This is a genomic window from Methanosarcina subterranea (genome assembly GCF_055385895.1).
In genome coordinates, this window is the sequence record NZ_AP042426.1 from 1,960,639 (window position 1) to 2,018,309 (window position 57,671).

At 39.9% G+C, this 57,671-nt stretch carries 49 protein-coding genes and 7 pseudogenes (1 of these 56 running past the window's edge); 32 read left to right on the forward strand and 24 right to left on the reverse strand.

The window, feature by feature from the left end; translation table 11 throughout:
* The first annotated feature begins 128 nt into the window (after positions 1-128).
* Together ACZ5A8_RS08620 and ACZ5A8_RS08625 are read left to right on the forward strand one after the other, a co-directional pair.
* A complete protein-coding gene (locus ACZ5A8_RS08620; RefSeq protein ID WP_229391741.1) occupies positions 129-371 on the forward strand; it encodes a DUF7557 family protein in 243 nt (80 codons plus the stop codon).
* A complete protein-coding gene (locus ACZ5A8_RS08625) occupies positions 371-634 on the forward strand; it encodes a type II toxin-antitoxin system RelE family toxin (protein ID WP_464533365.1) in 264 nt (87 codons plus the stop codon). Before ACZ5A8_RS08620 ends, ACZ5A8_RS08625 begins: the two co-directional genes overlap by 1 nt.
* A gap of 330 nt (positions 635-964) precedes the next feature.
* Here ACZ5A8_RS08625 and ACZ5A8_RS08630 read toward each other — a convergent pair whose 3' ends face one another.
* Complete coding sequence (locus tag ACZ5A8_RS08630) at positions 965-1,177, reverse strand: nucleotidyltransferase family protein (RefSeq protein ID WP_464533366.1); 213 nt, start codon at positions 1,175-1,177, stop codon at positions 965-967.
* A gap of 722 nt (positions 1,178-1,899) precedes the next feature.
* Entirely contained in the window at positions 1,900-2,634 is a 735-nt protein-coding gene (locus ACZ5A8_RS08635; RefSeq protein ID WP_464533368.1) for a hypothetical protein, read from the reverse strand.
* 736 nt (positions 2,635-3,370) lie between these two features.
* On the opposite strand from ACZ5A8_RS08635, the gene ACZ5A8_RS08640 reads away from it, so the two are divergent.
* The 4 genes from ACZ5A8_RS08640 to ACZ5A8_RS08655 all read left to right on the forward strand — a co-directional run bounded on the left by ACZ5A8_RS08640 (position 3,371) and on the right by ACZ5A8_RS08655 (position 5,140).
* Complete coding sequence (locus ACZ5A8_RS08640) at positions 3,371-3,856, forward strand: Fic family protein (RefSeq protein ID WP_464533369.1); 486 nt, start codon at positions 3,371-3,373, stop codon at positions 3,854-3,856.
* A 27-nt stretch (positions 3,857-3,883) separates the two neighbouring features.
* Complete coding sequence (locus tag ACZ5A8_RS08645; protein WP_464533370.1) at positions 3,884-4,411, forward strand: Fic family protein; 528 nt, start codon at positions 3,884-3,886, stop codon at positions 4,409-4,411.
* A gap of 212 nt (positions 4,412-4,623) precedes the next feature.
* Entirely contained in the window at positions 4,624-4,932 is a 309-nt protein-coding gene (locus tag ACZ5A8_RS08650) for a nucleotidyltransferase family protein (RefSeq protein ID WP_464534071.1), read from the forward strand.
* 115 nt (positions 4,933-5,047) lie between these two features.
* Positions 5,048-5,140 carry a hypothetical protein gene (locus tag ACZ5A8_RS08655; RefSeq protein ID WP_464534072.1) on the forward strand — a complete coding sequence of 31 codons (93 nt, stop codon included), beginning with the start codon at positions 5,048-5,050 and terminating at the stop codon, positions 5,138-5,140.
* A gap of 215 nt (positions 5,141-5,355) precedes the next feature.
* Here the strand turns inward: ACZ5A8_RS08655 and ACZ5A8_RS08660 are convergent, their stop codons facing one another.
* The 6 genes from ACZ5A8_RS08660 to ACZ5A8_RS08685 all read right to left on the reverse strand — a co-directional run bounded on the left by ACZ5A8_RS08660 (position 5,356) and on the right by ACZ5A8_RS08685 (position 10,348).
* Positions 5,356-5,997 (reverse strand): hypothetical protein, encoded by a 642-nt coding sequence (locus ACZ5A8_RS08660; protein ID WP_464533371.1) that lies wholly within the window; start codon positions 5,995-5,997, stop codon positions 5,356-5,358.
* Between the two features lie 862 nt (positions 5,998-6,859).
* Positions 6,860-7,489, reverse strand: a complete 630-nt coding sequence (locus ACZ5A8_RS08665) for a hypothetical protein (RefSeq protein ID WP_464533373.1) — start codon at positions 7,487-7,489, stop codon at positions 6,860-6,862.
* Between the two features lie 218 nt (positions 7,490-7,707).
* On the reverse strand, positions 7,708-8,412 hold the full coding sequence (locus tag ACZ5A8_RS08670; RefSeq protein ID WP_464533374.1) for a hypothetical protein: 705 nt from the start codon (positions 8,410-8,412) through the stop codon (positions 7,708-7,710).
* Positions 8,413-8,550: 138 nt separating this feature from the next.
* On the reverse strand, positions 8,551-9,489 hold the full coding sequence (locus ACZ5A8_RS08675) for a hypothetical protein (protein ID WP_464533375.1): 939 nt from the start codon (positions 9,487-9,489) through the stop codon (positions 8,551-8,553).
* 215 nt (positions 9,490-9,704) lie between these two features.
* Positions 9,705-10,055 (reverse strand): HepT-like ribonuclease domain-containing protein, encoded by a 351-nt coding sequence (locus ACZ5A8_RS08680; RefSeq protein WP_464533377.1) that lies wholly within the window; start codon positions 10,053-10,055, stop codon positions 9,705-9,707.
* A complete protein-coding gene (locus ACZ5A8_RS08685; RefSeq protein WP_464533378.1) occupies positions 10,052-10,348 on the reverse strand; it encodes a nucleotidyltransferase family protein in 297 nt (98 codons plus the stop codon). The genes ACZ5A8_RS08680 and ACZ5A8_RS08685 overlap by 4 nt, the downstream gene beginning before the upstream one ends.
* Before the next feature lie 481 nt (positions 10,349-10,829).
* Between ACZ5A8_RS08685 and ACZ5A8_RS08690 the strand changes: the two genes are divergently transcribed.
* Positions 10,830-11,258 (forward strand): hypothetical protein, encoded by a 429-nt coding sequence (locus tag ACZ5A8_RS08690; RefSeq protein ID WP_464533379.1) that lies wholly within the window; start codon positions 10,830-10,832, stop codon positions 11,256-11,258.
* A gap of 401 nt (positions 11,259-11,659) precedes the next feature.
* Here ACZ5A8_RS08690 and ACZ5A8_RS08695 read toward each other — a convergent pair.
* The 8 genes and pseudogenes from ACZ5A8_RS08695 to ACZ5A8_RS08730 all read right to left on the reverse strand — a co-directional run.
* Positions 11,660-11,911: pseudogene (locus ACZ5A8_RS08695) on the reverse strand (restriction endonuclease subunit S); the annotation flags it as partial.
* 12 nt (positions 11,912-11,923) lie between these two features.
* A complete protein-coding gene (locus ACZ5A8_RS08700; RefSeq protein WP_464533381.1) occupies positions 11,924-13,381 on the reverse strand; it encodes a restriction endonuclease subunit S in 1,458 nt (485 codons plus the stop codon).
* Complete coding sequence (locus ACZ5A8_RS08705) at positions 13,378-13,506, reverse strand: hypothetical protein (RefSeq protein ID WP_464533383.1); 129 nt, start codon at positions 13,504-13,506, stop codon at positions 13,378-13,380. Before ACZ5A8_RS08705 ends, ACZ5A8_RS08700 begins: the two co-directional genes overlap by 4 nt.
* 50 nt (positions 13,507-13,556) lie before the next feature.
* A pseudogene (locus ACZ5A8_RS08710) lies at positions 13,557-14,030 on the reverse strand (HsdM family class I SAM-dependent methyltransferase); the annotation flags it as partial.
* Positions 14,031-14,071: 41 nt separating this feature from the next.
* A pseudogene (locus ACZ5A8_RS08715) lies at positions 14,072-14,806 on the reverse strand (DEAD/DEAH box helicase family protein); the annotation flags it as partial.
* Positions 14,807-15,816: 1,010 nt separating this feature from the next.
* On the reverse strand, positions 15,817-16,011 hold the full coding sequence (locus ACZ5A8_RS08720; RefSeq protein ID WP_464533385.1) for a hypothetical protein: 195 nt from the start codon (positions 16,009-16,011) through the stop codon (positions 15,817-15,819).
* Between the two features lie 498 nt (positions 16,012-16,509).
* On the reverse strand, positions 16,510-17,952 hold the full coding sequence (locus ACZ5A8_RS08725; protein ID WP_464533386.1) for an NAD(P)/FAD-dependent oxidoreductase: 1,443 nt from the start codon (positions 17,950-17,952) through the stop codon (positions 16,510-16,512).
* A 706-nt stretch (positions 17,953-18,658) separates the two neighbouring features.
* Positions 18,659-19,156, reverse strand: coding sequence for an inorganic diphosphatase (locus ACZ5A8_RS08730; protein ID WP_464533388.1), 498 nt, complete (start codon positions 19,154-19,156; stop codon positions 18,659-18,661).
* Positions 19,157-20,171: 1,015 nt separating this feature from the next.
* Here ACZ5A8_RS08730 and ACZ5A8_RS08735 point away from each other — a divergent pair.
* From ACZ5A8_RS08735 to ACZ5A8_RS08745, 3 genes and pseudogenes are all read left to right on the forward strand, one after another.
* Positions 20,172-20,984 carry a right-handed parallel beta-helix repeat-containing protein gene (locus ACZ5A8_RS08735; RefSeq protein WP_464533389.1) on the forward strand — a complete coding sequence of 271 codons (813 nt, stop codon included), beginning with the start codon at positions 20,172-20,174 and terminating at the stop codon, positions 20,982-20,984.
* A gap of 62 nt (positions 20,985-21,046) precedes the next feature.
* Positions 21,047-22,198 (forward strand): ISH3 family transposase, encoded by a 1,152-nt coding sequence (locus tag ACZ5A8_RS08740; RefSeq protein WP_464530343.1) that lies wholly within the window; start codon positions 21,047-21,049, stop codon positions 22,196-22,198.
* Positions 22,199-22,244: 46 nt separating this feature from the next.
* Positions 22,245-24,332: pseudogene (locus ACZ5A8_RS08745) on the forward strand (PKD domain-containing protein); the annotation flags it as partial.
* A 165-nt stretch (positions 24,333-24,497) separates the two neighbouring features.
* On the opposite strand, the gene ACZ5A8_RS08750 reads toward ACZ5A8_RS08745, so the two are convergent.
* The 5 genes and pseudogenes from ACZ5A8_RS08750 to ACZ5A8_RS08770 form a co-directional block, all read right to left on the reverse strand.
* Positions 24,498-27,248 (reverse strand): DEAD/DEAH box helicase, encoded by a 2,751-nt coding sequence (locus tag ACZ5A8_RS08750; RefSeq protein ID WP_464533391.1) that lies wholly within the window; start codon positions 27,246-27,248, stop codon positions 24,498-24,500.
* 1,160 nt (positions 27,249-28,408) lie between these two features.
* A complete protein-coding gene (locus tag ACZ5A8_RS08755; RefSeq protein WP_464533392.1) occupies positions 28,409-28,966 on the reverse strand; it encodes a LemA family protein in 558 nt (185 codons plus the stop codon).
* A 21-nt stretch (positions 28,967-28,987) separates the two neighbouring features.
* Complete coding sequence (locus tag ACZ5A8_RS08760) at positions 28,988-30,844, reverse strand: DUF2207 domain-containing protein (protein WP_464533394.1); 1,857 nt, start codon at positions 30,842-30,844, stop codon at positions 28,988-28,990.
* 532 nt (positions 30,845-31,376) lie between these two features.
* Positions 31,377-32,657: a DUF2207 family protein gene (locus ACZ5A8_RS08765; protein WP_464533396.1), complete on the reverse strand. Its 1,281-nt coding sequence runs from the start codon at positions 32,655-32,657 to the stop codon at positions 31,377-31,379.
* Between the two features lie 51 nt (positions 32,658-32,708).
* Positions 32,709-33,161 (reverse strand): annotated as a pseudogene (locus tag ACZ5A8_RS08770) (DUF2207 domain-containing protein); the annotation flags it as partial.
* 502 nt (positions 33,162-33,663) lie between these two features.
* Between ACZ5A8_RS08770 and ACZ5A8_RS08775 the strand changes: the two are divergent.
* From ACZ5A8_RS08775 to ACZ5A8_RS08845, 15 genes are all read left to right on the forward strand, one after another.
* A complete protein-coding gene (locus ACZ5A8_RS08775) occupies positions 33,664-35,805 on the forward strand; it encodes an MEDS domain-containing protein (RefSeq protein WP_464533397.1) in 2,142 nt (713 codons plus the stop codon).
* A gap of 297 nt (positions 35,806-36,102) precedes the next feature.
* The gene (locus ACZ5A8_RS08780; RefSeq protein WP_229391719.1) at positions 36,103-36,693 is read left to right on the forward strand and encodes a 50S ribosomal protein L15e; all 591 of its coding nucleotides are present in this window, start codon (positions 36,103-36,105) and stop codon (positions 36,691-36,693) included.
* Positions 36,690-37,133, forward strand: coding sequence for an RNA-binding protein (locus tag ACZ5A8_RS08785; protein ID WP_464533399.1), 444 nt, complete (start codon positions 36,690-36,692; stop codon positions 37,131-37,133). Before ACZ5A8_RS08780 ends, ACZ5A8_RS08785 begins: the two co-directional genes overlap by 4 nt.
* Positions 37,126-37,845 carry a ribonuclease P protein component 3 gene (gene rnp3 / locus ACZ5A8_RS08790; RefSeq protein WP_464533401.1) on the forward strand — a complete coding sequence of 240 codons (720 nt, stop codon included), beginning with the start codon at positions 37,126-37,128 and terminating at the stop codon, positions 37,843-37,845. The genes ACZ5A8_RS08785 and rnp3 overlap by 8 nt, the downstream gene beginning before the upstream one ends.
* Positions 37,842-38,186: an Rpp14/Pop5 family protein gene (locus tag ACZ5A8_RS08795; protein ID WP_229391716.1), complete on the forward strand. Its 345-nt coding sequence runs from the start codon at positions 37,842-37,844 to the stop codon at positions 38,184-38,186. Before rnp3 ends, ACZ5A8_RS08795 begins: the two co-directional genes overlap by 4 nt.
* 1,308 nt (positions 38,187-39,494) lie before the next feature.
* Positions 39,495-40,244 carry an archaeal proteasome endopeptidase complex subunit alpha gene (gene psmA, locus ACZ5A8_RS08800; RefSeq protein WP_229391715.1) on the forward strand — a complete coding sequence of 250 codons (750 nt, stop codon included), beginning with the start codon at positions 39,495-39,497 and terminating at the stop codon, positions 40,242-40,244.
* A 78-nt stretch (positions 40,245-40,322) separates the two neighbouring features.
* Complete coding sequence (locus tag ACZ5A8_RS08805; RefSeq protein WP_229391714.1) at positions 40,323-41,015, forward strand: ribosome assembly factor SBDS; 693 nt, start codon at positions 40,323-40,325, stop codon at positions 41,013-41,015.
* Positions 41,016-41,026: 11 nt separating this feature from the next.
* Positions 41,027-41,809 (forward strand): exosome complex RNA-binding protein Rrp4, encoded by a 783-nt coding sequence (gene rrp4 / locus ACZ5A8_RS08810; protein WP_322224512.1) that lies wholly within the window; start codon positions 41,027-41,029, stop codon positions 41,807-41,809.
* Positions 41,810-41,886: 77 nt separating this feature from the next.
* Positions 41,887-43,392, forward strand: coding sequence for an exosome complex exonuclease Rrp41 (gene rrp41 / locus ACZ5A8_RS08815; RefSeq protein ID WP_464533403.1), 1,506 nt, complete (start codon positions 41,887-41,889; stop codon positions 43,390-43,392).
* Positions 43,376-44,176, forward strand: a complete 801-nt coding sequence (gene rrp42, locus ACZ5A8_RS08820; protein WP_464533405.1) for an exosome complex protein Rrp42 — start codon at positions 43,376-43,378, stop codon at positions 44,174-44,176. The genes rrp41 and rrp42 overlap by 17 nt, the downstream gene beginning before the upstream one ends.
* A gap of 169 nt (positions 44,177-44,345) precedes the next feature.
* A complete protein-coding gene (locus tag ACZ5A8_RS08825; RefSeq protein ID WP_229391710.1) occupies positions 44,346-44,630 on the forward strand; it encodes a 50S ribosomal protein L37ae in 285 nt (94 codons plus the stop codon).
* A gap of 29 nt (positions 44,631-44,659) precedes the next feature.
* Positions 44,660-44,797, forward strand: coding sequence for a DNA-directed RNA polymerase subunit P (locus tag ACZ5A8_RS08830; protein ID WP_011021777.1), 138 nt, complete (start codon positions 44,660-44,662; stop codon positions 44,795-44,797).
* Positions 44,798-44,802: 5 nt separating this feature from the next.
* Positions 44,803-45,276 carry an rRNA maturation protein gene (locus ACZ5A8_RS08835; RefSeq protein ID WP_464533407.1) on the forward strand — a complete coding sequence of 158 codons (474 nt, stop codon included), beginning with the start codon at positions 44,803-44,805 and terminating at the stop codon, positions 45,274-45,276.
* 425 nt (positions 45,277-45,701) lie between these two features.
* The gene (locus ACZ5A8_RS08840) at positions 45,702-45,950 is read left to right on the forward strand and encodes a KEOPS complex subunit Pcc1 (RefSeq protein WP_322224496.1); all 249 of its coding nucleotides are present in this window, start codon (positions 45,702-45,704) and stop codon (positions 45,948-45,950) included.
* Between the two features lie 579 nt (positions 45,951-46,529).
* Positions 46,530-48,770 (forward strand): CHASE4 domain-containing protein, encoded by a 2,241-nt coding sequence (locus ACZ5A8_RS08845; RefSeq protein ID WP_464533409.1) that lies wholly within the window; start codon positions 46,530-46,532, stop codon positions 48,768-48,770.
* A gap of 249 nt (positions 48,771-49,019) precedes the next feature.
* Here the strand turns inward: ACZ5A8_RS08845 and ACZ5A8_RS08850 are convergent, their stop codons facing one another.
* Both ACZ5A8_RS08850 and ACZ5A8_RS08855 read right to left on the reverse strand, forming a co-directional pair.
* Positions 49,020-49,193: a hypothetical protein gene (locus tag ACZ5A8_RS08850; protein WP_229391707.1), complete on the reverse strand. Its 174-nt coding sequence runs from the start codon at positions 49,191-49,193 to the stop codon at positions 49,020-49,022.
* A gap of 376 nt (positions 49,194-49,569) precedes the next feature.
* Complete coding sequence (locus ACZ5A8_RS08855; protein ID WP_229391706.1) at positions 49,570-49,965, reverse strand: Mov34/MPN/PAD-1 family protein; 396 nt, start codon at positions 49,963-49,965, stop codon at positions 49,570-49,572.
* 285 nt (positions 49,966-50,250) lie between these two features.
* Here ACZ5A8_RS08855 and ACZ5A8_RS08860 point away from each other — a divergent pair, with 285 nt between their 5' ends.
* Together ACZ5A8_RS08860 and ACZ5A8_RS08865 are read left to right on the forward strand one after the other, a co-directional pair.
* Positions 50,251-51,612: an NAD(P)-dependent malic enzyme gene (locus ACZ5A8_RS08860; protein ID WP_464533410.1), complete on the forward strand. Its 1,362-nt coding sequence runs from the start codon at positions 50,251-50,253 to the stop codon at positions 51,610-51,612.
* Between the two features lie 125 nt (positions 51,613-51,737).
* A complete protein-coding gene (locus tag ACZ5A8_RS08865) occupies positions 51,738-51,893 on the forward strand; it encodes a hypothetical protein (RefSeq protein ID WP_464533412.1) in 156 nt (51 codons plus the stop codon).
* Positions 51,894-52,354: 461 nt separating this feature from the next.
* Here ACZ5A8_RS08865 and ACZ5A8_RS08870 read toward each other — a convergent pair whose 3' ends face one another.
* Complete coding sequence (locus ACZ5A8_RS08870) at positions 52,355-52,600, reverse strand: hypothetical protein (protein WP_464533413.1); 246 nt, start codon at positions 52,598-52,600, stop codon at positions 52,355-52,357.
* A gap of 200 nt (positions 52,601-52,800) precedes the next feature.
* On the opposite strand from ACZ5A8_RS08870, the gene ACZ5A8_RS08875 reads away from it, so the two are divergent.
* From ACZ5A8_RS08875 to tnpC, 5 genes and pseudogenes are all read left to right on the forward strand, one after another.
* On the forward strand, positions 52,801-53,289 hold the full coding sequence (locus tag ACZ5A8_RS08875) for a class I SAM-dependent methyltransferase (protein WP_464533415.1): 489 nt from the start codon (positions 52,801-52,803) through the stop codon (positions 53,287-53,289).
* Positions 53,290-53,510: 221 nt separating this feature from the next.
* Positions 53,511-54,755, forward strand: a complete 1,245-nt coding sequence (locus tag ACZ5A8_RS08880) for an IS110 family RNA-guided transposase (protein WP_464530608.1) — start codon at positions 53,511-53,513, stop codon at positions 54,753-54,755.
* Positions 54,756-54,829: 74 nt separating this feature from the next.
* Positions 54,830-54,994, forward strand: a complete 165-nt coding sequence (locus tag ACZ5A8_RS08885) for a hypothetical protein (protein ID WP_464533416.1) — start codon at positions 54,830-54,832, stop codon at positions 54,992-54,994.
* A gap of 352 nt (positions 54,995-55,346) precedes the next feature.
* Positions 55,347-56,287 (forward strand): annotated as a pseudogene (gene iscB, locus ACZ5A8_RS08890) (RNA-guided endonuclease IscB).
* Positions 56,288-56,375: 88 nt separating this feature from the next.
* A pseudogene (tnpC, locus tag ACZ5A8_RS08895) lies at positions 56,376-57,671 on the forward strand (IS66 family transposase); it runs 162 nt beyond the window's last position.

The window sequence follows — 57,671 nt, forward strand, 5'->3', positions numbered from 1 at the left end:
GACTGAACAGGATCTTGATATTGAATACGATTTTTTGGGAAAATCCTGAGTACTATACTGCTTTTCTGTATACTATACTGCTTTTTCCGGCAAACTTTCATATCCTATAATATCCTATAGGATGCTATATGGCAGCTACAACGACAATCTGTCTTGACCCAAAAGTTAAGGAGATGCTCAAAAGCTTGAAAAGGCATCCCGAGGAGTCCTACAACTCTGTTGTCGAGAGGCTTGTGAATACGGCAGTCGACTCCGAGCCTCTCAGCGAAGAAACCATAAAGAAAATTGAGAAGGGATTAAAAGACATTAAAGAAGGCAGGTACTATACTGAAGAAGAGGTTGCAGCTGAACTTGGGATCAGGGACGATTAATGTATTCGATTATCTATACCTCCTCAGCTTTAAAAGATCTTAAAAAACTGCCGCCTGAGGTCGCAAAAAAGCTATTTCTTGCTGTAGGAGAAATCAAAGAAAATCCTTACTCTCATATTAAGAAGCTTAAAACAGCATCTGATTCCCCTATTTATTCTTTGAGGGTTGGCGAATATAGAGTTTTAATGACCATAGAGAACGACCAGCTTGTTATTTTTGTCATTGAAGCAGGCCACCGGAGCAAAATTTACAGAAAATATTGAAATTGGTGGCCCACTGGTGACCTATTGGCGATCCGTTAATTGGCCCGTTCATAACCTATTCATAACCTGTTCCTTTTTAATGAACTTAGTTCATACAGTTGTTTTTTGATTAAGTGATAGGATCCGGAGCAACATAGTTAGCTTATTTAATGGAGCTTGTTCCGCACGCATTGAGGCTTGTCCTTAATATCAGAGAAGTAAAAAATGAGTTTTAAGGTGCCAATGTGACAGTTTTTTAGGAGATAGAAAACTCACTGAATTCGATGTGCAAAAAATCTTTCTTTTTTCTTTGCTTTTTCGGACTGGCCCGAGCTTTGGCTAGGTGGAAATTCATTCAGAGATCACTCTTGCCTCTTTTTTAATTCCGTTTATCAAATAGGGACTGATCGATTTTTCAGTTAACAGATCAACCTTAATCCCCAGGTAATCCGAAAGTTCCAGTTCAATGTTCACAAGGGTCAGCAGGCTTTTTCGATCAGCAGACTCAACCAGGACATCAATATCACTCTCTGGCTGCTCTTCGCCCCCTAACGTAAGACCCAAAAACTGAGACTCTGGTTGCCCCGTATTTTTTCAGAAAAGATGAGATTTTGCGAAACAGCTCTTCCCTTTCTTCCGCAGTTTTCATGGAGGTATATCACGTTTTTTTCAATTTAAACCTTCCCGCCCGAGTTTCGCTGCCCGAGTTTCGCTGCCCGAGTTTCGCTTCGGGAGCACGAGGTCTGTTTCACTCGCTTCGCTCGCTCAAGCAGACTAATTAATAAAACCATAGCTTTTACTTTCCGAGTTTCGCTTCGGGACCACAGGAAATTGGAGATTTCCTGGGAGTTGCACTGCAAGTGCAACAGCACGGTGTCCTTTTTGCTTCGCTCAAGAGGACTAACTTATAAGTAAAAATATTGAACTTCACTCATAAGAGCCGAAAAACTACGTTATAAGATCTCTGACCCATACAACGTCATTAGCTTTACCAAACCGTTAATTGTCACGCTCGACGAAGGAGAGCGGTAGTCCCAAAAAGCAATAAAGAAAAAAATAGCTTCTTGTTTGGTTTATCTAAATTTTTTAGTGGAAAATAGATGTTTCATTTTTAAATCCAGAGAAGTTTACTGATTTCTGTCTTATAAGAAGCTTTAACTTTTATCTTTCACATCCTGGAACTGCTCGAGCTTGCGCTTTGTGGGAAATTTAGGACTCGTTCAAGCTTTCATTTGTTAAGAACTGGTTATTGACAGAAAGTATTTTTTGGATTTTTATTACTTTATTCAGTCCGTGTAGACGGCTTCATCCTTTATGCTTATTTCCATATACCCGCAATTTTTGCATTTGTAATGTCTAATTGTTCTCGCAGTATATGGCGACTCCAAGTGTGTATCAGGATATCTGTATTCTATTAAAGAAGACCGACTTCCACACCTTTTACAGTATTTTCCTTTTTCAGGATTTCTTCTTTTTCTGGACTTAGAACTTTTAATTATACTTTTTATCTTAAGATCCTCGTCATTGCAGTACTTGCATTTAAAGTACCTTGTCTCTGTTTCTTCATAATCTTCGTAAGTGCTTATCTTTTTAACAAGAGGCTTTTTAATTTCTTCGTAGGCAAAATCTCGATTGCATTTTTTACATTTTGATATTTTGTAGTAACTCTCAATATCAAATAGATCTGAAGAAATTAAGAAAAACATTATGCCTCCAAGAAACAATGTAATGGTTAAAGGCCAGTAAAACTCTCCCAATGTTTGCCTAAAATATAACAGAAAGGGAAATATAAAAATCGGAGAAAACGCCAATAATAGGGTTACTTTCTTTACGACATTAATTCTTTTCAGCCCTAAACTATTAACCACGTCAGGAGCTCTTTCTTTGGGAAAATTATAAAAATTTCCCTCTGATGTAATTGTTAATGTGTCAGTACTCCTATCCAGCTTATAGCAATAATTATCAAGACAGCTTTTGTCAATACCTACCGGAAATTCTACATATTTGAGATCTTTACCCAAGGTATCAAGACCAGCTCACAATTATCTAGCCTTTTTTCCCAGATTATATCTAGATATGTACGGGAACAAAATAAACCTTTTGTTGAAAAATATTTATTAATTAAATATCTATATAGCTAAATACTGATATATATCTATCAGATTTTGTCTCAAAAAACAGGTTATATCGCCAATAATCTGCCTTCTTTTGTGTTTTTTCGGATTGGCCCGAGCTGCGCTCGGTAACAAGACACGTTAAAGATAGCGAATATGGTTCTTCAGGGAAGATTTTTACAACTTATTTTTTATTTTTCAGGCGACAATCCCTAACCTAACTTTTATCATGGGGCTAAAAATTGAAATAAAATTTAATTTACTTCAATTGAATACTCGCCACCTGTAGCGGAATAGGCATATCCAATTCTGTTTTTTCGGTGGGGGTTCCTTCTAACAAACCCCTGACAACCGTTTCCATAAGTTTCTCACTATCTTCCCGCGCTTTTCTAAGTTTAAATTTGAACTCATCACACAAACCCATGAGTTGCTCAACTTCCCGAGTTCCGCTTCAGGATCAAGGTGTCCTTTTCGCTTGGCTCAAGAGGACTAATTTTGGCAGATATATAACTCCATATTTATTTTTTGGTGGCTGCCCATTCTGATAAACTTCAGAATTCCCTGGATTTTGAAATAAACACCGCTAAGTTAATAATGAAAGGAATAGCTCTTTTAATAGGGACAAAAAATCGGATTACTGGTCATGTTTCAGCCTAATTTTAAATACACAAATAAAATCGTGCGTTTGCTTGCAAGAATCCAGGCTGCCAGGGAGATTATTATGAATAGTCCTCTCATTCCGGCATGGGAGAAAGAGCTCCAGCGAGAAGCTCTTATAAAGCAAACTCACCACACAACAAGTATAGAAGGAAACCAGCTTACTCTTGAAGAAGTGAGCCTGCTCATTGAGGGAAAAGACATTCTTGCAGGTGAGAAGGACAAAAAAGAAGTCCAGAATTATGTTGATGTGCTAGGGTATATAGACAGTCTGGAAGAAAGCAACGCAATTGCCGAAGAGATTTTCCTCGAAATCCACAGACTCACGGTAAAAGATATCCTGCCAGCCACTTCTGCAGGAAATTACCGCAAAGTCAGGGTAGTTGTCGGAAATCCAAAAACCGGCAAGATTACCTATTCCCCACCGGGACCTGAAGAAGTACCTTTCCTGACCAGATCCCTTCTTGAATGACTGAACAGCGCAGAAGCTTTAGACCTCTTGCCTGCTGTACAGGCCGGAATAGCCCATTATGAAATTGCCAGAATACATCCCTTCCTTGATGGCAACGGCAGGAATGCAAGAGCTCTTTCTACACTTATTCTGACAAAAAGAGATTTTGATACAAAGAAATTCTTCGCCCTTGAAGAATACTACAATGAAGACCGCCAAGCTTACTATTCAGCGCTTGCAGATGCGGATGCAAAAGAAGGAGAACTTACGGGATGGCTCGAATATTTCCTTTTTGGCATTGCGGTAGAAATCTCAAGAGTAGAAAATACAGTTAAAAAACTAAGCAGTGACCGTTCAATGAAAGAAAAATTTGGGCAGATAGGGTTGAGCAGACGTCAGATAAAAGCTGTTGAATATATCAAAGAAAAGGGAAAAATCACGAATAAAGAGTATCAGGAACTTTGTGACGTTAGCCAACCAACTGCAAATCGAGACCTTCAGGATATGGTGGATAAAAATGTCCTCAAGCAAAAAGGCAAAAAAGGCCAGCAAATAATTTACGTGCTTAACTTCTAAATTTTGGGCTATTCAAAAGCTATTCAAAAGCTATTCACTAAGGACATTATTTACGCAAATTATTTATATATCTACTATTTTGGATTATTTGCTTATTAATTTAAGCCAAAGCAACATCAATAGCGTCTTTAACGGAGCTTTACACACACTTGTTAGCAGTAATTCAGATTCTAGCTATTTCAGCGAAGACCGCGTGGAAGATTTCAGAAACAATGCCTTCTCAAGAGCTAAAGGATGCAGATTACTTTATAAAAATATTAAGGCATCATCTGCCTGAGTTAAAAGAAAGGTATAGTGTAAACTACCTCGGAATTTTTGGCTCTTATATCCGTGAGGAGCAGACCGAGAATAGTGATCTCGATATCCTGGTTCAATTTGATAATAAGCCCGGACTTCTGAAATACATTGAACTGGAAAATTATTTGAGCGACCTTTTAGGAATAAAGGTTGATCTGGTAATGAAGAGCGCACTTAAACCCAATATTGGAAAGCGAATCCTTAGTGAGGTTGAAGCTCTATGAAAGCAGAAGAAAGGGATTCCATAGATTTTTTAATGGATATACTCGATTCAATTGAAAAATAGAAGACTTTGTTAAAGGGTTTGATTTTGAAAAATTTTCCAAGGACACAAAAACAATATATGCAGTAGTACGCGCACTCGAAATCATCGGAGAGGCAACGAAAAATTTGCCAGACTCTCTAATATTTAATCATCCTGAAGTCCCCTGAAAGGATATGGCCGGATTCCGGGATAAAGTGGTGCATGGGTATTTTGGTGTCCCGAGTTCCGCTTCGGGAGCACGGTGTCCTTTTCGCTGCGCTCAAGAGGACGAACTTTTGGCGAAGATTCACAACTCTCTTTTGATTTTCAGGCAGAAATCAACTTTAACAAATTCCCTAATAACCATTTTCATAGCTATCAGGCGCACACTGGCTTTTTATATTTAGTTTGTGGTGACGTAGTTGTCCGTTATGCTGATTTCCATATACTCGCAATGTGTGCATTTATAGTGTTTGATTGTTCTCCTAGTGTCAAAAGATTCCAGGTGCGTATCAGCCTCTCGGTATTCTATTAAAGCAAATTTTTTTCCACATTCTTTGCAGTTTTTTTCATTTTTATAAATATTCCTTTCTCTGGATTTAGATTTTTTGAGTATACTTTTTATCTTGAGATCTTCATCACTGCAATATTTGCATTTAAAGTATCTTGTCTCTGTTTCTTCATAATCATCGTAAGTACTTACCTTTTTGATAAGAGATTTCTTTATTTCCTCGTAGGCAAAATCTCGGCCGCATTTCTGACATCTGGAAATGTTGTAGTAATTTTCGATATTATGAAGATCTGTGGCAACAAAGAAAAACATCATGCATGCCAGAAATAATATAGTTGATAAAGGCCAGTAAGCCTCTTCTAATGTTTGTCTAAGAAATAGAAGAAAGAGTAATAACAAAAGTGAAGATGCTGCCAATAGTATTGACACTTTTTTTACAGTCTTGATTTTTTCCAGACCTAAACTATTGACCATGTTAGGAGCTCGTTCTTTAGGAAAATCATAAAAATTTCCTTCTAAGGTTATCGTTAACACGTCAGTGTCCCTATCCAACTCGTAACAAACGTCGTCAGAGAATCTTTTGTTTATATCTACAGGAAATTTTACGTATTTGGGTTTGCTCAATTTATCAATGACCAACTTCCAATTATCTAGCTGTTTTCAAGACTATACTGGATATATCTCAGACCGGAGTTTATAAGATCTCATAAAAATCGTGGTACAGCTATGGATATTATGTAGGTCTAACAAGAAATTAATTAAGTTCCAAACTCGTTTCGTTCAATTTTGGCGTCACCACATATTGAACTAGCTCACCGATTGATACTTATATGATTTTCACCATATTATACTAAAGAAACCATAATAGGGCGTCTTGTTACAGAGATCCTGTGTTAGACCCCATATAGTGGGAAATTAACTATTTTTGTGCCACACCGATTTATTTAATTGGTTCTATATTTGTCGGTTTTATATTAAAATGCTTGGAATTGTTACCCAACATAATTAATTTTTTGTTAGACCCTAAGTAGATCATGTCGCTTGATGTGGCTTTATACTATAAAGTATAAACTCCGGTCAGAAGGAGATAATTCTTTTTCAGCGAACTTAAGTTATACAGTTATTTCTTTTTGGTTATGAAAAGATCAAAGGAGCAACATCGTTAGCGTCTTTTACCGAGTTTGTCACGCACGAAGTGCGGCTTTCCCGTAATATAAGAAAAGAAAAAAAGGGTTTTAAGGTGCCATTATTATCCATAACTTTATTTTTATTTTTCAGGCACCGGCTCCTTCTAATAAACCCCTGACAATCGCCTCCATAAGTTTCTCGCTATTTTCCCGAGACTTTGTTAACTTTAATCATACAGCTTTGTGGGATGACTTGATGATCTTATTTTTCATTGGACATTTGTTTCCTCTAGAATTACCTTTTCTACTGTGATTTCCCGAAAACCGCAGTTTAAGCATTTATAGTGCCTGACTGTTGTCTCTTCACTGCTTTTTCTTTTTACATCCGGGTTCCTATATTCCGACATTGCAAATTCTTTCTTGCATATTCTACAGGTATCTCCTTTCTGTTTACTTTTCTTACCTTTATGATTATCGTAATTGAGTTTTTCTGTCCTGTAATCTTCAATTCCACATAATTTACATTTCCAGTACCTTGTCCTCGTTATCTCATATTTATCGAGAGTGCTTACCTCCTTAAAGAGAGGTTTTTTGAACTCTTCAAGAGCAAAATTCCGAGAGCAATTTTTGCATTTAGAGCTTATGCAGTAATTTACTGCGTTCGTATATTTGCTCCCAAGACCGCCAAAAAAGAAAAGTGCTATAATTGTTGCTAAAATAGAATACCATAAAATATTACCTGAAAGCCCGGTCTGATTCAGGAGAATCTGAGCCCAGCCTTTTCCTGATGCCCAAATTGCTATTAACAATATGATTAGAAATAATAACAAAATTAAACTTAAAAACCCGAGTAAATCCCCATAAATACGAGCCTTTTTCTCTCCCCATTTTTCAATCACACGAACTGCTTCTTCTTGATCAATGTGTGGGGGAATTTCTTCTTCTGAGGTGATTATTAACGTCTCATTTTCGGTGTTCAGTTCATAGCAAGAGCCATCCAGACACCTTTTGTATTCACCCTGCGGAAATCCCAGACGCTTGATATCACTTTCCAATTTCCCCATACCCCGTCTAATTATCAGTTAGCCTTTTTTTCCTTAGACGTAATCCGAATAACTTATTTTCTCTTTTGCTTCTTCTTGAATTCATAATAACCGCAGTACTCACATCTGTAGTAGTGCTTTGTCACTGTTATATTTCCCCTGTAAATTATGTCCGGATTTTCATATTCTACCGCTCCTTCTTTTTTGCACTTTTTACAGTAGGCTTTTTGATGGCTAATCTTTCCTTTTTCGGCAGGATGAACCTCATAATTCCGGAGAGTTTCGCGGCCGCATTGACTGCACATATAATACCTTATTTCTGTCAGGGTACATGTGTCAGGTGTACTTGTTTCTCTTACATCGCGATTTTTATATTCTTTACACGCAAGATATTTTCCGCATTTTCCACACCTTGTGTTCTGGTAATACTCAAAGACTTTAGGGAGATGAAGAGCCGGATAAACACAGACAAACATTCCAATTAAAAACAGACCGACAAGCAATATTTTGCCAGAAATATAACAGACAACTCCTGTAACAAAAAATATATTTGCAAGTACATAAAGAACGATTGAACAATCCTGGCAAATTATTTCTATAAGCTGACTGTTTTCCCGGGTTATTTTCATCAAATAATTTGTTTCACTTGTAAAAGACCCGTTCAAAGGCAGACTTATAGAGTATTCGCGAATATGAGTTTTCTTTTCAGGGTTGTAGTAAGTAATTTTACCATTTTCTTCTTTGATTTCAATCTTATCCTTTTCGTAAATCTCTTCCATATTCGGCCTCATTTACCCCCGTTGAGTTCCGTTTTGGAAAGATCTTTTTCAGTTTATGTATGCGGCTTTATCCTTTATACTGAAACTGTTATGAGTGAAATTAAAATTAAAAACTAAATATTAAAAAACTAGATCTCTTTAATCAGCATAAATCTCCTCATTTATTTTGATTTCGTGATAGTCACAGTATCTGCACCTGTAGTATCTTCTTTTACTCTCACTGTAAGGGTCTCTTATTATGTCAGCACTCCTGTATTCTTCTATCGCGCTCGCTCTCCCACAGTGTTTACATTTGTGGCTCTTTGATTTTTTTGGTTTTTTCCCGTAATAGTGGCTAACGTGTTGGGACTCGACTTTTATATCTTTATACCCGCAGTTTTTGCAACGCCAGTATCCTGTCCTGGTTTTCTCATAGGTATCATTTCGGCTTTCGTCTTTCATTAAAGGAGCCTGAAATTCCTCCAGAACGAAATATCTCCCACAGTTTTTGCAGTAAGAATCCTTGTAATATTCCATCGCGGAATCATAGTTAACACTCAAATAAAAAGAGACAATTCCCATCACAGCTGTAACGATTAATCCGGCAAATCGAATGTCACCGAATTTCCAGGGGAAAAATGCCAGAAGGAAGAATAATATCATAAAAATAAAGATGAGTTTAGAGAATAGACCAGCCCTTTTTTGAACTTCTTCTGCTCCAAGCCCGTTGACCAGATTAATGGCTTTCTCCTTTCCCCGAGGGCTATATTTAAAATTTAACTTTTGAGTTATTTCTACCATGTCGCTGTAGGGATCTATCTTATAGTAAATGCCACCATGCAGCACCTGATTAGAACCAGGAGGAAACCTGACATATTCAGTTTTTCGTGTCAACTTAATAAAAAAAGCAATTACTACTATGACTATCAAAAAACCTACAATGAACGATGCACCCACGGTTTTTTCGAGAGCAGGATGAGTGGTGTGCGTCAAAAAGGGAAATAACAGTCCTGAAAAGTGAGGCTTGAAACAAATATCATCAAGAATGTCTTTGTGAAAGTCTTCAGGAACGTTTATAATATCAATATCTTTTGACAATAGGCCAACGACCTGAGGTTTATCGGATTAGCCATTTTTCCCAGATAATATCTAGATATATACAGGATTAAGATAAGCCTTTTCATGATAAATATTTATTATCTTTAAATCTATATAGCTAAATATCAGTATATATTTAAAAAAATTGGTGTCAAAAATCTATAAATTAATCTTGCTATTGGCTGGCTGATACCTTCAAATGTGAAATAAAATGTTTAAGCATTTTCGTTAAGGTCCTGGGCAATTTTTATAACTACCTTTTTAAGAGCAGGAACATCCTCTTTTACGGTATCCCATACAGCATTAATATCCACACCGAAATAATCGTGGATCAGTTTGTCTCTCATGCCTGCTATCCCTCTCCAGTGGACCTGTGGGTATTTCTCTCTCAAGGATCTGGATAGATTTTTAGTAGCTTCACCGATTATCTGGATTTGCCTTATAGTTCCGTCCTGAACAAGGCTATTTGAAAGAAACTCTTCTTCGGTAAGATCCTCTGTGTATTTTTCAATTAAGGAGATAGACTGGAGGATATGGCTGAGATATACCCTGTCATCTCTTTTCATTCAGAGATCACTCTTGCCTCTTTTTTAATTCCGTCTATCAAGTAAGGACTTATCGATTTTTCAGTTAGCAGATCAACCTTTATTCCCAGGTAATCCGAAAGTTCAAGTTCGATGTTCACCAGGGTCAACAGGCTTTTTCGCTCAGCAAACTCAACCAGGACATCAATATCACTCTCTGGCTGCTCTTCGCCCCTAACGTAAGACCCAAAAACTGAGACTCTGGTTGCCCCGTATTTTTTCAGAAAAAACGAAATTTTGCGAAACAGCTCTTCTCTTTCTTCTGCGGGTTGCATGATGGTATATCACGTTTTTTTCAATTTAAACCTTCCCGACCCGAATTGCGCCTCGGGAGTACGCGGTCCTTTTCGCTTCGCTCAAGAGGACTAATTTAGGGGTTTAGAATAGTGGACTTCAACAATGAGAGCAAAAAATTAAGTTATAAAGTCTCTGACCCGTGCAACGTCATTCGCTTTACCTAGTCTGTCTTGTCCCGCTCGACGCAGGAGAGCGGAAAGTCCCAAAAAACAAATAAAGGAAAAATTGATGACTTATCCTGTTTTAAAATTGAGTACTCAAGGAATTTTATTTGCTAAAAATCTGTCTTCTTTTTTATTTATAAGGTAGTAATTATATCTTACAACCTTTAACAATTGGCTTCATAAACTCTTAAGGTCTTCCTTTATTTTTACAAAAGCGATACAAAAGATTATCTTGCTTAATGTCTATTGAGAAATAAGATTGAATAATGCAGTTAATCTGTGAAGTGGTTTGTTATTGAAGAATAAACCTTTTTCTTTAAATAGTTGCAATCCTAAGGAAAAAAAATCTGATATTTGGGGGCTTTTTTCTCGATTCTTAATCCCAAAAATTGGACTTTTCCTAATGAGAGCAAACCTTCTTACCTTATGGTTAATAGGTTTTAGCTGTATTTCGTTCGTTTATGGTTTGTTTGGAAATCACCCTGATATTTTTCCCCTATCTATCCTCTCCGCTATCGGCGGTTTTGCCATTATGAGCGAAGAATATGTGTTCCGGATCTGCCAAGACTGCGGAAAGGAGCTAGCCTATGTTATGACATGGAAAACGGAAATAATAAATAAAGAATATACTGAAAAAAAGATAACCAGCTATTACTGGTGTAAATATTGCGGGCATGAGCGTGTGAAAGTAGAAATATTTGATTTAGGTTGTGGTATGTTGTGATTCTCCTTAAGTCTTTAAATACAAATAAGGAACTAAGTTACGAAATCTTTGACCCGTGAAACGCTATTCACTTTACCGAACCGTCCTTGTCACGCTCGACGAAGGAGAGCGGCCAGTCTCAAAAAGAAGAAAAAGAGAGAAAAATGGGTAATTATCTTATTTTTAAAATTGAACACTCAAGATTCTGTGTGCAAAAATCCTTCTCCTTTTTTTGCTTTTTGGGACTAGCCCGAGCTGTGCTCGGTAACAAGACACGTTAAAGATAGCTAATATGGTTTTAGGGGCAGATTTTTACAACTTCTTTTTTATTTTTCAGGCTTTTACAACTTCTTTTTTATTTTTCAGGCCATAACCCCTTCTAACCTGATCTTTTCTTACGATGTTAAAAAATTGAAATAAATTTAATTTACTTCAATTGAATACTCACTACCTGTAGCGGGATAGGCTTCTCCAATTCTGTTTTTCCAGCGGCTGCACCTTCTAACAACCGCTTCCATAAGTTTCTCGCTGTCTTCCCGAGATTTCCTTAGTTTGGATTCGAGTTCATCACATAAACCCATGAGCTGTTCAACTTTTTCAACGATACGTCTTTGTTCATTGAGGGGCGGTAATATTATTTTTAAATTCTTTATTTTACCAAGGAACAGATTTGATTGGGCTGTTGATCAGGATTCTTCGATGATTTGGTTTTGAATTACAGGTGACCTAAGAGCATAAGCCAAGTATTTACTGTTTATATGTTGAAGATAAGGCTTTACCAATGCTGCACTTCTGACCATGACGTATGCATCATCCTTGTCTACTACAGCAACTCTTCCAACACTTCCTGAGCAAGAAATTAAAACATCATCTTTATTTGGATCACACCTTTTTCTTAATCTTAAAAACTCTTTTTCTGGCACATAATCAACATCCTCCAAGGATATTTCTCCATTTAGAACATTTCGGGCTGATAGCAAATAGTAACCAGACGATGTTCTTTCGGGGGTTGAGTGTTCTCCATCAGTAATTTTTATGGATCGATTTTCAAGATAGCTCCATGTCCATCCTCTTGGTGGCTCATAAGGTATTTCTTCATTTTCTAATTGTGTCACAGGTTCTGATTTTTTCGCCTTTTTACCCTTAACCATATTCTTTTTTTCAGCTTCAATTTTCTCAATCAAAACACTCGCCGACTCATCCTCAGGATCCTGTTCCACAAGTTTCCCCTGAACCGCAAGCTGAAGAATAGCCTGCCTTAGTTTTTCAACATTTTCAGGGTTGTCATAAAGAAGATCGAAATTTTCACAGATGCGCTGCCAGTTTTGTTCAAATTCTTCCTGATTTTCTGCGTTGAGCATCCTGTCAAGAGCAGCGCTGTTAAGTTTACTCTGAAGTTCCTGTTTTTTCTGGCGGCGGGCTTCGAGTTTGTCGCAGAGAGCCATCAGTTCGTCGACTTTGGAGACTATGCGTTTCTGTTCGGCGAGGGGTGGAATAGGAACAATCAAAGACTTTAAAGATGTTGCATTGACATTTGGTTGACCAGTTCCAGCACACTTGGAATAGAGTTGATCCCAGTAAAGTGGGGAATCCGCGTATAATTTTAAATATTTTGGAAAAATTAGGGTATTTGGTACTATTCTAATAAGGTATGAAGCAAAAACAGCTTTTAAAACTAAGTTTTCAACTAAGTAAGATTTCCCTATAGTTCCGCCTGTTCTAGCAATGAGCAAATCGTTGTTATTTAGAGCATAAGAATTAAGTTTCTGGTTGTCGATTTCACATCCTGGAACAGTCTCCCAATTAACCTTATTGTTTTGAATATCTGTGATTCTAAGTAGCCGAACATCATTCAAAGAATCATTTGCAGAAGCTGTATATCCGTAATGAATAGCATTTGAAACCTGATCCATAAAAGTAAAAATCCAGCCTCTTGGGGAATCAAACGGTATTTCGTTTTCTTGCACAGGTTTCAAAGATTTAGAGCTTTTTTTGCTCAATACCGATGCCGGCTCATCATTTGGGTCCTGTTCTACAAGTTTTCCCATAACCGCAAGCTGTAAAATAAGCTCCCTCAGCTTCTGCACGCCATTCGGCGCATCGGCAAGCAGCTCAAAGTTTTTGAAAAAAATGTTCGGATTCATGCGTTTTTCCCTGCCAGCGCGTCCATGAGTTCATTTTTGAGAGCGGTCCGGGTTTCTTCGATCTCTGAAAGGAGGGCTCTATACTTTTCCAGCAACTCTTCAGGGTCACCGTGGTCATTTTCCACAGTGTTAGGGTTTTTAATGTCGAGGTTGTAGTTGCTGGCGATTATGTCTTCTACTTTGACTTTCCAGGCATTTTCACTTTCTTCGCGGTTATTCCACCAAGCTTTTTCGGGGGCGAATTCTTTTCTATGCGCATGGGTTTGGTTTTGGAATAGGACTTGTAGCCGGCGGGGTAGGGGTGTTCGTAGTACCAGACTTCTTTTGTGGGCTCGCCTTTGGTGAAGAAAAGGAGATTGGTTTTTATGCCGGTGTAGGGGCTGAAAACGCCATTCGGGAGGCGGACAATTGTATGCAGGTTGCACTCCTGAAGGAGTTTTTCTTTGATGCGGGTCTTTGCGCCTTCCCCGAAAAGGGTTCCGTCGGGTAAGACTATTGCGCAGCGGCCTCCGTCTTTTAAAATGTGCGTTATCAGGACTAAGAAAAGGTCAGCAGTCTCGCGGGTCTGGAAGTTGGTAGGGAAGTTTGTCTCTATACCGTCTTCTTCCACGCCTCCGAAGGGTGGATTTGTAACAATTACGTCTACGCGGTCTTTTGGGGTGTAGTCCCGAAGCGGGCGGGCGAGGGTGTTGTCATGGCAGTTCCGAAATGCTTGAAGTCATTGATCTTTGTCTGGTCGACCAGAATGTTCCGGTCTGCCAGAAAGAGGATTCTTTTCTTTACCCCTGCTTTCCAGAGGCGCCAGATGATCTGAAAAACCGTAAGCGTTTTTCCCGTACCTGTTGCCATAACAAGCAGAATGCGATCCTGACCCTTCGCTATTGCCTCTATTGTGCGGTTAATTGCTATGCGCTGGTAGTATCGCAGTAATTTCTGCTGATCGATAAAATAATCCTGAGTTACGATTTTTTGCCTGCCTTCGTCAAGCCCCTTCCATTCACAGTACTTCTGCCACAGGAATTCGGGAGCAGGAAATCTGTCCAGCGGAATTTCCTCTTCCACCTTTCCGAGAGTCTCTGTCCGGTCGTGAAGCAAAAATGCGTCCCCGTTAGAGCTGAAAGCAAAAGGGATGTCCAGCATTTCAGCATACATAAGTGCCTGCTGCATGCCCTCCCCGACAGCATAGATATTTCTTTTAGCTTCTACCACTGCAAGAGGAAGATTAGGTTTGTAGGAGAGTATATAGTCAGCTCTTTTAGGTTTTTCCCTGCTTGCGGCCGAGCCTTTGACAATGATTCTGCCTTTGGTGAGATTAACTTCTTCCCGGATCTGGCGTTCTTCCCAGTTAGCCTGTCTGATCGCAGGCGTTATAAACTTCGAGCGAATATCCCTTTCACTCAGTTCTTTTTTATCAGTGTTTTCCATTTACAGTCATTCGGCAGAATTTACTATCACTTTAGACGGCAAATAATTTTTAGTGTAATTCACTACTTTAACTATTAAATGTCTTGTGTTTTTGAAATTTTGCAGGTACGACAGTTATTCAACAAACCGTTTTTCAATACGCTTCGATCGTTTTCTGATTTTGACAATGCATTATTCTACCAGTATAACACTTAGACTATTAAACTAAAAGTTACAATGATTCACTCATGATTATATCTCAACGTTGTAATTATATGTTAAAAATAATATATACTACAAATACATAGTATGAATTGCGTTCTCATCAAATGAACACTCCACTAGCAAACAAACACCTACTCCAAAAAGATCTACCCCAAACTAAAAGATTAAAAAACGAAAAACTCTCAACCCACAAATACCTCAAAACTCTTCCCAAACTAAAAATTAAAAAGTTAAATCTTTTAAATTTTTTAGTAACTTCCAGGTTTTTAGGTGGGAACGCAAACTCTTTTAAACAAAATTAAAAATAACCTGAACTAACATAATTTTTAGTAGTTATCCAATCATATCGTGTTAGACGGTAAGTTATTGTAATTCCTGCTTCGACTATTAGATTTATTGTGTTTTAGATTTCCGGTCTTTTTGAAATTCTTGTAGATCTATTGCTTTTCAGCATATTTTAGTATTTTTTAGAGAAATTATTATAATTTCCAGATTTTATTATACCACTAATATAACATTAGGCCATTAAACCAAAAGGTATCCTTATTCACTAATGATTATAGAGGTGCGTTGAGATTATACGTTAAAAATAATATATACCCGGAGTGCATAGTATGAATTGCGTTCTCATCAAATGAACACCCCACTAGCAAACAAACACCTACTCCAAAAAGATCTACCCACACTAAAAAGATTAAAAAACGATAAACTCACAACCCACAAATACCTCAAAACTCTTCCCAAACTAAAAATTAAAAAGTTAAAAATTTAAATCTTTTCAATTCCTTTCGGAACTTTCAGGTTTTTCAGGTGGGAACGCAAACTCTTTTAAAATAACTTTCGTTGTAGTTCACTTCTACTAACTTCTTGTGCTCTACCTGTGCTCTACCAAGCTTCTTGTACTTTTGAAATTCTTGAAGGTACAATATTTTTTCAGCATTTCCCTGAATATCTTTCAACAGTTTTCGGTATGTTTTATAACAGTTTTTAGAGTATTCCATAGTGATTTCAATGATTTTATAGAGTGTTTATAATTTTTTGATTTTATTATACTATGAATATAAACATTGAATCAATAAACTAAAAATAATATAATTCACTAATGATTATAGAGCTGCGTTGCGATTATTCGTTAAAAATAATATATACCCGGAGTGCATAGTATGAATTGCGTTCTCATCAAATGAACACCCCACTAGCAAACAAATACCTACTCCAAAAAGATCTACCCACACTAAAAAGATTAAAAAACGAAAAACTCTCAACCCACAAGTCAGATACTTCAAACCTCTTCCCAACTAAAAATTAAAAAATTAAAAATTTAAATCATTTAAACGCCTTTCGGAACTTCCAGGTTTTTAGGTGGGAACGCACCTCTTTTAAAAAACAAAACTAAAAACAAAAAAGAAAATAATTTTTGAAATTATTTAACCTATTAAGGATTTTTTTAACCTTTAGAGCCTTCAATATTTGTTTTTAGTATTAGTTTGTTTTTAGTATTATTCGGCGTTCTTGATACCTTCTTGAACCTTTTTAAGAATCCCTTCAGCAGCCATGATTCCGGTCGCGGCGGCATTGACTATGTCCCTTGAGAGGCCTGCGCCATCTCCTGCTGCAAAGAGGTTTTTGATGCTGGTCTCCATCTGGCGGTCGACTTTCAGGTGCATGGCGTAGAACTTGACTTCAGGGGCGTATAGCAGGGTCGAGTCCGAGGCAACGCCGGGAATGATCTCATTTAAGGTCTCGAGGCCTTCGATTATATCCATGACTATCCTGTGCGGGAGAGCCATTGAGATATCGCCGGGTGTGACATCTTTTAATGTGTTTATGACCAGGTTTTTGGCAAGTCGCTCTTTTGTAGAACGGCGTCCGCGCCTGAGATCGCCCATGCGCTGGAGGACAGGCTTTCCTCCGCCTATTGTTGTCGCAAGCTTTGCGATTGAGCGTGCGTATTTGGTTGTGTTTTCCATGGGCTCGGTCAATTCGATATGCACAAGGAATGCGAAATTGGTGTTTTCCGATTCCGTGTTTGCCATCGAATGACCGTTGGTCGCAATAAAATCCTCATACTCTTCTTTTACGACAAAGCCACGCCTGTTGGTGCAGAAAGTCCTGACAAAGTCATCATAGCGACGGCTCTGGATATGGAACTTGGGATCCCTGTTGATTTTCGTTACAGGGTCCATAATAATTGCAGGGACTTCTACCCTGACCCCCAGATCAATTCCGCCGTAACGGGCTTCTATATCGTGAGTTTCAATCATCTCCGAGACCCAGTTGCAGCCCCTTCTTCCCGGAGACAGGAGCACGTAACGTGTGCGGATGACTCTTCCGCCTGAGAGTATAACTCCTTTGCAAACTCCGTCCTCAATAAGCAGGTCCTGAACTTCGGTCTCTATCAAGAAATCCACGCCTTTGTCAACAAGGTCCTGTTTGAAACGCCCTATGACTACAGGGGCGTTGTCCGAACCTATATGCCGCTGCTTAATTTCTATAAACCGGGCTCCGACCGAGGCAGCCCTGCGTTTTAGCTCCTCTATTTCCGGGCCTTCGGTAAGGAGGGCGTCCTGAGGCGCTCCGAATTTCAAGAAAACTTTATCAACCCTTTCCACCAGATCCCAGGCTTCGGTCTGGTCTCCTGTCAGGGCTGCAAGGTCTCCGCCGATATCAGGCCGTAGGTTCAGGGTCCCGTCAGAAAAAGTTCCGCAGCCCCCGACCCCGCACATGATCTCACACGGAGTGCAGTGCATACAGTAACTCTGGGTTTTCATAGGACAGAGGCGTTTGTCAATGTCCCTGCCCATATCAATAACAAGAATTTTCAGCTTCCCGGCTGCAAGTTCATAAGCTGCAAACATTCCCGCAGGCCCTGCCCCTATAATTACAATATCATATGCTGAGCTGATCTTTTCTTTCTCAACAGCCTGATTTCCATCACCCATGGGCAACCCCCCTGGAATTTAACTTTAAGCTCCGGAATTTTAAACACCGGATAACCTTAAGCACCGGAGTAACCTGCTAATTTCTTTAAGGTTATCAATATAAACTTATTTCTAATTTTCTGTAATCCACACAGTCTTTAACAGACTCTATATTTCCTATTCGTATTTACACCCACCTTCATGCCGCATCTGCTTCTACCGAACAGTCATTCGGCAAAAAGCTTCGGCAAAAAGCCGCGTCATACCTGAATCCCCATATCAGGACAAAATCTGCGCTGAGCCCCTACTATTGGCGTGCTTTATATTTATATACAGCCAGTTACCAGTTCATAAATCACTGGATGAAAGGAATTGCAAGCATCATGCCCATAAATAGGCAGGTGAACACCATCAGAAAAAACAACTTTTGCAAATAATCCTCCTCCTGTTCCCACTATTTCATATTTTTTCCCACTATCTAACTATATGGAGTTCTCGGTATAAAAAACTTTCATCCAATATCATAAATATAAATGAAAAGTAAATTATTACCTCGAAACCTCTTAAAAATGCACCCCCTATTCTGTGAAAGTTTGGGAATCTGGTCGTTCACATTCACACGGCTGCCAATCTCCTTTAAAAAAGAAATTATGCTGCCGATAGTATATGTCCCCACTTGTGAACATCCCACAACCCAAAACCAAAGGATAACTCATCACTGATTACGTTATTTATTTTGTTCAATATGTCGAGATTTAGCTTCCCGGATTACATTGACTGCTGCTTCGAGACCGTCCCAGCCAATAACCTTCACGTGTTTGTGTTCTAAATTCTTATAAGTTTCAAAGAAGTGAGTAATTTCCTTTAACAGATGAGGAGGAGCCTGTTCAATCGTTTCTATAAAATTCCATAACGGGTCGTTCTTCGGAACACAGAGGATTTTTTCATCTCTTCCTTTATCATCTTCCATGTCAAATAATGCAACCGGGTGTACATCTATTACACATCCCGGAAATGTAGGTTCCCATGTCAATACCATGGCATCCAAAGGGTCACCGTCACGCGCTAAAGTATCAGGGAAAAAGCCATAATCACAGGGATATACAATTGAAGAAAAAAGCATCCTGTCGAATTTAATCACTTTTCTTTCCTTATCGTACTCATATTTGTTTCGACTTCCTTTAGGAATTTCAATAAGCACACTTTCAATCTGTCGTTCAGTCATATCAATAACTTCCTTCTTATGGGCTCATCCCAAAACGTAGTTTGACTTCATTATTGATGCTAATATTATACTTTAAGGTGGTATTTCTTTGATTTCAGATCCTGGAAATACTCTTTGCATACCCTATCCAGCTAAAGAACCTTTTGCTTAAAAATTAATTAAGACTACCTGATAGATATCATACTAATACGGGTAGAAATGGGATATATGAACTGTTTATGGATTATTTATGAACTGTTTATGGATTATTTATGAACTGTTTATGGATTATTTATGAACTGTTTATGGATTATTTATGAACTGTTTATGGATTATTTATGAACTGTTTATGGATTATTTATGAACTGTTGGCTAGAGTCATAATGAAATCATTTTGATTTAATGATGAAATCATTTTGATTTAATGATGAAATCATTTTGATTTAATGAAATGGCGCAATTCTAGATTTATAATTCTAGCATAATATTAGTTTCGGATAGGCTAAAAATAAAACAATAGCTGGCCCAAAATCCGAAACTCTGAATTTACCAGAATACAGTGAGCAGTGATCGTTTTTTGCGCTGCAGGAACTACCTCACATTCGACTTTGCTTTAAATTTTTCTTTATGTTTATGGATATAATTAATTTATGGGTACGCTGAATAAAAGGAAACTGGAAAATATAAGTCAAAAAATAGGCAAAAACCTGTGGCAGAGGTAGTTTTCGCAAACAGCTCTTTATCTATACTTTAATTGAGTATAAAACTGCCCACCTAAAAACATTCATTTATCTCAAATGTATAAAGGTGCATCTGAATTGAATACAAAACTAAGAAATAAGAAGTATTAAAAAATAAATTTAAAGGCTTTTGACCTTTTAAACTGAATCTAACTTTCCAACCTGCATTGTTTTTACTGAGGAAGCAATTAGGAATATATAACAAAGAAAATAAATCCTATTAGCTCTTGAATGACTGATCTTTTTTAAGAGCCCTATTAATTTCATATTTCTGGTTTAAAGGGGGAAAGTAACAGGTGTGGGTGAATAAATTAACCGTTCTTTTAGCGGTTGCTGTCTTTCTTATAGTCGCGGTTTATAGCCCTGCATCCGCCAGGGAGATTACGGTGGATGATAATGGTTCAGGTGCAGATTTTAAATCAATCCAAGAAGCAGTAAATAATTCGTCGGCTGGAGATATTATTCTTGTTTATCCGGGTCTTTATAATGAAAGTGTGGATATAGGGATACAGAACATAAGCATCCTTTCTAATTCTGAAAATCCTGAAGATACTGCTGTTAGGGCTTTTAAACTTAGTGTAAACAATATTACCGTAAGCGGGTTTAAAATACAAGAAAACTTAGTTTTAAAAGGTCGTAATGGTGAACTCTGGTATGCTAAAATTGAAAACTGCACTGTTAAAAATAACATTTTGGAACTAGGTATTGGGGCTGATGATTGTTATAATTCCACTATTGAGAAAAACATAGTTTTGAAATCAGGTATCAGTGTAGCTGGTCCTTACGCTGATTCTAATTTTACAATATCTGACAATTTACTTGTCGACGGAGGTATTGGTATTTCTCACGGACCGTATAAATGTCTTCTGCTTAATAATACCCTTCTCAAGGGTGGCATATTGGTGAGTGAAGGCGGTAGCCACAAAATTATTGGTAACTATATTTCAAATGGCCACGGAATTGGACTTTTTGAAACTTCTTCTGACATAGAAAATAATACGATTGTAAATTGTAGTGAAGGTATCTGTCTAACCCGGCTCACGGGGTCTAACATAGTTCACAATAATACTCTGATGTCTAATGACATAGGAATTTCAGTACTTCGCTAATTTTGATTTCCTCATTACGGAAGCTTCTCGATACCTTTATATGTAATGAAAAATGCCTCTCTATGTCTTTTTTCACAAATAAGTTCAGAAATAGGTTTAAAATCGAATTAAAGTCAAAGTACTGTATTGATTCTGTATTACAACCTCTCACATCTCATGTAATCCTCAAGATCAATGGTTCACTTACAAGTGAAGACATTATTCGTACTGTTGTGAGTTTGGCAGTCGATAAGAGTTCAGTCCATTCTGTCTCAAAACAGTATTCTGCTGTTGCTTGTGAAACATCTTTACGTTACCATCTTAAGAAACTAAACATGGACGAATTGATCCTATCCAATGAAAAGATTCTTCTTCAAAATCCCCTAAAAACTCTCAAAACAGGTAAGAGCTATGAGTTTGCCATTGATTTAACCAACGATCCTTATTACGGGAAAACAGATTCGTCTAACGAGAAATATGTAATTCGTAGCCAAGCTAAAAAGTCAACAAACTCTTTTTACTCATATATCTCCCTCTACATCACTAACAAGAACGAAAGGTTTACTGTATCTGTTCTTCCTGTAGAAAAGAAAAAACCAATGGTTGAATACCTCTCCTATTTTCTCTATCTCATCAAAAGACTGAATTTTAAAATCAAGGTTCTCTGCCTTGATAGAGAGTTTTATTCTATAGATGTGTTTGAATTTTTGCAAAGTAATGGTGTTCCTCACATAGTTCCTGTTGTCAAGAAAGGAGAGAAGATGAAGCAACTTATGAATGGGAATAAGGCTCGAAGTACACAATATGTCATGAAGAATTCTAAGAAAAAGATTCTTTTAGACATTATCATTGATGTTAAGTATCTGAAAGGAAAGAGAGGTAAAAAGGGATGTGAGAACCTTGGTTTTGTTGTTTTTGGAGTTAAATGGTCTCCAAGAAAGGTCAGTACAGTTTACAGAAGAAGATTTGCTATTGAATCGTCATACAGGATGAGGAATGTGGTTAGACCAAAGACATCATCTAAAAACGCAACTATAAGGTACTTTTATGCATTGGTATCCTTTCTACTAAAAAATATATGGCTATACATTCAGAATAAACATTTTACTATTGTCAAAAGAGGACCTCAGGTCATAGATGAGGATAAGTTCAGATTTGAAGTATTTATACTTATTATTAAGGAATGGATAAGAAGAAAGTTAAGAGTGAGGACAACAGTGTGGTGTTTGAGATAAATGAAGGTAGAGTAAAAGTGGAGGAAAGATTTTAGCGAACTACTGAATTTATGTTGGGGACTCAGGAGGCAACTCATTTTTAAACAACACTATTTCAAAAAACAACATTGGGATATTGTTAAGCGGCTCGACCATAGACCAGGCAGGAGCCAATTCACTCTTAAACAACACCATTTCAAACAACAATATAGGAATATCATTAGAAGGCGATTCTTCCGGTAATCTGGTTACCAGTAACAGGGTGGAACTAAACAAGCAATACGGAGTATATATCAAACAAGTTAACTCTGAGGTTCCATATAATGGAACTAATCGATTCTACAATAATATATTCAATAATACAATCAATTTCTTTAACGATACAGGCAACTATACAGGCAATTATTTTATTGCAAAGGCAACAAACATCAGCGACGGAAAAAATACTGTTGCCTTGAACACTACAAAGACCTCAGGCACTAACATTGCAGGCGGATCTTACCTTGGCGGAAACTTCTGGGCAAAACCTGACGGAACCGGATTCTCTCAAAACTGCAACGACTGGAATACAGATGGAATCGGGGACTTGATCTATACAGCCAGTGCGTATGATATTGATTACCTTCCTCTCGTCTCTATGCCCAAAGACCGGCAGCCAGTATTTCCTATTGCAGACTTCAGTACTAATGTAAGCAGTGGTTATGTACCTCTTTCTGTCCTGTTTACAGACCTTTCCCAGAATGCAACAGCCAGGGTATGGGATTTCGACAATGACGGAGTCGCTGACTCTACCGGTAAAACACCAGTCAACATATACCCTGTATCCGGCACCTATACTGTCAATCTGACAGTAAGCAATGCAAACGGTACTTCCTCGAGACTATATCCAGTAATAGCGTCCAATAGGCCTCAATATACTCTCACGGAGGCTCAGATTACTACAAACAAATCAAATCAGACGAAACCTGCTATTTACGGGGATAAAATAGTGTTTTTTGATGATCGAAGTGGGTTGGGGAATTACAATATTTACGTGTATGATCTCTCTACTTCCAAGGAAACTCAGATTACAATCAACGGTTCTTCCTATGACTATACTATGGGACCTGCAATCTATGGTGATAGAATAGTCTGGCAGGAATATCGCAGTACCAGTAATCCCAATGTATTGGACAGATCCGATATACACATGTATAACTTTTCCACTTCAAAAGCAACTCAGATCACTAACAGCGGAAAGGCAGGAGATCCTGCTATTTACGGGGACAGGATAGTTTGGGAGGATAATCGCAACGGAAACGCTGATATTTATATGTATGACCTTTCTACTTTCAAGGAAACTCAAATAACTACCAATGAATCATCGCAAGTATATCCTGCAATTTACGGGGACAAAATAGTGTGGCAGGATTCTCGCAATGGAGAGGGCAGTTATAATCCCACAGACATTTACATGTATAACATCTCTACTTCTACGGAAACTCGAATAACTACCAATAATTCAGATCAGTATTATCCTGCTATCTACGGAGACAATATAGTGTGGAAGGATAATCGCAATGGGAAAGGGGATATCTATATGTATAATCTCTCCACTTCTAAGGAAACTCGAATCACTATCAACAACGGCTTTCTGGAGGATTTTGCTATCTACGGTGACAGGATAGTATGGATGGATGATCGTAACAGAAATGCCGATATCTACATGTACGATCTCTATACTAACACGGAAACTCAGATCACCACAAACAAATCAGGACAGTCAGGCCCTGCAATCTATGGCGACAGGATAGTTTGGATGGATTGGCGTAATAAATATAGACTGGATGGTCATCCTGACATAGAAAATGCGGATATTTACGTGTGTACTGTCTCAGTAATAGAACCATCACTAAAAACGCCTGTCTCTGACTTCTTTGCGAATACAACATCAGGAAATGCACCCTTAAAAATCTTATTTACTGACAACAGTACAGGTGCACCGATTTACTGGTTCTGGGATTTCGGAGATGGTATTAATTCAAAACATGCTTTAAACGCAACTCATACATTTACTGAACCGGGAAAGTACGATGTAAGTCTTACCGTAACGAATGAAAACGGCAGCAACACCAGAATCATGCCTGGGTATATTACAGTCTCCGAAAGTAAATGAATATCTTAAATTGAAAAATCAGTGAAAAACCGAAAATCAGCAAAGTCAGGGCTAAGGAGCAAATCGGAAGCAATTGATCAAATATGGCAAACAAATCTTTATGATAAAGTCAACCCCTTAGCCTTGATGGCCAGATTTGAGAACTATTATCAGGCCTGTTATTTTTCAGTTTACTTTCCTGATAATCAGTTTCTTCACAACCTTTTTTCCATCCTTTTCGTTAACATCTTCGTCAATATCCTCATTCTCTTTATTTACGGAAATTTCAATCCATACCCTGAAGTTATAATCACTGCCTGCCCCAAGGTCACGGATACGGATTTCCAGGGGCTTCTCCTTTGCAGGTTCTTCGTTTCCCCTGAACTTCTGCTGGAATATTCTTACCACAGCTTTTTCCGGAGCAGGGGCTGAGACGACTCCGATCATCACTCCGTTTTCGTCAGTGGCAATAAAGGTTCTTTCCTTTTTCTCCTGCCCTGCCTGAGATTCATGTTTTATGGTTTCCCGCCTGAGCTGCTTCCTGACTCTGTCAAGGGCATCCCCTGAATCCGTTTTTTGCGAGGTCTGCTTGAGGGCTCTGGCTTCGGAAAGGTGTTTTTCTTTTTTTTCGGGTGGGATGTAGGGGACTTTTCCCAGGAGTTCGTGCAGGAGCATGATTGCAGCGTGCTTGTCAAGAGGCTCATTATTGTTCCCGCATTTGGGAGACTGGATACAACCAGGGCAACCGCTTTCGCAGGGGCAGCTTTCAATGGCTTTTAAGGTGCCTTCCAGTACCTCTTCAATGAGATCATAACCTTTTTCGGCATACCCGACTCCTCCCCTGTGCCCGTCATAAATGAATATCCCGCTCTTACCTCCGAGGTCTTGATGGGATGGAGTTGAAACCCCGCCTACATCACTCCTGTCCACTAGCAGGTGCAGAGGGTACATGGAAATCATTGCATGCTCGACAGCATGGATCCCGCCTGCAAAGTCAAGCTTATACTTTCCAATCAATTCCTGAAGCCTGTCTGGAAGTTTAAGCCAGAGGGCAACTGTCTGGAGAGTTATCGGAGGCATTTCAAGGTCATGTGCACTCATGGTTTCGTCGCTATGGGTCCTGATTTTCCTGTAACCTATTATCCTATCAGTTACCTCTACTTCCCCAAGCCCGACCTCTACCTCAGGAGCGTGCAGGAGCGGCTTTACCACATAGGTCTCCTGCACCAGGACTGACGAATCTATCATGGGTTTTGTGTAATAGCTGTCGTGTGTTTTTATGGCATGGATCTCCTTTTTTTCATGGTCGATCCTGTTTATGTAGAAGGGTTCCCCTCTGTGCATGTAGACCGCACCCGGATGACACTCCCGGAAAGCCAGTGTCTCTTCTATGTCCTTTTCGAGGGGAAAGCTCTTCTCCCCTTCAAAGGCAAGAAGAGAGTAAGTATTGTTATCTATCCCCCGCAGAGAGACGTGTTTATAAGGAAAAGGGTCAGTGGAATACTTCATATCACTGCCTGCAAGTAGCCCTTCGGCTTCCAGAAGCTCGACAACTCTTGAATACCCTTTGCCAAAGTACTTTTCATCGGATGCCCTGAGAGGAATTTCTTTTGCTGCACAGAGCAGGTGCCCTGCAAGGATATAGGGGTTTTTAGGGTTAAGCACTGCGTTTTCGCTGCTCCTTGCAAAAAAGTCGTCCGGATTTCTCATATAATACTGGTCAAGGGCATTTGTGCCGGCTACCATAAGGACAAGACTTTCGTTTCCGCTCCTGCCTGCCCTTCCCGCCTGTTGCCTTGCGCTCATGACCGTACCGGGATAGCCGTCAAGAATGCAGGCATCAAGCCCTCCGATATCTATTCCGAGTTCGAGTGCGTTTGTTGAAATAACGCCCCTGAGCTCTCCCGAATTCATCTTCTTTTCGATCTCTTCCCTTTCCCGGTCAAAATAGCCACTCCTGTAAGAGCAGACTGCAGAAGATAGACCACGTTCTCTTAAAAGCTCCCTGCAGCTTTTATACATGCGTTCCACTCCCTGCCTTGACCGCGTAAAGGCAAGTGTCTGGAGCCCAGCCTGGACTGCCCGCGTGAAAAGAGTTGAAGTTTCGGAAAAGCTGCTTTTTCTGATCGTACACCCTCTCCCGTTAAGGTAAAGTGGAGGGTTCCAGAACACGAATTTCTGGGGACCATGTGAAGACCCGTTATTCTCAACCACCTCTGCCCCTCTCCCCAGGAGGGTTTCGGTATGCTCTTTCGGGTTTCCTATGGTTGCCGAACAGCAGATAAACTGCGGGGAAGCCCCATAGTATTCCGCAACCCTGAGAAGCCTTCTGAGTACATTTGCCATATTGCTCCCTATAACCCCCCTGTAGTAATGGCTCTCGTCAACAACAATGAATTTGAGGTTTGAAAAAAAGCGCCTCCAGAGATGGTGCCAGGCAAGGAAACTCATGTGTACCATTTCAGGGTTTGTGAACACAATATTCGTCTGCCCTTCCCTTATTTCCCGTTTCTGGGCTGCAGTCAGGGCGCCGGTATAACGGGCTATACCTGCCCCGGAATTAAGTGCCCCTTCAAATTCAAGAAAAGATTTCAACTGGTCGTTTACAAGGGCATTGAGAGGAGAGATATAAAGGGCAGTAGTCTCAGGTCCTTTCATAATAGTTTCAAAAATAGGGATCATGTAAGTAAGGGACTTTCCACTTGCCGTACTTGTACAGAGCACTATGTCTTTTCCTTCCCTAACCTCTTCGATTGCTTCAACCTGGTGGGAATACAAGGCTTCAATCCCGATGCCTGAAAGGGCAGCTTTAATCTGTGCCTTAAGCTCAAGAGGTGAATAAAGCGCGTCCCTCGAGGGTGTTTCTTCAATATGAACTATCTGGTTTTCATAGCGACTGGAAGCTTTTATTTCATTTAGCAGGCGGGAAATTTCCATTTTTCGACTCCACTTTATTTCACATTTATATACATCATGTTTTACTAGTGTCGAGACAATTTAATTATTGAACATAATATTTTGATAGTTCGTTATCGGTATAAAGGGATTCATAACTTATTAGGTGATCAATAATTAAATTTTCATGACACTAGTCCACATCGCGGCTAATATTTGGAGCTAATATTTAATTTTTTATTTTTCCGATAAAGATTATGCTTTGACCCGATCCAAGCTTAACAGCTCAAATGGGCGGCGTGGGATAGAATAGATAGATAAGAGATACATTCAGCTTGCCCTTGAGTAATATTAATCTATTGACTACTTACCGGCTGCACTTCCCGAATCTCGCTGCCCGAGTTTCGCTTCGGGATCACAGGAAATCGAAGATTTTCTGAGAGTTGCACTGCAAGTGCAACAGCAACAAGGTCCTTTTCGTTTCGCTCAAAAGGACCAATCTATGGCTTATAGCAGTGAACTTCATTCAAGAGAATAAATTATAACTTTTTGACCCTTACAGCCCTATTCGCTGTACCAGGTCATTCCTTTCACGCTCGACGCAGAAGAGCGGCCTTTCCTAAAAAGAAGAGAAAGAAAAAAACAAGAAATCAAAAAGTAAAAATCACCTGATGAAACCGGATATCCACAGAAAAACAGGAAAACGCCGGAAAATAATGTGAAATAAAAAAAATGGTAAGCTTTAGAACAGAAAAAACAGACTATTTGAAAACAAGAGGAGCATTTCAGTCTCTTTCAAGCTTCATTTTATTTGTCTTCTTTATTTGTCTTCTTTATTTGTCTTCTTTATTTTGTATTCTCCTAACTCTTTCTTCTTTATGGGAAAGCCCGTCAGACAGGCTGGCGGAGGAATTCGATGCCATGTGAATTAAAAAGACGTTTCCGGGGTGGAGGATTTCTTTTATGACCTGTACATAGTATTAGCTATACCTGACCATTCTTGTACGCTCGACGAAAGAAAGCGGCTTTGCAGACAAAAAAGAAAAAGAAACCAGTAAGTAAGGATGATTGAAAACGTGTTTAAAAGGTTCACAAGTAGAATAACTCTGGGAACTGGTCAGAGATCCAAAAAAAGTAAACCAAAAAATAAACTAAATAAAAAAATAAGTGACTGAGCCAGTAATCTGAGCCAGCACACGGTATCAGAACTCAACTTTCGGGGTTTCCCTTTCTGCTTGCAGGGTTTCAAATAACTCTTTTTTCTGGAATCCCGTGATAGAAGCAACAATATTTTTTGGAATTGTCTGAATACTGATGTTGTATTTCATAACCGTATCATTATAAAACTGTCTTGCATAGGCAATTTTGTTTTCGGTTTCCATAAGGTCTTTCTGGAGCTGCATAAAATTCTGGTTGGCTTTCAGGTCAGGATAATTTTCTGCAACTGCAAAGAGGGACTTAAGGGTGGAAGAAAGGTAATTTGATGCTTCTGCCGTTTCATGTACGTTATTTGCAGACATTACTGCAGCCCTGGCTTTTGTAATGTTTTCTAAAAGGTTTTTTTCGTGTTTTGCATACCCTTTAACTGTTTCTACCAGGTTAGGGATAAGGTCATAGCGCCTTTTTAGCTGGACTTCTATCTGAGCCCAGGCATTTTCTACCCTGTTTCTTTGCTTTATAAGGTCATTGTAAATTATAACGAAGAGCAAACCGAGCATTATTACTGCTACTACCAGAATTTCTGCTATCAAATAGACCACCTTCCGTTTATCAAAATTGTTTTATCGGGCACCTCCGCCACCTCCACCCGAGCCGCCGCCCACGCCGCCTACTCCACCGCCTCCACTTCCGCTTGAAGATGGGGCGGATGATGAGTAGGCTCTCCCGAAGCCGGAACCGAACTGGCCGTAACTGTGGTGCACATAATAAAAGTGACTCGCTTTCAGCTGTTCAGAAGGGACGACTAAAGACATGTTTTTAAGAACTTCTTCTGCAACTCCCAGAGCAGTTGCATACACCAGATAAGAATCCCAGATCTTTATCGATTCCGGGGGGTGCTCTTTGAGCGCAGAAAAATCGGTAAGATATTTTTCAAAATTGGTCCAGCGTTTATAATAGAGCCTTCCTTCAGGAGTCCAGCGTCCCAGTACCTTTTCGAATGTCCCGGAGAAAATTATCATAACCAGCCCGAAAAACCCGCTTAAAATCACCAGTATATTTATGTTTGATACAAGGGGAAATGAATTTGAAGGGAAATAGTTAGAGAGTGCAATAAAATAAACAACTGCAGCTATTAAAGTTACTATACCAAAAATACTCATATATGTGTTCCCTGTGGACCGGAAGAATTTCTCAATTACAATATGCCTTTCAACCTTTTTATTCCAGGCGAGCATAAATTGATAGAAATCAGTTCCTCTTCCAAGCTCTTTTTTCAGTTTATCCCATGAGATTTTATTTCCGGAAGCATGTTTTTTCAATAAATTGAACACGTCTTTCTCGAAATCTGCCAGTTCAGGGAGGTTTCCTTGAGTTTTTGCATATGATTCGGGGCTGACAAGTTCAATTAAAATATCTTCGGATTCGGATTTGAACAGACCGAATGCTCCGTTTTCTTCTGATTTAATAGTGAGAAGAGAAATGTAACCAAGGTTAGCAAGGTTCATAACCGTAGCAGTAAACCCGTCCATTGTAGGAGTGCCTATTTTCCCCTGCATGATGGCATTGACCACGGCAGGCCTGGAATCTGTAGGTGGTTCCCTCTCATATATCGCCTCATAATCTATTTTTGGCTCTCTTCCGTACCTGAAATAAACGAAGAAAGGAAATGTCAGGACAAGAAGAGCAAACAAAATTGTCAGATAATAAAGGTTCTTTAAGATCGAGCCTTTTGTTTCATACTCGTTCTCAATAGCTAATATTTCTTCAAGTCCTTCTTCATCGTCTATCTGGACCAGACTGGAATTGGGAGATTCAATTCTGGGAAAAGCAACCCTGATTTCATACCATTGGTAGGAGGGAATTTCGTTTGTCTTTAAACTGAGGATATTCTGTTCCACGTTTGCATCCTGAGTATAGCCACCCGGATGGATCCAGTACTGGATCTCACTTTCATTTTCCACGGGGAGCGCGATGCTTCCTCTCAGGCTTCCCAGAGGTTTTTCCCATTCTTCACCCCAGAGCTTATAGTGGAATTCGGAAATATCACTGTGGACTTTGACTGCGCCGTAATGGTCGTAGGAAACAAAAAAAGTCACTTTTTCCGGGGTGGGGGTCGGAAGTTCACCTATCAACTCATACCCTTCGGAAGCAGGTTCGACTCTGAAGGTACATGCTTCATCTGAACAATGCCCCTCTATATTCCGGATAGATTCCCCGGAAGACACCTCCAGTATTCTGAAAACTTCGTTGTAATTCCCTTCAAATGTGTATGAAATCGATTCTTCAACATGGACTATGCCGTAGGGGTCTATAGTTATATTCGTTGTTGCTCCTTCCAGCGCATAGTCTCTTGCACTGGCTGAGGGCACAAGGCATAGAAGAACCAGCAGAAGAGCAGTCATTATCGCTATTTTCAGTACCGTAGAATTAATATTTGCTTTTCTGACAGGTTCAACAGAACTTTTTAAAAGCCGCAACCAGATTCCTCCAACTCTATATTATTTTAAGAATACTAATATTTTGCCAGAGTTTTCTTAAAAATCGGAAAAAACAAAAAGTTGGAAAAAAAGGCACAGGCATATTTTGTTATTTTCGATTTTTTGGTGGTCCACAGTTAGTCGGTTGATTATTATAGGGCAGCCTTAATGGCATCTTTCAACCCTTCTTTAAACCTTTCTTTATAAACGTCGCGCGCGGTCTGACGATTGGCTTCGATCAAATTAAGGATCAATCTTCAACCGCGCTGAAAAAATATAGTGTCAAATACCAACTGCTTGACAGTGGACGATCATTTTTTGTATACTTCCGATTAATACTACTCTATAGATAGAAATCCGGTTTAAGTGGTCAGGCTTTTGATTTCCTGTAATCTGCAACCCGGCACTGTAACATATTCCAAAGCTGGTTAATTCTGGATGTTCTGATTAATTATGGCCTGTTGATTCTCATGTTGATTCTCATGTTGATTCTCATATTTCTTTTCGGTGGCTCTCAAGGTAACATGAGTACTTATTCAGCACCGTCGCCCCTATTCCCAAGATCACCACCTATATCGCCACCTTCCCCATCTGGACAGGACGAAGAGCAGGCATTTCCATATCTGTGGTCAGACTGATTATAATAGTAACTTATGGGACGGAAGTAGCTCTCTTTAAGCTGTTCAAAAGGAGCAAACAGGGACATATTTTGAAAAGTCTGCTTTGCAACTCCAAGAGAAGCCGCATATACCAGATATAAATCCCAGGTCTTTATTGATTCAGGGGGGTATTCTTTGAGAGCAGAAAGGTCTGTTAGATATTCTTTAAAATTATCCCAGCGTTCATAGTAGAGATTTCCTTCAGGGGTCCAGCGTCCGAATGTCTTTACGAACATTCCGGAGTTTTTTGTCATAAAGAACCCTAAAATACCGATTAAAGCGGTCAGTGCATTAATCTTTGACACCCGGGGAAACTCGTCGGAAGGGAAATATCCGGAAATTGTAATATAATAAACAATTGCCGCTATTAAAATGCCTCGAGAAAACCATTTCATATATAGATATCCTGTCGATTGGAAGAACCTATCAATTTCAGTATGGGTTTGAACTTTTTTACTCCAGGAAGTAATAAATTGATAAAAATCCATACTACCGTCAAGTTCCTTTCTAAGTTCTTTCCAGGAGATTTTTCTTTCAGAAGCATGATTTTTTAACAGGTAAAGTATATCTTCTTCAAAGTCTTCCAGTTCAGATAGGTTTCCTTTAGCTTTGAAATATACATCATAGTTAAGTTCTATCATAAAGTCTTCTGGCTCGGATTTTGGAATATGTGATGAGCTTATCTCTTCGGGTTTTAAATTTCGCAAAGAAATATAACCACGATTAGCAAGATCCATGAACGTAGCAGTAAATCCATCCATTGTGGGAATACCCATTCTCCCCTTCATAATGGCGTTAACTACAGCAGGTTTGGAATCTGCAGGCAGCTCTCTCTTATACTTCTCTTCGTAATTTATTTTCTTTTCATAATTTGTTTTCCCCTCGTAATTTGTTTTCTCCTCGTAATCTGTTTTTTCTTCGTAATCTATTTTCTCTTCGTAATCTGTTTTTAGCTCTTTTCCATATATAATATATATAAGGAAAGGAAATATTAGGACAAAGAGTAAAAAGTAACGAGTTATTCTATAAAGGCTTTCTAAATTCAACTCCTTCTGCTGATATTCTTTCTCAGTAGTTAATATTTCTTCAAGCTTTTCTGCATTATCTACCTGAACAAAGCTGGAATTTGGGGATTCGATTCTTGGAAAAACCACTCTGATTTCATACCAGTGAGAAGGAGGGATCTCTTTTGTCCTTAAACTGAGGACATTATGTTCTACGTTCTCTTCTTGTGTATAGACAGCTGGACAGGTCCAGTATCGGATTTCGTTTTCGTTTTTTACTGGAAAGGTAATGCTTCCTTTCAGGCTTCCAAGGGGTCTTTCCCATTCTTCTCCCCATAGCTTGTGAAATTCAGAAATGTCATTATGAACTTTGACTGCCCCGTAATGGTCGTAAGAAACAAAAAAAGTCAAATTTTCCGGAGTGGGATCTGGAAGCTCGCCTATTAACTTATATCCTTCAGGATTCGTTTCAACTCTGAATTTACATCCATTATCCGAACAATATCCCTCGATATTCTGAATAGATTCCCCGGTTGATGTATTAAGCATTCTATAAACATAGCTATAATTTCTGTCAAATGCATATGAGATTGCTTCTTCAACGTGAACTACACCATTCGGGTCAATAGTTATATTCGTTGTCGCTTCTTCCAGCGTGTAATCTTTTGCACTGACCTAAGGTATAAGAAAAAAGACAAACAGCAAAAGAATAGCTATTTTCAATAAAGTAGAGTTAATATTTAACACAGTAGAATTAATATCTGATCCCCTGGCAAGTTCAAAAGAACCATTTGAGAGCCTCAATCAAGTTTCCTCCAACCCCATCTTATTCCTCAATATGGTATTCTCCTGAATCCTCTTAAGACTTGGTTCCAGAACTCAGTTTTTTAATCTATAATATTGAGAAGAAAAATCAATTTATGAGCAGTCTTCAAAAGGAAAACTACAGAGACAAATGATTAATTCTTACTTTTATATAAGCATTCAATTATATAACATTCAACAATGAAATTAATTTCTGTAAAGATACATTTAGATTTAGATTGAGTAAATCTAAAATTTAGCTAAAGCAGCATAAAACTACATTATTGATAGAACATGCTTGAAATAAGGACAAAGAATCTTTCAACTTTATACTCGAATGTCGGAGAGGAGCATGCAAGATAACATCAGAGTTTCCGGTGTTGAGATCATTGGTGACATATGCTGGGGAACACATTTTTGCCAGTTTTACCAGACAAAAGAAGATTTGTTATACATACTTGTCCCTTATTTCAAAGCAGGGCTGAAAGATAACGAACTATGTATTTGGATCACATCAGAGCCTCTAAATATCGAGGAGGCGAAAAAAGCCCTGAAAAGGTCTGTTCCTGATTTTGATGTGTATCTGGAAAAAGGGCAAATTGAGCTTATTTCTTATGCTGATTGGTATTTAAAAGATGGTATTTTTAATTCCGGGAAGGCCATGGACAACTGGGTTGAAAAACTTAACAATGCCCTTGCCATCGGCTATGAAGGGTTGAGAACGGCAGAGAATTTTTGCAAGCTGGAAAGAGAAAACTGGAGTGATTTTGTAAATTATGAGAAAAGAGTAGGTTATATCACAGGCAGATATCCGATGATAACTCTATGCACTTACTTCCTTGATAAATACAATGCAACCGATATAATCGACATTATAGCAAATCACCAGTTTGCTTTGATTAAAAGAGAAGGGAAATGGGAGCAAATCGAAAGTTCCGGGCGGAGAAATATTACCGAGATCAGGAGCGCTGAAGAAGCATGCGTCAGCGAGGAACACTATAGATCTCTGTATGAAAGTAGTTTCGATGGGATTTTGCTTACCATGCCCGATGGAACTATTCTTTCTGCAAACCCTCAAGCGTGTTACCTCTTTGGCATGACTGAAGATGAGATCAGACAGGCAGGGAGAGAGGGGCTGGTAGTCAGGGACGGCAAGCTTGCAGCAGCACTTGAGGAAAGAGAACTGGCAGGACGGGCGAAGGCCGAACTCACATTCAGACGAAAAAATGGATCAACTTTTATCGGTGAGATCTCCTCTAATCTCTTTACAGATGCTGATGGCAGTATAAAGACAAGCATGATCATTAGGGACATTACCGAGCGAAAAAAAGCAGAAACAAAATTAAAAGAAACACTCGACAATTTAGAAAAACTGGTTAGAGAACGTACAGTAGAGCTTGAAAAGGCTTACAATTCTTTAAAAGAAAGCGAAAAAGGTCTTGCTGAAGCTCAAAAGATGGCCCATGTTGGGAACTGGGAATGGGAAATTGAGACTGAGAAATCATACTGGTCTGATGAACTGGACCGCATTTTTGGACGCAATCTTCAGGAACCGCATCCAACTTACGAGGAATTTTTAAGTTATATACATCCCAGCGATAGAGAATATGTATATAATACTGCTATGAAAGCCATAAAGGGAAAGCCTTACAGTATTGATTACAGAATAATCCGGGCTGATGGGGAAGAACGCACAGTCCATATGCAATCCGAAGTTATTTTTGATGACAAAAATACTCCTGTTCGAATAAAAGGAATAGTTCAGGACATTACCGAGAGAAAAGAAGCTGAAGAAGCCCTGGCAAAAATGGAGAATATCCGCATAAAAGAAATCCATCACAGGATTAAGAATAATCTGCAGGTAATTTCGTCCCTGCTTAACCTGCAGGCCGAAACCTTCTCTCATCTTGAAGTTTGTAAGGTTCCGGAAGTTGTCAAAGCATTCATGGAAAGCCAGGGCCGCATTATTTCTATGGCTCTCATTCATGAAGAGTTGTATAAAGGAGATAAAATCGACACACTTGACTTTGCAGCTTACCTGAGGAAGCTGACTACGGATCTTTTCAATTCTTACAATCTTGGTAATAAGGAAATCAGTTTCAATCTGAAACTCGAGCAGGTTTATCTTGGAATGGATACTGCAATCCCTCTTGGAATTATTGTAAACGAACTGGTTTCAAACTCTTTTAAGCACGCTTTTCCTACAAAACGGGAAGGCGAGATCTACATAAACCTTCGCAGAGCCGAAGATTTTACCCCCAAAAGTGATATTTCCTGTCAAAACATGGATCATATAGGAAAAAAAGACTTCCATTATGTACTTGAAGTATCGGATAATGGAAAAGGGATTCCTGAAGAAATAGATTTTGAGAACTCCAGTTCCCTTGGGCTACAGTTAGTAAACATTCTTGTTGAGCAGATAGACGGCTGTATAAAGCTTGAAAGAGATCAGGGAACAAAATTTACTATCTGGTTTAGTGATATAGAAGTATGAGCAGTTATTTTGTTATGTAGAATCCATACTTTTTTCTATTATCTTATTTTCCTCTCGTTTTTCGCCTATGTTTCTTTTTTCTTTTTCTTTTTCTTTTTCTTTTTCTCTAATTCTTTTTCTCTAATTCTTTTTCTTGTTCTCTAATTCTTTGTTTCTAAAAAGCTTTCTTATGGGCAAAGCTTTAAATCAAATGATTCAGTTGTATCGCATGTTTCATTTTCGGGATTAGATCCCGTTGGAATGTGGTCCTGCAGGCAGGGCTGAACCATGAAACATAAGTGAAACTTGGTGTTTAAATTGTCAAAATCTTTTTACGGATATATACGTGATGCGTGGAAAAACCCTGATGAGACTTACGTGAACGAGCTCCGCTGGGAGCGCATGCAGGTCTGGAGAAAGCAGGGCTCTGTGACCAGAATTGAAAGGCCCACAAGAATCGACAGGGCACGCTCCCTTGGATACAAAGCCAAGCAGGGCATTATAGTTGTCAGAGTAAACGTGCGCCGCGGTGGGCTTGGTAAAATAAGGCCCAAACGTGGAAGAAGAACCCAGAAAATGGGGACGAATAAGATCTCAGGCGGAATGAGCATCCAGAGGATCGCCGAAGCCCGTGCAGATCGCAAATACCCGAATCTTGAAGTCCTGAACTCTTACTGGGTAGGAGAAGATGGGAAGCACAAGTGGTTTGAAGTCATCCTTGTAGACCCTCACCACCCTGTAATAAAGAGCGACAAGAACCTGAACTGGGTCTGCGACGCGTCCATCAGGGGTAGAGCTACCAGAGGCAAAACCAGCGCTGGCAGGAAGGGCAGAGGCATGACCACACGCGGCAAGGGAACTGAAAAGACCAGGCCGAGCATCCGTGCGCATCAGAGTCGAGGCAAGTGATTCATCACATAACAATGCGTGTGATCGCCCACGCAACCGAAGACGTATCCAGAGTCCGCGAGGCTCTGGACTTTTTTTTATCCGGTGCCGGCGTAAAGGAAGGGAATAAGCTTATAGAAGAGCTTCAGGCCGAAGGGCACCACGGAAATCCAATTACTATCCTTAGCGTGCAGCTTAAAAAGAAGGCAGAATGCCTGAAATTTGCCCGTTTTGTCCGGGAAAACATTTCGGAAGAAGATATGGGTATGCTCAGGAAAGAAATGCCTGAGAGGCTGGACGATGATACGGTTTTTCACCTCCGCTTCGACAAACAGGCTGCATACCTGCAGCAGGTAAAACTGACTAACTCTTCTGACGCTATTATTGCAAAGGTCAAGATCGAGACCTATCCGAAGAACAGGGAAAAAGCCGGAGCCATAGTGGAGGAGTTATTTGGGTAAACCTAAATTTTATGATTTTTGCGTTCATGCAGCTCCGGATGGAGATAACACTGCTCCGGAACTTGCCTCCTATTCCCGGCATCTTGGATACAGCGGGATTGCCCTTGCTAACCATTCCGATAAACTTCCTGATAAAAAGCCAGTACTGCCTTCAATAGAGGGTTTTGAGGTCTTTCAGGGGATTGAGCTTGTGGAGGAAAACCCCTCAAAACTGAACAGCTTGATAGGAAAATTCAGGAACTCAATGGATGTCCTGATTGTACACGGAGGGTCTGAGGCAGTCAACAGAGCTGCGCTCGAAAATCCTAGGGTAGACATCCTGAACCACCCGGCTTTTGACAGGAGCAGCGGGCTAAACCAGGTTCTGGCAAAAGCAGCTGCAGAAAACGGAGTTGCAATAGGTATTACCCTGAGACCTCTTCTTCATTACCGGGGTTTCAGGCGCATTCGCCTGCTGTCCGACCTCAAAGCAAACCTTGAGCTTGCGAGAAAATACGAGGTTTCTCTTGTACTTTGCAGTGATGCCGTGTCCTGTTTTGACCTGCGATCCCCCATGGAAACTATTGCCCTTGCTGAGGTTTGCGGGCTTGAAGAAGATGAGGCTCTTAATGCAATAAGCACTGTTCCTGAAAGAATTCTCAAGAAGAATCGCCCTGGTCCGGGATATATAAGGGAAGGTATCGAAGTGCTTGAGGGAGAGGACCTCTTTTGAAACGCCTGCTACCTTCACTCCGCGCTAAAAAGCGCTATCTCGCTTTTGAGCTGATCTCAGAAGAGCCTGTGAGCAGAAGTGACATTGTTAAAGAAGTCATTTCATCTGCTTCCTCACTGCTCGGAGATGTTACGACCAGCGACTGTGATATTAAAGTTCTGGGATTTGAAAACGGAAAAGGAATTATCCAGTGCTCTCATACGAAGGTTAAAGAAACAAGAGCATCACTGGCCACTGTGACCCGGATCAACGGAAAAAGAGCGACTATTCATGTGCTGGGATCTTCAGGCACTGTTAAACGAGCTACGGAAAAGTTTCTACAGGGTGAAAGCTGGAGTTAAATCTTGAGTTAAGTTCCTTAAAACTGGAATGAGACTTGTAAATAGTTAAAGAATAGTTAAAGTAAAAATTCTGGAAAGCTTATCTGCGATACGGAAAAATCAGGGATGAGCCTAGGGTTTTCAGAATCCCGGCTATTACCGCAAACCACCATACTGGTTTATTTGATGCTGACTCTCTGGTATATGCGGGAAAACTTAATCGGAGCGTTTATCCGGAAGCGGATGTGCGTTATCCGCCTTAAAAGTTGAGAAAGTCTCCCTGGCAAGTACGCAGGCGAAACAGGCATTCTGAAAATTTAAGCACAGTACCCTGGAGCACAGATACCCTGTTCTTTAGCACAGGTATCCTGTATCCTTTATACATACAACAGACATACACTGGCTCATAGGGTTTATATGTAGTCTCGTTTATATCCGGTCTTATTTATATGAAGTAAAACCCGGATATCTGCCTAGCAGTTACAGAAATCTGCAGGTACAATCAGCCATTATTAAGCGAGTGCTTGCACAAGAAGCGAATGCTTAAGTAAAAGTTTCAGGCTCGAATTCCTCAGGGTTGAAAGATGCAGCAATTGTCGAATAAGCTGTCTAATATATACTATACTGAATGAGTATTAGTGTAACAAAGTATAATACTGACTGGCAGAACTGATCGACAAAAGAGCAGCTTTGCCGGGACTCCTGGCAATTTACGTATGAGTGGTAAAGGGTCTGAATCGGGGATATCCCTGAATTCCGGGTGTGGAGCATGCAGGAAAATAAATTCTTCCCTACAGGTTTCAGATCTGGCTTTAAACGCCGGAAAGCCCCGGCTCTCATAAGCATTATAACTGAGTAAATACACTTTATTAACGGACATAGTTAACATTGGAATGGACCTTCAAACCCTGTTAAAAAATTAATTGAAGTGCGTGAATTCGGGTTGCGCCTGAAGAACGTACTGTACAGGGTAAAAGTGCCTTTAAACTCCCGGTAACCGGGGTATTTTCCGCTGGTTTCGTCCGAAAAAATCGGTTCAGGATTGAAAGTCCCGCATAAAAGGCTAAAAACTCTAATAAGGAAGAAATACCTTATAGGGAACCAAAAGTCGGTTTCCTTACCTGAACACTGGGTCTGGGACTTTAAGCTCCTGAATTTTCGGGATATCCGCACAGGTTTATAGCTCTTACTGACCAAAGCCTTTTTTGGGCATGCGGTGGTTTAGCAGACGATTCTGCGGATTTGAAATCCCTAGGGAAAAAATGACCGGTTTCTAGCCGGGAAAATTAAAACATATGGAACATAAATAAAGGCAAGGAGATACGGAATATGCAGATGGCACCACAGATGGGTTATGACAGGGCAATTACGGTTTTCAGCCCTGACGGAAGACTTTTCCAGGTAGAGTATGCCCGCGAAGCGGTCAAAAGGGGAACAACAGCCGTAGGAATCAAGGCAGCCGATGGGGTAGTGCTGCTGGTCGACAAGCGAATAACGAGCAGACTTGTGGAAGCCGAATCAATCGAAAAAATATTCCAGATTGATGACCACATAGGAGCCGCAACCTCAGGGCTTGTGGCAGACGCCCGCGCCCTTGTTGACAGGGCCCGTGTAGAAGCCCAGGTAAACAGGGTTTCTTATGACGAACTCATAGGTGTGGAGGTAATCTCCAAGAAAATCTGTGACCACAAGCAGACCTACACCCAGTACGGCGGAGTTCGCCCGTACGGAACTGCACTCCTGATTGCCGGCGTGGACGACAAAAAGCCAAGGCTCTTTGAGACCGACCCAAGCGGCGCTCTTCTCGAGTATAAGGCAACAGCTATAGGTGCAGGCAGAAATGCAGTTGTTGAGGTTTTTGAGGCAGACTACAGGGAAGATATGAATATTGAAGCTGCTATCCTCCTCGGGATGGATGCACTTTATAAAGCAGCTGAAGGCAAATTCGATGCCGGAACCCTTGAAGTAGGTGTTGTATCCCTTCTGGACAAGAAATTCAGAAAACTGGAACCTGAAGAAGTTGGGAACTACGTTCAGCAGATCCTTGAGAAACACAAGGGAACTGAAAACAAAGAATAAAACCTATAAATATTTAAAGAATGAGTAAGCAGAGAATTTCAGATTCTCAAACTTACATTTTAGAGAAGGTATTCGAAAATGGTGTCCCTGGACGAGGCAGTGACTGCCCGGCTTAAAAGAGGCAGCAAACATTTCGAAGTCCTGGTCGAGCCCGAAGGGGCTCTGGCCTACAAGCGAGGAGAGGAAGTAAACCTCGAAGACATTCTGGCAGTTGAAACTATCTTCGAAGATGCAAACAAAGGGGACCGGGCAGCAGAGTCCGATATAATCAACTCTTTTGAGACAACCGATCCCTTTGAAATTGCTGCCGTGATCCTGAAGAGCGGAGAGCTTCAACTCACCGCTGATCAGAGAAAACGAATGCTTGAAGAGAAAAAGAAAAAGGTTATCTATACCATTTCCAGAAATGCTATAAACCCTCAGACTAGAGCACCCCATCCTCCCGCAAGGATAGAAAGAGCGATGGAAGAGGCAAAGGTGCATATAGACCCTTTAAAAAGCGTAGATCAGCTGGTAACCATTACGATGAAAGCCATTCGCCCGCTTATCCCGATACGCTTTGAAGAAATTAGTATTGCTGTAAAAATCCCTCCCGAATATGCCCCCAAAGCATACGGAGATATTTCCAGAGCCGGAAGCATTACAAAGGAAGAATGGCAGCGTGACGGCTCCTGGGTTGCAGTAGTGAGGATTCCTGCGGGAGTCCAGACTGATTTTTACGCTCTTATAAATCATCTAACGAAGGGAGAGGCTCAAACTAAACTTTTATAAGAGGATGTTGGATGGATAAAAAAATAGTGATCCCTGGTGACCTGTTATCCGAGAGCATGAAAAAAGCCGGATACGGGACGTATATCAAGAACGATAAGATCTATTCTTCGCTTTGTGGTATTGAAAACCTCAAAGAGGATAAAGTTGGAGTGATCCCACTTGCGGGAGCGTATATCCCCTCGGTGAATGATGTGGTGATAGGGATCGTTATTGTGGTTACTCCATCCAACTGGATACTGGATATTGCAGGTCCTTATGATGGTCTGCTCCATGTATCCGAGTATCCTAGAAGAGTCGAGTCCCGGGAAATGCCTGAAATCCTGAACGTAGGTGACTCTGCAATTCTCAGGGTAAGAGATGTAGACAGCTCCATGAAAATCGAGCTTGCCCTGAGGGACCCGAGCCTTCATAAACTCAAAACAGGCCAGATTGTTGAAGTTGAGCCTGTAAAAGTCCCCCGTGTAATAGGACACGGCGGTTCCATGATTTCCATGCTGAAGAAAGAGACAAACTGCAGCATTTTCGTAGGCCAGAACGGCAGAATATGGATTGATGGAAAGGACGAGGATATAGAGCTTTTGAGTAAGGCTCTCCGGAAAATCGAAGTCGAAGCCCAGCGTTCCGGATTGACAGACCGGATCTACAATTTTTTGAAAAATGAACGGATGAAAGAGAAAGAGTCCAAGCCCGTTAAATTTTTTAGAAATGAGAAGAAAGGTGCGAGCACAGCAAAGGAAGATCATTCCGAAGATATATACAGAAAGATCGATGTACTGCTGGACCCGAAGAATTGATTCCGGATAAAGTCAAGAGGATTTTAGGTAAGCTTCTCTAGAATATTTTGGTTTAGGAGTTGTTTGGAGATTAAAGTATGAGTGATAAACCTGAAAAATTAATCGCTGACGATGGGCTGCGCCTTGATGGGAGGCGTGCGGATGAGATAAGGCCCATGAAAATTGAGATCGGCGTACTTTCGCGAGCCGACGGTTCATGTTATCTTGAATGGGGCAGGAATAAGATCCTTGTAGGCGTTTTCGGCCCCAGGGAAGCTCATCCTCGCCGTAGCCAGCGCGCAGACTCGGCAGTTATCCGTTACAGATATAATATGGCATCATTCTCCGTGGAAGACCGTGCCCGTCCGGGACCCAGCAGGCGGAGCATCGAAATCTCAAAGGTTTCCAGGGAAGCTTTCGAACCTGTAATTATGGCCGAGATGTTTCCGAAGACAGCAATTGATATCTTTGTAGAAGTGCTTCAGGCCGATGCAGGGACAAGGACAGCAGCAATTAATGCCTCAAGCATAGCTCTTGCAGATGCCGGCATTCCTATGAAAGGGCTCATTACCTCCTGTGCTTTCGGAAAAGTTGACGGACAGATTGTACTTGACCTCAACAAGGAAGAGGATAACTACGGAGACGCTGACTTCCCTGTAGCAATGACCCAGGACGGGGAAATTACTCTTGTTCAGATGGACGGGCACCTTACTCCAGAAGAGATTAAAAAAGGTATGGAACTGGTAAAGAAAGGTTGCAAGGAAATCCTTGAAATCCAGCAGGCAGTTCTTAGAAAGAAGTTTGAAACACCTGTTGATGAGATCTCGGAAGTAGCTACAGGAGCTGAAAAGGAAGACGGAAAAGAAGAGGCCATACCTGCCTCCGAGCTTGCTCCGGAAGTAGTAGTTGAAGAGGCTTTTGAGGAAGCTGAAGAATTAGGAGCAGGGATCTCGGAAGAACCATCTGAAGCGGATATCCTTTCCAGTGAAGTAGTACCTGACTTCGAAGAAGAGCTCGAGGAAGATATTGAAGAAGAGGCTGAATCCGAAGAAGATTTAGAGGAAGATTTAGAGGAAGATTTAGGAGAAGAACTCGAAGAAGAGGAATTTGAAGAAGAAGCTCTTGAAGAGGAAGCCGAGTTTGAAGCCTCTTTTGAAGGTACTCCCGAACTAAAAGAGTTCGAAGAAATCGAAGCCAGGCTCGAGAAAGAAACTGCTTCCGGAGAAGCCGAAGAAGAAATAGAACTTGGGTCTGAAACTGAGGAACCTTCCGAAGAAGAGGCCTCTTCTTCGGAAGAAGCCGAAGTTGAGGAAGAAGCCGAAGTTGAGGAAGAAGCCGAAGTTGAGGAAGAAGCCGAAGTTGAGGAAGAAGCCGAAGTTGAGGAAGAAGCCGAAGTTGAGGAAGAAGCCGAAGTTGAGGAAACCACTGCCTCAGAAGAAGCTATTGAGCCTGAAAGAGAGGCCGAATCCGAGGCTGAAACTACAGAAGTTTCCACTGAAGGGGCGGAGGCAGAAGAAGAGCCTGAAGAAGAAAAGTCCGAAGGTCCCTGGAAGGTAGTAAAAGACCCCTCTGAAGCCGGATCCAGAGGTGAAAAAGATGAGTGAAATCATAGCTACACTTAAGAAGGACTATATTTACAGCCTGATGGTCAAAGAAAAGCGCCAGGATGGGCGCGGATTTAAAGAGTTCAGGGATCTCAAGCTCGAAACAAACGTGATTTCCAAAGCTGAAGGTTCTGCAAAAGTCACTCTTGGGAACACTCAGGTTCTTGTAGGTGTGAAGCTCCAGACCGGAACTCCATTTCCAGACTCCCAGGATGAAGGCGTGATTATCACCAACCTTGAACTTAACCCTATAGCTTCTCCAGAATTTGAGCCCGGGCCTCCAAGAGAAGAAGCGATCGAAATGGCAAGGGTTGTTGACAGAGGGATCCGAGAATCAGGCGCAATTGATATAAAGAAGCTTTGCATAACGGTTGGAGAATCAGTATGGATTGTCTTTATAGATATCCATATCCTGAACGATGACGGAAATATCATTGATGCATCCTGTCTTGCTGCGATCGCAGCCCTCATGACCACAGTTGTCCCGAACGAACAGCAGGGACTGGGCGAGAATGTGCCCCTTGCAATGAAAGAGATGCCTGTCGGCATAACCCTTGCCAAGATAGGCTCAAAACTGATGGTTGATCCCTCCCTTGACGAGGAGGCAGTTTGCGAAACAAAACTGACCATCGTTTCCAGTTCGGACGGGTCTGTTGCAGGCATGCAGAAGATGGGTCCTGCCCCGCTTACCGAGACAGAGCTATTCGAGGCAATAGACCTGGCAATTGAAAAGGCAACCGAAATTCGCGAGCTCTACCTTGAAGGGCTTGCAAAAAGCGAATAAATCAGGCAGGATTAATTAAATATAAATATTAAATGCCAGTATTACGGTCTAAGTGCACGTCTTAAGATGGTAGAAGAACCCGGGTCTCAGATCCAACCAGCTCATAGATTGGTTCAGGGCAGGGCTCTATCACTTCTGGCTTAACATTTACATTTAAGGAGTTTTAACGATGGCAAAAAAATTCACTAAGAAAGGAAGAATTTCCAGATCTGCAGGCAGGTTTGGTCCCAGGTACGGGAGAAAAGACAGAAAGCTTGTCGCAGACCTGGAAGAACGCATGCGAGCTCCGCATGTATGCACCAAATGTGCCCGCCCGACAGTAGGAAGGCTCGGGACCGGGATCTGGAAATGCAGCAAGTGTGGACACACCTTCGCTGGTGGGACCTATATCCCCTACACAAGCGTTGGTCAGACCCTGCTGCGCACCATGAAGAACATTGCTGAGGCAAAGTAAATTAACAATTTTCAGGAATGTGAGGTTGTATGGGTTATAAGTGCACTCGATGTAAACAGAAAGTGGAAATTGACTACGAGTACACAGGTATAAGGTGCCCGTATTGCGGACACCGGATCCTGGTAAAAGAGCGTCCTACAACCATCAAACGCATCAAGGCCGAGTAAGAAGTATGTTAGTTACTTCTTCTCGCAAACCTTCTGCAAAGACCCGGACGCTTTGCAAGCTTCTTTCACGCTTTATTGCCGGAAGGAGCATTTCCCGCGGCAAGATGGGCATGCAGGAACTTCTGGAGTTTGCAGAGGGCGGGCCTCTCATAGTAGCAGGAGAGTACCACGGAAACCCCGGGGAACTCAGCTTTTATGACGATGCGGGGAAGCTTCTTTTTTCCCTCAGGTTTTCGGACTGGTATTCTGAGGAAATCAATTCTTACTGGTTTCCAGATGTTGAACCGGTGCTTGCAGGCCAGGGAGAGATTGCGGACGCACTTGAGTCTTTTTTCCATTTTAACAGGGTAGAAAGTGATAAGGTTGATCAGCTTCCTCCCCGTTCCACACTGATGGTGGCAGGAGAAAAAGAGATTGATTTCATGGGCAGCGGAAAGTCTCTTTTTAAGCTTACCGTCAAAGGTTTCAAAAAGTACTGACCAAATAACCCATTTTTCTGAAGATTCTGAAATTTCAGATTTTTAGAATTTCAGGTTATTCAGGAGTATCAGGCTATTTTCAGAGTAAATCTTGAAATCAACTTACCAGGACTGGATCCTAAAGTTAAGTTTTCAGAACAGATATTTTAAATTAAAATTATGATCCGGAGTCAGTTTAAAACTAGTTAGTTTAAAACTAGTCAGTTTAAAACTAGTCAGTTTAAAACTAGTCAGTTTAAAACTAGTCAGTTTAAAACTAGTCAGTTTAAAACTAGTCAGTTTAAAACTAGTCAGTTTAAAACTAGTCAGTTTAAAACTAGTCAGTTTAAAACTAGTCAGTTTAAAACTAGTCAGTTTAAAACTAGTCAGTTTAAAACTAGTCAGTTTAAAACTTTTAAGGTAAGATCCTTCTCAGGAGGAATTTTTTGAAACTTTCCGCAGAGTTTACATTTGAAATCGAAACTGCCGAAAAGATCTATCAGGCTGTCCTTCCAGAACTTAACGACAACTTCTCTGAAAGGTCAAGGATAGGACTGTCCCTTGAAGGTGCAGACTGCCTTGTACTCATGGTTGAAGCTGAAGACGTTGTTTCCCTGCGCTCTGCCCTGAACACCTGGTTCAGGCTCATCCAGATCGCTCAGGAAGTCCTTGAGGTTACATCTGAAGCCCAATAAATAACTGCCGATCAGTGATCATTTAGCCGCTTCGGGGAATTAGATATTGAGAATTACCATCTCACAGGTATGGACAGTGATATACTTAGAATTGTTTTTAACGTTCAGGGTCCTGAATAAATATGAAAATCAGGGATCCAAACCTTATTATGAAAAAGATGTGTCAATTTTGCATGCAATATAATTATATTTCATTGGTCATCGGTTAAGGAAAAATCGTTATCACTTGCATTGATTTTCATAAAATTTGTTAAATTATTCATCAAATGCAAAACTGGAATCTGATATCGATTTCAATTTAAACACTAAACATTTGGGTTTGAGTTTTTCCGTCGAAATCGAGATCCGCAGCTCAAAATCCTTAACCGAATACAAATGAATTATATTTTTATTAATTACTATTTAAGTTCATATTAATTTTTTAGATATAATTGAAGGGTGAGATCAGAAGAACAAGTGTTACTTTACTACAAATTTATTTCCAATGTCAACTCAGCCTTATATACTTATCTCTCCTTTTTAATGTTATAATAATTGCTTTTTAGCTTTCGATTATCTATTTTCTTCATAGCCTGTGGGGTGTTCGGAATAGATATTAGTAAAAAAGTTTTTATAATAACAATTCTAATTTTTGTCGTTCTGACTGCTACTTTTACATTTACCTATAATATGCAGCTTTCAAACTTTTTGGAGCTCGAACAGGCCGATACATTGAAGAATGTAGAAAAAGTACAGAATGTGGTTTCGACAGAACAGAGTTATATTGATAATATGGTCCAGGATTGGGCATGCTGGGACGATACTTACCGTTTTATCGAGGACAGAAATCAGGGATATATAAACGTAAACCTTCAGAACCAGACTCTTGCCGGACTCAAAGTAAATGTTATGCTTTTTGTGGATGATACAGGCTCTCTTGTCTATACAAAATCGGTAGACATTAACACAGGTGAGGAAAAACCGGTTCCTGAAGAGCTTATTGAAATGGTAGAAAGCGGGGTTCTTTCCATAAAGTCAGAAGATAATGTTATAAGCGGCTATGTTTTGCTTGATGAAGACCCTATGTTTATCTCCTGCCATCCGATCCTTACGACAAGATATGAAGGGCCTGTGAAAGGCACTTTAATTTTCGGGAGGTATTTAGACAGTGCTCTCCTGGAAAAATTCAGAGAAACTACCTGTTCTTCAATTTCTATGTACAGGATTGATGAAGATATTCCTTCCGATTTTCAAGCAAAATTTCAAAATTTTTCCGGGTCTCCGGATAGGGCTCTTGTTGAACCCTTCAGCGAAGAGAAGATAACAGGTTATTTTGAATTAATGGACGTGTCAGGCCAGCCTGCAATTATTATGAGAGCCGATTTCCCCAGAGATCTATATTTGAACGGCGAAAAAGCTCTGAATTATATGTATTTTTTCCTTGTGCTAACCGGGCTTGTGACAGGGGTTGGAGTTAAAGTTTTACTTGACAGTCTCTTCGTTTCGAGACTTGGTGAGATTGATAATTTCGTTACAAGAATCAGATCGGAAAAAGATCTTTCTAAAAGATTGACTTTAAAAGATGACGATGAACTCTATCGTCTCTCAAAGGAAATAAACGGGATGCTGAATGAAATCGAGCTGGCAGAACAGGAGTTAAAGGCCCAGGAGAGGGAAAAGAAAGTCCTTCTTGATTCTTTAAACGAACTGGTTATTTTCGTAAATCCTCAGCTTAAAATTACCTGGGCAAACAAAGCTGCTCTTGAATATATGCATATGGACCTTGAAAAAGCAATGGGAATACGCCTTAAAGATATTTCGGACATAAGCAGTCCCCTGGTTGAAAACCTGAAGCTTGAAGAGATCTTTCTGAAAGGAAATAAAAAGTCAGGGGAATTTACTACAGAGGACGGTAATTCCTGGTTTGTCCAGGCAATACCGGTAACTGATGATAATGGCAGGATCATAGGCGTTCTGGAAACCTGCACGGATATTACGGGAAAGAAAGCAATAGAGAAACTTCTTCAGGAAAAGCAAATTGCAGAAATTGCGAACCGTACCAAGAGCGAATTCCTTGCAAATATGAGTCATGAGCTGAGAACTCCACTTAACTCAATAATAGGATTCTCAGATCTTTTGCATGAACAAGCCTTTGGGGAGTTGAATGAAAAACAGCTAAAGTATACAGGCAATATTTCAAGGAGTGGAAAGCACCTTCTTAATCTGATTAATGACATTCTGGATCTTTCTAAAGTAGAGGCCGGAAAACTGGAGCTTGAATACAAAGAGTTTGAACTTGTTAATAAGCTAAACATGATAAAGAATCTTCTATCTCCAATTGCAGACCGGAAAAACATCAAAATTGAAATCTATGTAGATAGCAATCTTACCAGCATCCTTGCAGACGAAGCCAGGTTTGTTCAGGTAATGTACAATCTTATGGATAACGCTATAAAATTCTCCCAGGAAAATAGTCCTGTAAAGATAGAAGCAAGAAAGAAAAGAGACCTGGTAGAAATAATGGTTAAGGACAATGGAATCGGGATAAAAGCTGAGGACCAGCACAAACTCTTCAAGCCGTTCAGCCAGGTTGATCCATTTTCCTCAAAAACGTTCCAGGGAACGGGGCTTGGACTTTCACTGGTTAAGCAGATTGTTAATCTTCATGGAGGGTATATCTGGTTCAGAAGCAGTCCCGGTGAAGGGAGCACCTTTGCATTCGCAATTCCTATAAATTGGGATAAAAGAGATGGCGAAAGTACATGGTTAGATGAGAAAGAACAGAAAAGAATAGATAAGAAAGAACAAAACAGAACAGATAAGAAAGAGCAAAACGGCTGAAAACTGAAGGCTTCAAGATAAAGGGATAATAACAGATATCAGTATAGAGAGAAATGTAAAGGTAAAAAAGAAGATATAAAAAGAAAATGTTGAATAGGACTTAACCTGAAATCCGTTTGATTCCGGCAAGCAGAAACAGATTTTTTTGCGCTTTCCGGTTTTTTGTCCAGCTGGAGGCTTGATCAATGTATTTTTACACTTCAACCTCGTTTAATAGAGCTTTTTTCGTCCCCAATCCGCTGTTCATTTTTAATACCTTGCCGCTCCGGCGTTTTTCGATTTGGGTCCTTTATTTGGCCTGAAAGCCCGCTCCGGGCACTTCTTGGAATCGGTTTTCCCGCGTACTTCAAATCCGAGGCTGAAACATTCGCCTTTTAGCTCATCAATAGCCGTATAAAATCTGCAGTCTTGGCATGTAGGCATTAGGATTACTACCTCCAGATACGTGAAGGCTATCTGGTTCTTGAGTCCCAGATATGTTTCCCGGATACAACCTTGAAGTTAAAGCTGCTTCATTTTAAATGAAGTTCAGGGTGTATCCCATAAATAATGTGTATCTGTAAATAAAATGTTTTTGGTAGGGGATAAGGCAGGCAGCAGGCAGGTCCGAAGAAAAACGCCACTTTTCAAGGCATAATAATGAAAAAAACAGTTAAGGTTACTAAAGAGAACGAGATTTTAAGGTTACTAAAGAGAACGAGATTGAGATATTAGCCCGGACGTTGCCTGAACATTCGCTGGATGCCTGGAACAGAACTTTATGTTGCAGGGAGAAACAGTCACATCGGTTTTTGTTTTATTAAATTTCCTCATCTTCTTCGAATTCTATGTCAAGGACAGGAAGCTCTCTAATATTCCCTCCCCTGTCATAGCAGGTCCAGCTCTGCCTGTTGTAGGGACGGCCAACTATGATATGGCAGTTTCCGGTTTTCGAAAAAAGGTGTAAGTCGGCTTCTGAGGGGCTTCGATTGGGTCCGGGGTGACTGTGGACCGAACCTGCAGCTTTTACATTCGGCATCATGTAAAGCCTGAGAACCGCGCTTGAATCACTTGATTCGGTGCCTGGAAGGATAAGTACCTCGGTGATTATGCCATCCTTCTCCTGCAAAAGCCCGGCAAACTCTTCCGGAGCCATTGACCTGCTAGCTTCAAGAATAAAATCAAGAGTATCGCGGGCAATTCCTTTAATCTGCATACAGGGTAATTCTCTTTAAGTGGTATATCTCTTTCTGGAAAACAGGTATGCAAATTGAGAAAACGTGGAAGTAAAATTCCCCTTAATTTTGATATTTCTTAATTGCAACCCGAACCCGCATTCTTTAGTCCGGGTTCATTTTACCCCATCGGGTTTATCTATTATTTCTGCAAATCACTATGTAGCATTATAAATCACTGTATAACGTTATAAATCACTATGTAACATTATATTTCCTACAGGCATCTTTTCCGGAGATTTCTCTCTTCGGAAACAGGATTTGCCTTGGTAAAGGGGGTTTTCGGAATAAAAGACATTCGTTCGGTTTCAGGCTCGGAAAGAGATCTGAAAGAAAATATTGAGAAAGGCTTTGAGGCGGATTCGGACTTTAAGGCAGATTCCCAAAAGGTCTCTGGAAAGGGTACCGAAAAAGATGATGGCACGCATGATTCACTGTATCAGGAGTCGCTTGCAATGCACAGGAGACTTGGAGGTGTACTTGAGGTTGCAAGCAAGGTTCGCCTCCGTACAATCCACGACCTCAGCGTTGCCTATACACCCGGAGTTGCCGAACCGTGCCGGAAAATTAGTGAAAACCCCAGCCTTGTTTACCTTTACACCCTTAAGAAAAATACAGTTGCTGTCGTAACTGACGGCTCAGCTGTACTCGGGCTCGGGAACATAGGACCTTATGCGGCTCTGCCGGTTATGGAAGGAAAGGCGATTATCTTCAAAGAATTTGCCGGCATAGACGCTTTTCCTATCTGCCTGGACACACAGGACACTGAAGAGATTATAAAAGTAGTAAAAAACCTGGCTCCGGTTTTCGGAGGCATCAACCTTGAAGATATCAGTGCACCCCGCTGTTTTGAAATCGAGGCGAGGCTGCGGGAAGAGCTTGACCTTCCTATTATCCATGACGACCAGCACGGGACGGCCATTGTAGTATTTGCAGGGCTCCTGAATGCCCTTAAAATCGTAAAAAAAGAACTGAGAGAGCTAAAAATAGTCATCTCAGGGCTTGGGGCTGCAGGGGTTGCAATTTTCAGGTTTCTGGTCCGGGCAGGAGCAGACCCTGCAAAAATCCTTGCATATGACAGCCAGGGAATTATATATGAAGGGAGGGAAAAGGGCATGAACCCTGTAAAAGAGGAAATTGCCAGGCTTACGAATCCTGAGAAGTTAAAAGGCGGCCTCAAAGAAGCCTTCCCTGGAGCTGACCTCTTTATAGGAGTCTCAGTCGGAGGGATAGTGACCGAGGACATGGTCCGCTCGATGTCAAAAGATGCAGTTGTAATGGCAATGGCAAACCCTGTCCCTGAAATCATGCCTGAAGCTGCAAAAAGAGCGGGAGCAAGAATTGTTGCTACCGGCAGATCGGACTTTCCAAACCAGCTCAACAATTGCCTGAGTTTCCCTGGAGTTTTCAAAGGGGCTCTTGGCACCTGCGCAAGAAAGATAACACCTGAAATGGAGATGGCAGCAGCCTGTGCCCTTGCAGATGTTGTGACTGCAGGCGAGCTTTCCGAAGACCATATCATCCCGGACCCCCTTGATAAGCATGTGGTGCCTGCGGTTGCAAAAGCCGTCGCACATGCGTCACTTGAAAGCTGTGCTGCAAGAAAAAACTTTGAAGACAGTACCTGAAAGATTCGAGTTTCTTCTTTCGCAAACCAATCCAGGTTCGCAGACTAATATTCAGAACTATTGTTTCAAAAGCAATTTTAACCTATATTACATATTTTTTCTGTCAAATATATTGGGGGTATTCAATGAATTGCACCAATCTGAAACAGGGCCAGGTACTTATCTGTGAGAGATGCGGGCTCGAACTTAAAGTAACAAATGAGTGTATGGATGGACGCTGTGCTATGGGCTGTACCGGTGATATGGACTGCTGCGGAGAACCGATGAAACTGAAAGAATAATACCTTGATTGAAACTCAGGAGGAGAACAGGGACAAAAAAAATAGTCGTCGTGTAAAGCTAACCTTTTCTTTAGCCCGGTATAATCCCGACCTTTTATGATCTTTTCCGCCTTGTATGAGGCAAGATTGATAAAGTCAATCGATATAATGAAAGTTAAATTCTCTTTTCATTTTAGGAAGTGAAGTATAAATACAACTTTAGTATTATATAAAATGGGTTGTGGGGAACAGTCGTATGTACGGATCTCTCTAAGTTGGATATAAACCTCTTTCATATCCCCCACTCCCAAAAGCTTTAAATTAGGATTACAGAGTAAAAATGATGGATCAACCAGTTCCGGTGGTAACAATTAATTTACTATAGAGTCTGCGATTAAATGCTAAAGCAGCCAGTAGCACGACTATACATAAAGCATTAAATTGAAAAATAATTTCCAAAAATGAAATGGTAATAGAGTTTATTACTTCGTGTTCTTTTGAAGCTCTTCCAGTATCTTCTTCTGCGTCTCTGAAATCTCTTTTAATCTTGTGTTGATTTCTGTTATTAACTCAAGCATTCTTTTTGTTATGCTGGTCTCTGAAATTTCCACCTGGCAAGTCTCAGTATGTTCCATTTCTTCCCTTTGTAGTTCTCTCAGGACATCCCCCAATACGCCAAATTCACGGCTCTTATCATCGCTGGCTGCTGCTTTATCTTCATTATACATGACTCTAACAATGCCGCAAGATATAAATAAATTATTTATTGAGCTTTGTAAAAATCCACCTAAACTGGCTTAGAAAGATTAAAAACGAATATGAGATACGGTAACAGGCCAAAATGAATTAATTATATTGCAGAACAAACGCATATGCAGTAAGAAGGAAAGGAAGCGCCCTTCCCTGGTGCAAAGACCTGGAGGAAAACATGAGTGAAATTCAAAGAAAGTTTGATGATATCTCAAAAAAGTATGATCAACAGAGGAAGAAATTCATACCCTGTTTCAATGATTTTTATGGAACAACTGTATCCGTGGCATCAGTAAATAAGGAAAATCCAGATATACTGGACGTAGGTGCCGGAACAGGGCTATTATCGTCGTTTATGATGAAAAGATATCCTGAGGCATCATTCACGCTTATTGACATCTCGGAAAAGATGCTGGATATGGCAAAAAACAGATTCAAAAATAACTCAAATGTAAAGTACATTGCAGCAGACTATTCAGAATATGATTTCGTGGAAAAATATGATATGGTAATCTCAGCCCTATCTATCCATCACCTGGAGGATGAAGACAAAAGAGATCTCTACAAAAAAAGTTACTCCATACTTAAAGAGAACGGAATTTTTATTAACGCCGATCAGGTACATGGAGAAACTCCTTTCATAGAAAACGCACATGATATTCTTTGAATAACATGCACAACTAAATGAAAGTACTTTACCCCACTTTTTTGGCTATTGAATTCCTTATTACTTTGGGCAGTAAGGTTGTCCTAATTTTGGTTTTTCAAAACCGTCAGAAAACTAATCAGTGAATTGCCATCGAAGGCTCAAGTGTGACTTTGATCACGGATGCTAAATTGGCCTTTGAGGCAATTCCACTGCCCAAATAAATTGGGTGATATTATTTGATGATTGAAGTCATAAACAAAGCTTGTGGTTTAGACATTCACAAACTCTTTTTCATTGCTACAATTCTCAGTAGATCTGGTGAAAAACAACAGCAGCGTTTCGACAGAGATGATGAGGGAATTTTAGCCCTTAAAAATTGGGTAATATCAGAAAAATGTAATGTTGTTGCATGTGAATCAACAAGTGACTTTTGGGTTCCTGTCCATGATTCTTTGATAAAGCATCTACCGGTGATAGTTGGAAATGCGCGAGATATGAAGGTATTTACACATAAAAAAACAGATAAGATTGATTCAGAAGTCATTGCACAACTTGCACTTAATAATATGATTCAGCCATCAAGAGTTTTTCCAAAGGATCATAGAGATTTTAGATCATATGTTCGACTTCGGTTAACACTTGTACAAAAAAGAACAGATCTAAAAAATAAAGCTCACTCAATTCTTGCATCTGAAATGTTAAACCTGAAGAATGTGCTGACAGACATTTTCGGCAAGAATGGCAGAATGATCTTATCAGGAATCTCTTCAGGTAAGACTGTTGACCAGATTATCGCAAGTCTTTCTCCAAATGTTCGTAAAAAAAGTGATCAAATCAGAGAAATTCTTGAGCGAGAAATCTCTCAAAGTGCTGCATTCAGACTTCAGATCTGTCTAAAACTCATAAAAAGTCTTGATGATGAGATCGAAGCTTTAGAAAAAGAAATTTTCAATTATGCTTATAGAAATCATAAGCGAGAAATGGAGATTTTAATGTCAGTTCCAGGTATAGGAGAACTTGGTGCGGCAATTCTACTTGCTGAAATAGGCAATTTCAAGGATTTTTCTTCTGGAGATAAGCTTGCTTCTTGGCTTGGTCTGGTTCCTAATGTGTATCAATCTGCAGATAAATACCACAACGGAAGAATCACAAAGAGAGGATCAAAGAGAGCAAGATGGATTCTGACGCAGATTGCTCAAGCAGCGGCAAGAAAGAATAACAGTAAGTTAAAAGAGTTTTTTAACAGGAAAAAGAAGTCAATTGGACATGCAAAGGCAATTATTGCCTTGGCAAGGAAAATTGCAACGATAATATGGCATCTTATTACGAATGATGAGATGTACGAAGATGAAACTGGATATAAAAAAAGGGAAATTCAAAAGAGAAAGATTGTTGAGACCGAGATATTCTCAGTTGATGAACGAATAAAAATAATTAGTGAAATATTTGCAATAACGCGAAAAGAGGATGAAGAGAGCATGTGAGGAAGATATCCTCATGTACTTTCATGCTAAATTTAAATAAGACAACCTGGAGACAGTACGTTGAAGGCAGCGGCTTGCCCGAAGAAGAAATACTGGCTGGTTATGAAAGAACCAAACTTGATAAAGATTCAAAATTAGATCAACAGCTGGACTGGCTTAAAGAAACAGGTTTTCGTGATGTCAGCTGTATATATAAGTACTATCAGTTTGCAGTGATGTTCGGGAGAAAAATTGTATAAATTAAGGGTTTTACATCCGCGTAGACTCCTGTTCTTTTTAAAAAAAAGACCAAATAAATCAGACTCGCTTTTCCCTACTTTCCCTTTTCCGATTAAGCAGGAAATTAAGGAAGGGTCAACTTCTCATGCTAAAGCAATGAGCTTGTAATAGGCTCTCGTTGACCACCCTAAGTATTAATTTACTACATTGAAAATGTCATGATACCTACAAATGCTTCTTCAGTTTGTAGCTCTATCGTATAACATTAAAAGTCTTATTGAGATGTAGACGGTGTGTTATACCTAACAAGCATTTTCAATATTGGGGAGAAGAGACACAAAAGTGCGTTACCGGAGAAATCCGAAGAATAATATGACATTTGTATTAAATAAAAATAAGCAGCCGTTAAGTCCCTGTCATTCAGCAGTTGCCAGAAAATTGCTAAAAACAGGAAAGGCTGTAATCCATAAAAAATATCCGTTTACAATTCGGTTGAAAGAATTGAAAATTTCAAATAATCAAGAATTCAGGCTTAAAATAGATTATGGAAGCCGATATACTTAGCTATCTTAAATAATTCTAAAGTAGTTTGGTTAGCTCAAATCCATCACAAAACCAATATAAAAAGCAATATGGACAGCCGTAGAGCATTAAGAAGATCAAGACGAAATAGAAAAACAAGATACAGAAAAGCTAGATTCTTAAATAGAAAACGAAAAGAAGGTTGGATTCCACCATCTTTACAAAGCCGTGTTGATAATATCAAAAATTGGGTAATTAAATTACAAAAACTATGTCCTTTAACAAATATTTCATATGAAAACGTTAAATTTGATATTCAATTAATGCAAAATCCTGAAATTTCAGGAATTGAATATCAGCAAGGAGAACTTCAAGGTTACGAAGTTAGAGAATATTTACTTGAAAAATTTAATAGAAAATGTGTTTATTGTGGTATAGAAAACGTACCTTTAGAAATTGAACATATAAATCCAAAAGCAAGAGGCGGTAGTAATAGAGTTTCAAATTTAACAATATCTTGCAAAGAATGTAATATTGCAAAAGGAACTCAAACGGCTGAAGAATTTGGACATCCTGAAATTAATAATTTAGTTAAAAAATCATTAAAAGATGCTGCACTTGTTACAGCTACAAGATGGAAAATATTTGATGTATTAAAAAATATAGGATTAGAAATTGAATGTGGTACAGGTGCAAGAACTAAAATGAATAGAATAAAATTAGGACTACCTAAAGATCATCATTTTGATGCTGTTTGTGTAGGTCAATCAACTCCTAATGAATTAATGTAACAATTCAGGTGGCCTTTGAAAGGCTACAATTTTTCCTCTTTTCGAGGAAAAATTGCATATAAATTAAATCCTATTTTGTTTCGTTATTATGCTTACACGTGAAGAGATCCTCGTTATCTATGAAGCTGGTCCTGAAGCTGTAATTTCTGTAATCCAGAGACTTGAAACTATCATAGAAGAACAAGCTATTCGAATTGCTGAACTAGAAGAACGTGTAAGGATTTTAGAATCTCGCTTAAATCAAAATAGCAGAAACAGCAGTAAACCTCCTTCTACTGACTTTTTAGTCAAAGAAAAACCTAATCCCAAGAGTCTCCGGAAAAAGAGTGGGAAGAAACCTGGAGGTCAAGAAGGTCATCCAGGCACAACTCTTGATATGGTTAATGGTCCTGATTAGGTAATTGAACATTCTTTGACCTGCTGCAAAGAATGTGGACATACTCTTGAGGATGTTGAAGTTGAAGCTTATGAGAGAAGACAAATTTTTGATATTCCTCCTGTAAATCTAATTGTTACGGAACATCGAAGTCAGATTAAGACCTGTACTCACTGTGGAAAATCAAATAAAGCTTCTTTTCCAGAATCTGTGAAATATCCCGTCCAGTATGGTCCTAATATTTTAGCTTCAGCAATTTACTGTAAAAACTACCAGTTTATTCCCTATAAAAGGATTTTAGAGTTTTTTGATGACGTTATGGGGATAAAAATCTGTTCTGCTACGATAATCAGAGCAGAAAAAGAATGCTTCCGGAATTTAGAGGAGTTTGAAAATATGAGTAAGGAGAAGTTAATAACTTCTCCTGTTATCCATTGTGATGAAACTGGGATGAAAATTGAAGGAAAAAGGCATTGGCTTCATGTAGCTTCTAATGACAAATACACCTGTTATTTTGCTCACTCAAAAAGAGGATCAAAAGCAATTAATGCCATGGGAATTCTTCCAGAGTTTAAAGGAATAGCAGTTCATGACGGATGGAAACCCTATAACAGTTATGAATGTGATCATGCTCTTTGCAACGCTCATCTCCAGAGAGAACTTACTGGAATTGAGGAGAACTATAAACAGCAATGGGCTAAAGAGATGAATGAACTGTTAACAGAAATGAAAAAGTATACTGATGAATGCAAAGAGCAAGTCAAAGATCTGGATTTTGAACAAATTAAAGCGTTGGAAGAGAGGTTCAATGCTATCGTCATGAAAGGGATTGAAGAAAATCCACCTTCTCTAAACCCTGAAAAACATGGAAAACGTGGTAAAAATCCAAAAACAAAAGCAAGGAACCTACTTGACAGGTTTATAGAAAACAAAGAACAGATCCTGAGATTCCTCAATGATTTGAGAGTTCCATTTGAAAATAACCAGGCAGAAAGAGACATAAGGATG

What these genes read in the sequence shown, in the direction of transcription:
- ACZ5A8_RS08620 (WP_229391741.1), top strand. Translation starts at nt 129, where the DNA reads ATGGCAGCTACAACGACAATCTGTCTTGACCCAAAAGTTAAGGAGATG.
- ACZ5A8_RS08625 (WP_464533365.1), top strand. Translation starts at nt 371, where the DNA reads ATGTATTCGATTATCTATACCTCCTCAGCTTTAAAAGATCTTAAAAAA.
- ACZ5A8_RS08640 (WP_464533369.1), top strand. Translation starts at nt 3,371, where the DNA reads ATGTTTCAGCCTAATTTTAAATACACAAATAAAATCGTGCGTTTGCTT.
- ACZ5A8_RS08650 (WP_464534071.1), top strand. Translation starts at nt 4,624, where the DNA reads ATGCCTTCTCAAGAGCTAAAGGATGCAGATTACTTTATAAAAATATTA.
- ACZ5A8_RS08670 (WP_464533374.1), bottom strand. Translation starts at nt 8,412, where the DNA reads ATGGAAGAGATTTACGAAAAGGATAAGATTGAAATCAAAGAAGAAAAT.
- ACZ5A8_RS08680 (WP_464533377.1), bottom strand. Translation starts at nt 10,055, where the DNA reads ATGAAAAGAGATGACAGGGTATATCTCAGCCATATCCTCCAGTCTATC.
- ACZ5A8_RS08685 (WP_464533378.1), bottom strand. Translation starts at nt 10,348, where the DNA reads ATGCAACCCGCAGAAGAAAGAGAAGAGCTGTTTCGCAAAATTTCGTTT.
- ACZ5A8_RS08700 (WP_464533381.1), bottom strand. Translation starts at nt 13,381, where the DNA reads ATGAATCCGAACATTTTTTTCAAAAACTTTGAGCTGCTTGCCGATGCG.
- ACZ5A8_RS08720 (WP_464533385.1), bottom strand. Translation starts at nt 16,011, where the DNA reads ATGGAATACTCTAAAAACTGTTATAAAACATACCGAAAACTGTTGAAA.
- ACZ5A8_RS08725 (WP_464533386.1), bottom strand. Translation starts at nt 17,952, where the DNA reads ATGGGTGATGGAAATCAGGCTGTTGAGAAAGAAAAGATCAGCTCAGCA.
- ACZ5A8_RS08730 (WP_464533388.1), bottom strand. Translation starts at nt 19,156, where the DNA reads ATGACTGAACGACAGATTGAAAGTGTGCTTATTGAAATTCCTAAAGGA.
- ACZ5A8_RS08740 (WP_464530343.1), top strand. Translation starts at nt 21,047, where the DNA reads ATGTCTTTTTTCACAAATAAGTTCAGAAATAGGTTTAAAATCGAATTA.
- ACZ5A8_RS08750 (WP_464533391.1), bottom strand. Translation starts at nt 27,248, where the DNA reads ATGGAAATTTCCCGCCTGCTAAATGAAATAAAAGCTTCCAGTCGCTAT.
- ACZ5A8_RS08775 (WP_464533397.1), top strand. Translation starts at nt 33,664, where the DNA reads ATGCAAGATAACATCAGAGTTTCCGGTGTTGAGATCATTGGTGACATA.
- psmA (WP_229391715.1), top strand. Translation starts at nt 39,495, where the DNA reads ATGCAGATGGCACCACAGATGGGTTATGACAGGGCAATTACGGTTTTC.
- ACZ5A8_RS08805 (WP_229391714.1), top strand. Translation starts at nt 40,323, where the DNA reads ATGGTGTCCCTGGACGAGGCAGTGACTGCCCGGCTTAAAAGAGGCAGC.
- rrp4 (WP_322224512.1), top strand. Translation starts at nt 41,027, where the DNA reads ATGGATAAAAAAATAGTGATCCCTGGTGACCTGTTATCCGAGAGCATG.
- rrp41 (WP_464533403.1), top strand. Translation starts at nt 41,887, where the DNA reads ATGAGTGATAAACCTGAAAAATTAATCGCTGACGATGGGCTGCGCCTT.
- ACZ5A8_RS08825 (WP_229391710.1), top strand. Translation starts at nt 44,346, where the DNA reads ATGGCAAAAAAATTCACTAAGAAAGGAAGAATTTCCAGATCTGCAGGC.
- ACZ5A8_RS08830 (WP_011021777.1), top strand. Translation starts at nt 44,660, where the DNA reads ATGGGTTATAAGTGCACTCGATGTAAACAGAAAGTGGAAATTGACTAC.
- ACZ5A8_RS08835 (WP_464533407.1), top strand. Translation starts at nt 44,803, where the DNA reads ATGTTAGTTACTTCTTCTCGCAAACCTTCTGCAAAGACCCGGACGCTT.
- ACZ5A8_RS08850 (WP_229391707.1), bottom strand. Translation starts at nt 49,193, where the DNA reads ATGCCTACATGCCAAGACTGCAGATTTTATACGGCTATTGATGAGCTA.
- ACZ5A8_RS08855 (WP_229391706.1), bottom strand. Translation starts at nt 49,965, where the DNA reads ATGCAGATTAAAGGAATTGCCCGCGATACTCTTGATTTTATTCTTGAA.
- ACZ5A8_RS08865 (WP_464533412.1), top strand. Translation starts at nt 51,738, where the DNA reads ATGAATTGCACCAATCTGAAACAGGGCCAGGTACTTATCTGTGAGAGA.
- ACZ5A8_RS08870 (WP_464533413.1), bottom strand. Translation starts at nt 52,600, where the DNA reads ATGTATAATGAAGATAAAGCAGCAGCCAGCGATGATAAGAGCCGTGAA.
- ACZ5A8_RS08875 (WP_464533415.1), top strand. Translation starts at nt 52,801, where the DNA reads ATGAGTGAAATTCAAAGAAAGTTTGATGATATCTCAAAAAAGTATGAT.
- ACZ5A8_RS08880 (WP_464530608.1), top strand. Translation starts at nt 53,511, where the DNA reads ATGATTGAAGTCATAAACAAAGCTTGTGGTTTAGACATTCACAAACTC.